This window comes from Roseomonas elaeocarpi (assembly GCF_042433915.1).
GTDB classification, from domain to species: domain Bacteria; phylum Pseudomonadota; class Alphaproteobacteria; order Acetobacterales; family Acetobacteraceae; genus Roseomonas; species Roseomonas elaeocarpi.
In genome coordinates, this window is record NZ_JBHLUN010000002.1 from 569,537 (window position 1) to 610,585 (window position 41,049).

Annotated in this window: 36 protein-coding genes (1 of these 36 running past the window's edge); 14 read left to right on the top strand and 22 right to left on the bottom strand. The window is 72.1% G+C overall.

The genetic code is table 11. From position 1 onward, the window contains the following. A protein-coding gene (locus tag ACFFGY_RS04275) for a DUF167 domain-containing protein (RefSeq protein WP_377043151.1) crosses the window boundary here: on the top strand, positions 1–368 show its 3' portion. 4 nt of this gene lie to the left of the window's left edge; 368 of the gene's 372 nt are visible here — the last part of the coding sequence; its start codon lies beyond the left edge, outside the window; it ends in the stop codon at positions 366–368. Then, positions 365–1,210, top strand: coding sequence for a bifunctional methylenetetrahydrofolate dehydrogenase/methenyltetrahydrofolate cyclohydrolase FolD (folD, locus tag ACFFGY_RS04280; RefSeq protein ID WP_377043152.1), 846 nt, complete (start codon positions 365–367; stop codon positions 1,208–1,210). The genes ACFFGY_RS04275 and folD overlap by 4 nt, the downstream gene beginning before the upstream one ends. Positions 1,211–1,664: 454 nt before the next feature. On the opposite strand, the gene ACFFGY_RS04285 is transcribed toward folD, so the two are convergent. Beyond that, the gene (locus ACFFGY_RS04285) at positions 1,665–2,900 is read right to left on the bottom strand and encodes an argininosuccinate synthase (RefSeq protein ID WP_377043153.1); all 1,236 of its coding nucleotides are present in this window, start codon (positions 2,898–2,900) and stop codon (positions 1,665–1,667) included. Positions 2,901–2,970: 70 nt separating this feature from the next. Beyond that, positions 2,971–3,552, bottom strand: a complete 582-nt coding sequence (locus ACFFGY_RS04290) for a transposase (RefSeq protein ID WP_377043154.1) — start codon at positions 3,550–3,552, stop codon at positions 2,971–2,973. 158 nt (positions 3,553–3,710) lie between these two features. On the opposite strand from ACFFGY_RS04290, the gene ACFFGY_RS04295 reads away from it, so the two are divergent. Beyond that, entirely contained in the window at positions 3,711–4,610 is a 900-nt protein-coding gene (locus ACFFGY_RS04295; RefSeq protein WP_377043155.1) for a hypothetical protein, read from the top strand. 196 nt (positions 4,611–4,806) lie between these two features. Here the strand turns inward: ACFFGY_RS04295 and ACFFGY_RS04300 are convergent, their stop codons facing one another. Beyond that, positions 4,807–5,838 (bottom strand): Bug family tripartite tricarboxylate transporter substrate binding protein, encoded by a 1,032-nt coding sequence (locus ACFFGY_RS04300; RefSeq protein WP_377043156.1) that lies wholly within the window; start codon positions 5,836–5,838, stop codon positions 4,807–4,809. Between the two features lie 289 nt (positions 5,839–6,127). Between ACFFGY_RS04300 and ACFFGY_RS04305 the strand changes: the two genes are divergently transcribed. Then, entirely contained in the window at positions 6,128–7,765 is a 1,638-nt protein-coding gene (locus tag ACFFGY_RS04305) for a lyase family protein (RefSeq protein WP_377043157.1), read from the top strand. A gap of 103 nt (positions 7,766–7,868) precedes the next feature. On the opposite strand, the gene ACFFGY_RS04310 is transcribed toward ACFFGY_RS04305, so the two are convergent. Together ACFFGY_RS04310 and ACFFGY_RS04315 are read right to left on the bottom strand one after the other, a co-directional pair. Next, a complete protein-coding gene (locus tag ACFFGY_RS04310; RefSeq protein ID WP_377043158.1) occupies positions 7,869–9,218 on the bottom strand; it encodes an MATE family efflux transporter in 1,350 nt (449 codons plus the stop codon). 480 nt (positions 9,219–9,698) lie between these two features. After that, entirely contained in the window at positions 9,699–10,001 is a 303-nt protein-coding gene (locus ACFFGY_RS04315) for a putative quinol monooxygenase (protein WP_377043159.1), read from the bottom strand. Between the two features lie 504 nt (positions 10,002–10,505). Between ACFFGY_RS04315 and ACFFGY_RS04320 the strand changes: the two genes are divergently transcribed. Continuing rightward, positions 10,506–10,985 carry a glutathione peroxidase gene (locus ACFFGY_RS04320; RefSeq protein ID WP_377043160.1) on the top strand — a complete coding sequence of 160 codons (480 nt, stop codon included), beginning with the start codon at positions 10,506–10,508 and terminating at the stop codon, positions 10,983–10,985. Positions 10,986–11,049: 64 nt separating this feature from the next. On the opposite strand, the gene allE is transcribed toward ACFFGY_RS04320, so the two are convergent. From allE to ACFFGY_RS04380, 12 genes are all read right to left on the bottom strand, one after another. Further along, complete coding sequence (gene allE / locus ACFFGY_RS04325; protein WP_377043161.1) at positions 11,050–11,820, bottom strand: (S)-ureidoglycine aminohydrolase; 771 nt, start codon at positions 11,818–11,820, stop codon at positions 11,050–11,052. Positions 11,821–12,031: 211 nt separating this feature from the next. Next, positions 12,032–12,337, bottom strand: coding sequence for a hypothetical protein (locus ACFFGY_RS04330; RefSeq protein WP_377043162.1), 306 nt, complete (start codon positions 12,335–12,337; stop codon positions 12,032–12,034). Between the two features lie 290 nt (positions 12,338–12,627). Then, positions 12,628–13,308: an AroM family protein gene (locus tag ACFFGY_RS04335; protein ID WP_377043164.1), complete on the bottom strand. Its 681-nt coding sequence runs from the start codon at positions 13,306–13,308 to the stop codon at positions 12,628–12,630. A gap of 261 nt (positions 13,309–13,569) precedes the next feature. Then, positions 13,570–15,252, bottom strand: coding sequence for an OPT/YSL family transporter (locus tag ACFFGY_RS04340; protein WP_377043165.1), 1,683 nt, complete (start codon positions 15,250–15,252; stop codon positions 13,570–13,572). A gap of 153 nt (positions 15,253–15,405) precedes the next feature. Next, positions 15,406–19,299: a hydantoinase B/oxoprolinase family protein gene (locus ACFFGY_RS04345; RefSeq protein WP_377043166.1), complete on the bottom strand. Its 3,894-nt coding sequence runs from the start codon at positions 19,297–19,299 to the stop codon at positions 15,406–15,408. 16 nt (positions 19,300–19,315) lie between these two features. Continuing rightward, on the bottom strand, positions 19,316–20,338 hold the full coding sequence (locus ACFFGY_RS04350; protein ID WP_377043167.1) for an IclR family transcriptional regulator: 1,023 nt from the start codon (positions 20,336–20,338) through the stop codon (positions 19,316–19,318). Positions 20,339–20,698: 360 nt separating this feature from the next. Continuing rightward, positions 20,699–21,076, bottom strand: coding sequence for a hypothetical protein (locus ACFFGY_RS04355; protein ID WP_377043168.1), 378 nt, complete (start codon positions 21,074–21,076; stop codon positions 20,699–20,701). A 265-nt stretch (positions 21,077–21,341) separates the two neighbouring features. Beyond that, complete coding sequence (locus ACFFGY_RS04360) at positions 21,342–21,707, bottom strand: H-NS histone family protein (protein ID WP_377043169.1); 366 nt, start codon at positions 21,705–21,707, stop codon at positions 21,342–21,344. A gap of 666 nt (positions 21,708–22,373) precedes the next feature. Next, positions 22,374–23,156, bottom strand: a complete 783-nt coding sequence (locus ACFFGY_RS04365; protein ID WP_377043170.1) for a 3-keto-5-aminohexanoate cleavage protein — start codon at positions 23,154–23,156, stop codon at positions 22,374–22,376. Then, positions 23,149–23,439, bottom strand: a complete 291-nt coding sequence (locus ACFFGY_RS04370) for a PGPGW domain-containing protein (RefSeq protein WP_377043171.1) — start codon at positions 23,437–23,439, stop codon at positions 23,149–23,151. Before ACFFGY_RS04370 ends, ACFFGY_RS04365 begins: the two co-directional genes overlap by 8 nt. Positions 23,440–23,533: 94 nt before the next feature. Continuing rightward, on the bottom strand, positions 23,534–24,955 hold the full coding sequence (locus ACFFGY_RS04375; RefSeq protein ID WP_377043172.1) for a M20 family metallopeptidase: 1,422 nt from the start codon (positions 24,953–24,955) through the stop codon (positions 23,534–23,536). Between the two features lie 203 nt (positions 24,956–25,158). Then, complete coding sequence (locus ACFFGY_RS04380; RefSeq protein WP_377043173.1) at positions 25,159–25,440, bottom strand: hypothetical protein; 282 nt, start codon at positions 25,438–25,440, stop codon at positions 25,159–25,161. Between the two features lie 222 nt (positions 25,441–25,662). Between ACFFGY_RS04380 and ACFFGY_RS04385 the strand changes: the two genes are divergently transcribed. After that, positions 25,663–26,292, top strand: coding sequence for a pyridoxamine 5'-phosphate oxidase family protein (locus tag ACFFGY_RS04385; protein ID WP_377043174.1), 630 nt, complete (start codon positions 25,663–25,665; stop codon positions 26,290–26,292). A 203-nt stretch (positions 26,293–26,495) separates the two neighbouring features. On the opposite strand, the gene ACFFGY_RS04390 is transcribed toward ACFFGY_RS04385, so the two are convergent. Both ACFFGY_RS04390 and ACFFGY_RS04395 read right to left on the bottom strand, forming a co-directional pair. Beyond that, positions 26,496–27,038, bottom strand: a complete 543-nt coding sequence (locus ACFFGY_RS04390; RefSeq protein WP_377043175.1) for a CsbD family protein — start codon at positions 27,036–27,038, stop codon at positions 26,496–26,498. Between the two features lie 77 nt (positions 27,039–27,115). Beyond that, the gene (locus tag ACFFGY_RS04395) at positions 27,116–27,373 is read right to left on the bottom strand and encodes a GlsB/YeaQ/YmgE family stress response membrane protein (protein ID WP_377043176.1); all 258 of its coding nucleotides are present in this window, start codon (positions 27,371–27,373) and stop codon (positions 27,116–27,118) included. 297 nt (positions 27,374–27,670) lie between these two features. Here ACFFGY_RS04395 and ACFFGY_RS04400 point away from each other — a divergent pair, with 297 nt between their 5' ends. Both ACFFGY_RS04400 and ACFFGY_RS04405 read left to right on the top strand, forming a co-directional pair. After that, on the top strand, positions 27,671–28,660 hold the full coding sequence (locus ACFFGY_RS04400) for a polysaccharide pyruvyl transferase family protein (RefSeq protein ID WP_377043177.1): 990 nt from the start codon (positions 27,671–27,673) through the stop codon (positions 28,658–28,660). Continuing rightward, a complete protein-coding gene (locus tag ACFFGY_RS04405) occupies positions 28,657–29,592 on the top strand; it encodes a hypothetical protein (RefSeq protein WP_377043178.1) in 936 nt (311 codons plus the stop codon). The genes ACFFGY_RS04400 and ACFFGY_RS04405 overlap by 4 nt, the downstream gene beginning before the upstream one ends. On the opposite strand, the gene rsmI is transcribed toward ACFFGY_RS04405, so the two are convergent. Then, positions 29,571–30,440, bottom strand: a complete 870-nt coding sequence (gene rsmI, locus ACFFGY_RS04410; protein ID WP_377043179.1) for a 16S rRNA (cytidine(1402)-2'-O)-methyltransferase — start codon at positions 30,438–30,440, stop codon at positions 29,571–29,573. The genes ACFFGY_RS04405 and rsmI overlap by 22 nt on opposite strands. Positions 30,441–30,538: 98 nt before the next feature. On the opposite strand from rsmI, the gene ACFFGY_RS04415 reads away from it, so the two are divergent. The 5 genes from ACFFGY_RS04415 to ACFFGY_RS04435 all read left to right on the top strand — a co-directional run bounded on the left by ACFFGY_RS04415 (position 30,539) and on the right by ACFFGY_RS04435 (position 35,400). After that, a complete protein-coding gene (locus ACFFGY_RS04415) occupies positions 30,539–31,807 on the top strand; it encodes a penicillin-binding protein activator (RefSeq protein ID WP_377043180.1) in 1,269 nt (422 codons plus the stop codon). Between the two features lie 38 nt (positions 31,808–31,845). Beyond that, positions 31,846–33,237, top strand: coding sequence for an ATP-binding protein (locus ACFFGY_RS04420; RefSeq protein WP_377043181.1), 1,392 nt, complete (start codon positions 31,846–31,848; stop codon positions 33,235–33,237). Positions 33,238–33,304: 67 nt separating this feature from the next. Beyond that, on the top strand, positions 33,305–33,541 hold the full coding sequence (locus tag ACFFGY_RS04425) for a hypothetical protein (protein WP_377043182.1): 237 nt from the start codon (positions 33,305–33,307) through the stop codon (positions 33,539–33,541). Positions 33,542–33,726: 185 nt separating this feature from the next. After that, positions 33,727–34,275: a D-alanyl-D-alanine dipeptidase gene (gene ddpX, locus ACFFGY_RS04430; protein WP_377043183.1), complete on the top strand. Its 549-nt coding sequence runs from the start codon at positions 33,727–33,729 to the stop codon at positions 34,273–34,275. 207 nt (positions 34,276–34,482) lie between these two features. Continuing rightward, positions 34,483–35,400, top strand: coding sequence for a bestrophin family protein (locus ACFFGY_RS04435; RefSeq protein WP_377043184.1), 918 nt, complete (start codon positions 34,483–34,485; stop codon positions 35,398–35,400). Between the two features lie 8 nt (positions 35,401–35,408). Here the strand turns inward: ACFFGY_RS04435 and ACFFGY_RS04440 are convergent, their stop codons facing one another. Both ACFFGY_RS04440 and adh read right to left on the bottom strand, forming a co-directional pair. After that, on the bottom strand, positions 35,409–35,777 hold the full coding sequence (locus ACFFGY_RS04440) for a DUF779 domain-containing protein (RefSeq protein ID WP_377043185.1): 369 nt from the start codon (positions 35,775–35,777) through the stop codon (positions 35,409–35,411). A gap of 284 nt (positions 35,778–36,061) precedes the next feature. Continuing rightward, complete coding sequence (gene adh / locus ACFFGY_RS04445) at positions 36,062–37,579, bottom strand: aldehyde dehydrogenase (protein WP_377043187.1); 1,518 nt, start codon at positions 37,577–37,579, stop codon at positions 36,062–36,064. A 227-nt stretch (positions 37,580–37,806) separates the two neighbouring features. Between adh and ACFFGY_RS04450 the strand changes: the two genes are divergently transcribed. Next, positions 37,807–41,049 (top strand): beta strand repeat-containing protein (locus tag ACFFGY_RS04450; RefSeq protein ID WP_377043188.1); only part of this gene is annotated, 3,243 nt, incomplete at its 3' end.

Genomic DNA, 41,049 nt, shown 5'->3' on the forward strand with positions numbered 1-41,049 from the left:
CGGGCGGGCTCGAGATCCGCGTCCGGGCGCAGCCGCGGGCCAGGCGCGCCGGGTTGGGCGGCATCGTGGCGGGGGCGGACGGGCCGCGGCTGCGCGTCGCGGTGTCGGCACCCCCTGAGGATGGCCGCGCCACGCGCGCGGTGCAGGAGACCCTTGCCCGCGCCCTCGGTGTCGCGCCGTCGCGGCTGGTGCTAACAGCCGGCGCCTCGGCGCGGGAAAAGTGCTTTCGTGCCGAGGGCGATCCGGCCGCGCTGGCCGGGCGCCTCGAAGCGATCCTCGGCGGTGCCCCCGGTGGCACCCCTGGAACCACCCTGAGCGCCACCGGCGGGGCCGCCCTCCCCGCCCCTGAACCGGAGCAGCCCGCATGAGTGCCCGAATCCTCGACGGCAAGGCCCTGGCCGCCCGGCGGCGCGCCGCCCTCGCGACGCGGGTGGCGGCACTGCAGTTCCGCCCGGGCCTGTGCGTGGTGCGGGTGGGCGACGACCCGGCCAGCGGCGTCTACGTCCGCAACAAGGACCGGGCGGCACGCGAGGCGGGGTTTAGCAGCGAAACGCTGCAGCTGCCGGAGAACACCACCGAGGCCGAGCTGCTGGCGGTGGTCAAGCGGCTGAACGGGGATGCCTCGGTGGACGGGATCCTGGTGCAGCTGCCGTTGCCCGGGCACATCCGGACGGAGGCGGTGCTCGACGCCATCGACCCCGCCAAGGACGTGGACGGGTTCCACCCGGTGAACCAGGGCGCGCTGATGCTCAACCGGCCGGGGCTGGTGCCCTGCACCCCGCGCGGCGTGATGCTGCTGCTGGAGGAAGCCGGCGTGTCGCCCAAAGGCGCGCGGGCGGTGGTGGTGGGGCGTTCCACCATCGTGGGGCGGCCGGTGTCGACGCTGCTGCTCAATGCCGACGCCACGGTGACCACGGCGCATTCGCGGACGCGCGACCTCGCGGCGGAGTGCCGGCGCGCCGAGATCCTGGTGGCGGCGGTGGGGCGCGCGGGGATCATCCGCGGCGACTGGATCGCGCCCGGGGCCACGGTGATCGATGTCGGGATCAACCGAGGGGCGGACGGCAAGCTGGTGGGCGACGTCGCCTATGCCGAAGCGCTGCCGCACGCGGGCGCCATCACGCCGGTGCCGGGCGGCGTCGGGCCGATGACGATCGCCTGCCTGCTGGAAAACACGCTGGAAGCCGCGCTGGCCCGCCGCGCGGGCTGAAGGACGGGGCCCGGGCCTTTTCCGGCGCGGGCGCGGCGCTTCGCAGGGCGAAGGCTGCGGGCGGAGTGCCGGCACGGTCGGCGGCGGGTTCGGACAGGACGGGGTTTCAGGCCCCGGCTGCCACGAGGAGCGGCGGGGCGGCCGCGACACGCCTGGGAAGGCAGTCGCGCCGATCCCTGTGGCGAGGCGGCGCAGCCATGAATGATGCCCGGCGGGGTCTCGGGGTGGCACGGCCACCCTGAGCGGAGAGGGTCCGGGAGAGGCAGAGCCTCGCCCGGGGATGCCGCCGGCGTGCCGGGCGGGCGACGCGGTGAGGCGGATCGCCCCGGCGTCGCGCGATGCGCTGACCTGACGGCCGTTCGCGAAAGTCGCTTGCGCGCGGCCGGGTCCGGGTGGTTTCGGACGGCGGGGGTTCTGCCCCGCCGCCGGTGTCGGAGTTGGGTGGGTGGCGCGCTTAGAGCGCACCGCCCTTGCGGCCGGCCATGGCGCCGAGGCGCAGGCGAAGGGCGTTCAGCTTGATGAACCCTTGCGCGTCGAACTGGTCGTAGGCGCCCTGGTCTTCCTCGAAGGTGACGTGCTTCATCGAGTAGAGCGAGTTCGGCGAGCGGCGGCCGGTGACGATCACGTTGCCCTTGTAGAGCTTGAGGCGGACCTCACCGGTGACGGAAGCCTGCGAGGCGTCGGCCATGGCCTGGATCATGCGGCGCTCGGGCGAGAACCAGAAGCCGTTGTAGATCAGCTCCGCGTAGCGGGGCATCAGGCTGTCCTTGAGGTGGGCGGCCTCACGGTCGAGGGTGATGGACTCCATCGCGCGGTGGGCGGTGTAGAGGATGGTGCCGCCCGGGGTCTCGTAGGCGCCGCGGGACTTCATGCCGACGAAGCGGTTTTCCACCAGGTCGAGGCGGCCGATGCCGTTCTCCTTGCCCAGCGCGTTGAGGCGGGTGAGCAGGGTGGCGGGGGACATCGCCTCGTCGTTGATGGCGACGGCGTCGCCGCGCTCGAAGCGGATCACGATCTCGGTGACCTTGTCGGGCGCGTCGACGGGCGAGACGGTGCGCTGCCAGACGACCTCGGGGGGCTCGTCCCAGGGCTCCTCAAGGACTTTGCCCTCGCTGCTCGAGTGCAGGAGGTTGGCGTCGACGCTGAAGGGGGCCTCGCCGCGCTTGTCCTTGGCGATGGGGATCTGGTGCTGCTCGGCGAATTCCAGGAGCTTGGTGCGGCTCGTCAGGTCCCATTCGCGCCAGGGGGCGATGACCTTCACGTCGGGCTTGAGGGCGTAGTAGCTGAGCTCGAACCGGACCTGGTCGTTGCCCTTGCCGGTGGCGCCGTGGCTGACGGCGTCGGCGCCGACCTGTTCCGCGATCTCGATCTGGCGCTTGGAGATGAGCGGGCGGGCGATCGAGGTGCCGAGCAGGTAGCAGCCCTCGTACAGGGCGTTCATGCGGAACATCGGGAAGACGAAGTCGCGGGTGAATTCTTCCCGCAGGTCGTCCATGAAGATGTTCTCGTCCTTGATGCCCAGCAGGCGCGCCTTGTCGCGGGCGGGGCCGAGTTCCTCGCCCTGGCCGAGATCGGCGGTGAAGGTCACGACCTCACACCCATAGGTCGTCTGGAGCCACTTGAGGATGACCGAGGTGTCGAGCCCGCCGGAATAGGCGAGCACCACCTTCTTCACGTCCTTCACCGCCATGGGGCCGGTCCTTCGCGAAAGAGATTGTTCGGGTCGGATGTGCCGCAGCGGGGCGGCGGGGGCAAGGCGGTCATGCCCAGGCCAGTCGGACGGTGCGGGGGATGCGGCGGCGGCCCGCCGCCGCGCGGAAGAGGGATTTGAGGGTACGGAGGTGTTCGCGCAGCGCCCTGCGCCCCGGTTCGCGCGGGGTCGGCGGCGCGTGGCGGAGGGTTTCGGACAAATCCGGGTCGGGCAGCAGCCAGGGCGGGCCGTTCAGCGCGGAGCGGAAGCCGAGGCGGCGGACCAGCACCAGCAGCGCCAGGCCGCCCAGGCGCGCGGCGCGGCGGGTGGCGCGGCAGATCGCGCGCTCGATCTGTCGCAGCGGGTGGGTGGGGGCGAGGTCGGCCATGTCGGTGAGGAGGCGTTGCCAGAGGCCGGCATGGGTCAGGCGGCGGAAGAAGCGGGCGACGGTGTCGGGTTTTCCGAAGCGGGCCGGGAGACTGCGCCAGGGGTCACCGGGGGTGTGGGCCAGGTGGAAGATGGCGTCCATGCGGGCGCGCAGGTCGCGGATGCGGCGGCCCTGCGGGGCGCGGGGGAGGACGTAGGGGAGGAGGGCGTGCCACTGGAGGTCGGTGAGAGGGGGGTGGGGGTGGTAGAGGTTAGGTAGGTGCATGAAAGTCTCCCCGCATAAGCAGATTGATGAGTATAGGAATTTATTCTTTTTGTCAATTTTCTTTGTGCCGCACTTAACTCTACTTACTTTGGAGCAAATTTTTACGTACAACTGTCACACAGTCGAAATCTCGAGTATCTTTTCTACAGTCTTGCAACATGCGAGCACCGGATTTGCCAAACCCGATTGACGCCTCAGAGCCGCTGTTTAGAGCGATTTCCACAGCATACGACGGAGGCAAGCTCGACATCGGCCGCCAGCTTCCCGGCAACGCAATCCTCCAAGAAATCAACGATCAGGCAGAGAAATCTCCTATCGGATCAGATTTCACAATCCTCAACGAGTTTTTGCTGTTGGCAAATTACAGAGTGCACTACTACATGTTCTCGGCGCCCTACAGAAAAGAAGCGCTTTTAGATTATTTTTTCTCCAATCGGATGGCTAGGTTGGGTAGCGCAATCAGAGTTCTTTGCGGAAAAGGATTTGATGTAGATGCCCGCATGCTTCTCAGGAACCTTTACGAACTAAGCCTCTTATGGTGCAAAATTCAACTTGATCAATCTGCCAGGGAAGAATATCAAGCCTCGGCCGATCCTAGAGAAGCAAACAAGTTTTGGCACAAACATATCAGCAAGGGAAGGCTACGCAAATTTGTGGAAACCGAAACAAAATCCAAAGGCGTCCAATGGATTGGATTGATCAATGACGGTCGGAATCTTGATTTGATAGAAAAAGCTTGCGGCCTCGCTTCTCATCCCACCTACATATCGAAAGTTGTGAGTGGCGCCGAAGACTTCAAAGGTGTCAGCAACTTTTGCTTCTCTCCACCGAGCCATTACTCCAAGTTCACCCTCAAAAGTGCAGCACTGTGCATGTCCTTACCAGGAAGCATAAGCTTCCAGCAAAACCCGCCTCTGGAAACGCTTAAATTTAAGGAGCCGCCAGAGTATCCCAAGCCAAAGGAAGTCATGACATGGGATGAGTACGTTAGACGTTTCTCTGTAGTAGAGTTCCTCCTTTCAGTAATTGCCTACGCACCAAGAAAGCAAGAAGATTAGCTCGCCGGAGATCTACATTCCACCGCCCCAAATTGATGCCCGACCCACTTAGCGAATTTTCCCAAGCCAACGCTCGCAAAGATTGGCAGCGTTGCACAGTTTGGTCGAGGGCGAGTGGATCTAACCGAATAGCATCTGATTGGATCCACAAGACAACAAGGGCAGCAGCGACAATCGCGCTCCCTTTGTTTTTCTGCTAACCCGCACTCGTAATCCCGTTCGCCTTCACCACCTCGCCCCAGCGCGCGTTATCCCCCTTCACCAGCCGGTCGAAACTCTCCGGCGTGCCGCCGCCCGGCTCGTCGCCCTGGCTGGTGATTCGCTCGCGCACCGTGGGGTCCTGCAGCGCCTCGTTCAGCGCGGCGTTGACGCGGGCCACGACCGCATCCGGCGTGCCCTTCGGCGCGGAGATGCCGATCCAGGAATTCACCACGAAGTCGTCGATGCCCTGTTCCCCAGCCGTCATCACGTCGGGGAAGGCGGGCACGCGGGTGTCGCCGGTGACCAGGATGGCGCGGATCTGTCCGGGCTTGACGAAGGGTGCGACGACGGAGGCCGCGTCGAACATCATGGGGAAGCGGCCGGCGATGAAGTCCTGCATGGCGGGGCCGCTGCCGCGATAGGGGATGCTTTGCAGCGCGGGCAGGCCGGCGCGGGTGCGGAAGAGTTCCATGGTGCAGTGGCTCAGGCTGCCGGCCGAGGCGATGCCGTAGTCGATGGGGGTGCGCGGCTGCGCCCTGGCCCAGGCCACCAGTTCCCGCACGTTGTTCGCCGGGATGGAGGGGTGGACGCAGAGCACCATGGCGGAGCGCAGCGCCAGGCCGATGCTCACCATCTCCAGCGGGTTCACCGTGAGGTTGGGGAAGGTGTAGGGGTTGATCGCCATGGGCGAGGAATTGGCGGCGAGCAGGGTGTAGCCGTCGGGCCGGGCGCGCATCACCCATTCGGTGCCGAGGTTGCCGCCGGCGCCGCCGCGGTTCTCGATCACCAGCGGCTGGCCGAGCGCCTTGGCCATGCCGGGCTGGACGATGCGGGCGGCGAAGTCGGTCTGCCCACCCGGTGGGAAGCCCACCACCAGGGTGACGGGGCGGGTGGGCCAGGCGGGCGTCTGCGCGCTGCCCGGGGCCGTTCCCGGGTTGGCGCCTTGGGCGCGGGCGAGTGCCGGCGCGGCGAGGGTGCCGAGGCCGAGCAGGACGGCGCCGCGGCGGGGGAGCTGGTGCTGGGGCATGGGGCCGGTTTCCTTGGGCGTCGCGCCGGTTGCGTCCGGCTGTTGTTCGCGCGGGCCGTGCGGGGCCTCGCCGGGCGATCCTGGCACGATGGATTACGATTCGTCCACGAATCGCGCCCGCCGCCGCGCGATCCGGGATGGGGCTCGGCTTACGGCCCCGGGGCCGCCGTCGGTCGCGAAGGGCCGTGAGCCCCGGCGCGGCGCGCAGCGGCCAGGGGCGGGCGGTTTGATGCGTGGTCGGGGCGGGCTATGGTGCGCGGCAACGAACCGCATCTCGGGGAAGCGCGCCATGTCCACGTTCAAGGCCTGCATCGGAGCAGCCATCATGACGGCCTGCGCAGTTCCCGCCCTCGCCCAGCCCGCGCCGCCGGCGGGCCCGGCTGCCCCCACGGCCGCCTCCCCGGCCGCCACCGCGGGCGGTGCCCCGGCCGCGACGCCGGCGCCTGCCGCCGCGCACCCGGTGCGCGACGAGTTCTACTGGCTGGGCGAGATCAACAAGGCCAGCACGGTGATCAACACCGACGAGGGGCTGCTGGACCGCGCGCTGACGCCGCGCATCGCGGCCGGGCTCGACACGGTGCTGCGCGCGGGCGACCGGCCGGGCGGCAAGCGGCCGGTGCTGGTGATCACCTTCGAGCCGCTGCTGATCGAGGCCGCAGGCGTCGAGGCCACGCTGATCCATGCCGGGCGTTCGAGCCAGGACATGCTGTCCACCATGCGCGCCGCGATCATGCGCGACGAGCTGCTGGCGCTGGCGGAGCAGCTGAACCGCACCACCGCCACGATGGTGGACCTGGCGGAGCGCAACGCCGCGACGATCGTGCCGAACTACACCAACGGCGTGGCGGCGCAGCCCAACAGCTACGGCCATTACCTGCTGGGCTTCGTGGCGGGGTTGCAGCGCGATGCGGAGCGGGTGCGGCAGGCCTATGCGCGGCTGGATCGTTCGGCGATGGGCACCACGGTGCTCAACGGTACGAGCTGGCCGCTGAACCGCGATCGGATGGCGCAGTATCTCGGCTTCGCGGCCACGGTGGACAACGCCTACGACGCCGCGCAGATCTCGGCGGCCGAGATGCCGGTGGAGATGGGCGCGGTGGCGACGTCGATCGCGCTGCATGCCGGCGCCTTCGTCGAGGACGTGATGACGCAGTACGCCCAGGCGCGGCCGTGGATCCTGCTGCGCGAGGGCGACGGCAACACCTACGTGTCGAGCGCCATGCCGCAGAAGCGCAACCCGGGCCTGTTGAACGACACGCGCGCCCAGGCCTCCATGGTGGTGACGCTGGGCATGGGGCGGGCGATCAGCGCCCACAACATCCCGCCCGGCATGTCGGACCCCAAGAGCGTCCGCGACAACACCGCGGTGCTGAGCGGCGCCACGCGGATGCTGGCGAGTTGGAACCGCATCCTGGGCGCCATGGTGATCGACCCGGCGCGCGCGCTGGAGGAGCTGAACAGCGACTGGACCGCCTCGCAGGAACTGGCCGACGTGCTGATGCGCAAGTACCGCCTGCCCTTCCGCGTCGGCCACCACTTCGCCTCCGAGGTGGTGGACTTCGCCAAGAGCAACGACATCCGCCCGAGCGACTTCCCTTATGCCGAGGCGCAGCGGATCTACGGGCAGACGCTTCAGGAGATGAAGGTGGAGGGCGGCGCCCTGCCGATGAGCGAGGCGGAGTTCCGCGCGACGCTCGACCCGGTGGCCATCGTGCGCGACCGCGCCACCGCCGGCGGGCCGCAGCCGGCCGAGATGACGCGCATGGTGGCCGAGGCCAAGGCGGCGGTGGCGGCGCAGACCGGCTGGATCAACGAGCGCCGCGGGCGGATCGACGGGGCGCTGGGAACGCTGGACGCGGATTTCCGCAAGCTGCTGCCGGCCGCCCAGCCGGCGCCGCAGCCGGCATCTCAGCCCGGGTCCCGCTAGGCGGCGGCGTCGCCTGGCGGGCGGCGCGCGGCAGGACGCCCCGCGCGCGTTGATGCGCCCTGCGAGCCGCCCGCATCCGCGGGGTCGGGAGGCTGCCGCTGGCTCACCGCAGCAGCGCGAGCCGCTGTTGCAGGCGCAGCAGGGAAAGCGCGGCCGTCAGCGCGCCACCCGCCACGAGCCCGGTCCAGAAGAACGGCACCGGCGCCGTGCCTGTCCAGGACAGCAGCGTGCCCAGCGGCAGCGCGACGCCCCAGCTCCCCGCCACGGCGATCAGCAGGGGGCCCCGGCCGTCACGCAGGCCGCTCAGCGCCCCGCCGGCCGCGGATTGCAGGCTTTCCCCCACCAGCAGCGCGGCGGCCAGCGGCAGCAGCGAGGCCGCGAGAGCCTGCGCAGCGGGATCGGCGCCCGTCAGGAACCAGCCCGCCACCCATCCGGGCGCCGAGAGCAGCAGGGCGGCCGGCAACAGGGCGGACAAGAGGGCGAGCTGGATCGCCACGCGGGCCGAGTGCCTGGCCTGGCCTGCTTCGCCCGCACCGGCCGCGAAACCCACCCGCATGTTGGCGGCGTCGCCGAAGCCGAAGCAGAGGACGCCCAGCAGGTCGGTGATCCGTGCCGCCACCGCGTGGGCCGCCAGCGCCGTGGCGCCGAAGGGCGCGACCGCGAAGGCGGCGGCCGGCATGACGCCTTCGCGCAGCAGGATCCGGCAGGCGAAGGGCAGCCCCAGCCGCAGGATCTCGCGGCAGCACTGCGCGTCGGGGCGGAAGGGCCGGCGCAGGATACCGCCCAGCGCGGCCCCCGAGGTGGCGCGGGAGGCGAGGATCAGCAGCGTCCAGGCCAGCAACCCGGCCAGGGCATGGGCCAGGCCGGCGCCCAGAGGCCCCAGTGGCGGGAGGCCGAAGCCGCCCCGCAGCAGCCACCAGCACGAGGCGGCGTGGAGCGGCACCACGGACAGCATGATCGCCGTGGTGGCGCGCAGCCGGCCGGTCGCGACGGCGAAGCTGCGGAGTGCCACGTAGCAGACCCAGCCCGGCAGTCCCCAGGCCGCGCCGAGCAGGTAGCGGCCGGCGGCCGCCGCCTCGGGCCCGTCCCCGGGCAGCAGGCCAGGAAGCAGGGCCATCGCCAGCAGCAGCGCCGCGCCGGGCAGCGACATCAGCAGCCCGACCAGGAGCCCGCTCTGACCAAGGCCGCGAAGCGCCGCCGCGTCGCCCCGGCCTCGCGCCTGCGCGGCGAGCGGCGTCACGGCGGTGACCACGCCCAGGGCGAACAGGAAAACCAGGAGATGAAGGCTCAGTGCCAGCGTCACACCGGCCAGCGCAGCCACACCCAGCCGGGCGACCAGCAGGGTTTCCACGGCCGAGAGCGCGAGCTGGGCCGACATGGTGAGGGTGACGGAAGCGGCGACGCCGCTCAGGGCGCGCGCTTCCGCGCACCAGTGATGGCCTGGAAAAGGCATGGGGGAACTCTCAGGAGCACGCTCCCGCCGCAGCACCGGCGCGGGAGGGTCAGGAACGGACGCGCATGGTCACGGGAATGGCGTCGGCCATTCCGGCGAAGCGTCGCTCGGGGCAGAACCGGGGGTTCCGACCTTTCCTCTCAACGGAGGAGCTGTGTCAGCGGGTCCGGAGGTTCCGCCCTGCGACGTTCTGTCGCAGGGCCATCCAGGGGGCACGGGGATGATGCTTGCGGTGCAGGCTCACGCATCCCTCCTGGGTGAGCGGTGGCGGTTCGGGAACTGTACGGGGCGGCGCGGCGGGCGGGCAAGCCGCGCCGGGCAGGAAAACCGGCCGCTCCCCAGGGTGAGGCACGGCGGCTCCGGCGAAGGGCGGGCCGGCCGCGGTGCCACCCGGCGCCCTCGCCGGAGCCACCCCGCCACAGGGTGCCGCCGGGCGGCTCCGTTGGGCTGCCCGGGCGGCAGCCCCGTCGCGGCCGAGGTTCAGCCTGCGTCGCGGCCGAAGAAGCGCACCGTCTTGCCTTCGATCAACGCCGGCGTGCCGTCGCGGAACGGGGCGTAGTGCGGGGCCTGCAGGTGCGCCTCGAAGGCGGCGCGGTTGTCGTAGACCTCGTGCAGCACGGCCAGGTTCGGGTCTTCCTCCGACAGGAGGAGCTCGAAGCCCTGGCAGCCCGGCTCGTCGCGCACCGACAGGCGGGCGTCGTCGCGCGCCAGGGCCAGAAACCGGTCGCGCCCTTCGGGCTTCAGGCGGAACTCGGCGATCACGACGTAGGCGGAAGCGGGCATGGGAGGTTCCTGTTCACCGCTGACAGTTCCGGGCCGTTGCACCGGCCGGGCGGCTTCGGCCCGCAGGGGAGCCCAGGGGCGGATGGGGCGCAAGCGGGCCGGGGGCTGCGCGTCTTCCCGCTTGCGTGAGGCGCCCGCGCGCACGGGACATCCGCCGGTGGCAGGCGGAGGACGGCGCCTTCCGTCGTTGCAGGAAAGACGGGGGCCACCAGCTTAAAGGACCGGGCGCGGCGCCCACGGGTTTTCCCCCAAGGGTTTTTGGGGGGATTTGTCCGGGGGGGTTGTCGGGGGGCTTTCCTCGGGGGCTCTCTCCGGAAGGCGTTTCCGGAGGGGACGGGGCAAGGTTTCCGAGGCTCTGCCCCCCGGGGCACCGGCCCGGGACGTCTTCCCCCAAGCCTCTTCCTGGGGTTCTTCCTCAGGGTTCTTCCTGGGGCTCTTCTCCAGGTCCCTACCCGGGGAGCGCCTTCCCCGGCGGCCTTTCCGATCCTGCGCAGGAGTGTTGCGATGTCCGAGCTCTACCAGTTCACCGCCCGACGCGCCGACGGCGGGGAAACGCCGCTGCGGGAGTTCGGGGGCAAGGTCCTGCTGATCGTCAACACCGCCAGCAAGTGCGGCTTCACGCCGCAGTACGAGGGGCTGGAGGAGCTGCAGCGGCGGCTCTCGCCGCGCGGCTTCACGGTGCTGGCCTTTCCCTGCAACCAGTTCGGCGCGCAGGAGCCGGGCGACGACGCCGAGATCGCGGCCTTCTGCACCACCCGTTTCAGCACCAGCTTCCCGGTGTTCAGCAAGATCGAGGTGAACGGCGACGGGGCGCACCCGCTGTTCCGCTTCCTCAAGCAGGCGCAGCGCGGCGTGCTGGGCACCGAGGCGATCAAGTGGAACTTCACCAAGTTCCTGGTGAACCGCGAGGGCGAGGTGGTGGAACGCTTCGCCCCCACCACCAAGCCCGCGGCGATCGAGGGGGCGATCGAGGCGCTGCTCTAGCGCGCCCGCGGCCCGGCGGGCGGGAACACGCGGGGCGCGGGGGATGCCCCGCCCCCGCCCGGCGTCACAGCACGTCGCGGTTGACGTCCTTGTAGAGCAGGTATTCGCAGGTCTCGGTGCCGGTGGCGTAGATCTGCTGCGGCACGTAGGGGCCCATCCACACGAAGTCGTCGGTCCAGAGCTCGTGCCAGTCGCGGCCGAGCAGCTGCAGCGCCTGGCCCTGCAGCATGACCATGCCGTGCTCCATCACGTGCGTCTCGATGCACCAGAAATGCGCGCCGGGCGCGTAGCACATGATGTTCATCTCGAAGTCCATGCGCATCTCGCGCAGGCCCAGCAGGCAGTGGCGCCAGCGCGGGCCGCTGTCCTCGCGCAGGGCGGTGTCGCGGTGGCCGACCATGACCTCGGGCGCGCCGATGCCGGCGGCCGGCTGGTAGGGCTTGCGCACCCAGATCGCCCGCGCTTCCTCCGCGCCCGCGTTGCGCGCGGCATAGGGCACGCCTTGCGGCACGTAGAGGTAGCCGCCGGGCACCAGGGTATGGGTCGCGCCCTCCACCGAAACCTCCAGCACGCCGGCGCGGACGTAGAGGAAGGCCTGCACCCCGTCATCCACCGCACCGGCGCTGCCGGTGCCAGGGGGCAGGATCATCAGCGCCTGGGTGAAGCGCGCGCCCATGCGGGGGCTGGTCTGGAAGCGGATGATGCAGCCGGGCCAGTTCGGCAGCAGGCTGTCCATGATCCCTTCCGGCGGAAAGGCGCAGTAGTTCGCGGTCAGCATCGTCCGGTTGTGGCCGATGATGCCGGGCGGGGGGTTCGGGGTGGGCGTGCGCATCATCTGGTGGGTCCGGGCCTCGTTCCGCTGCGGGGTGCCTCGTCCGCAACACGCCCCTCCCCGCCCGTCAAGACGGATGCGGCGGACTCGTACCGCCGGGTGGGGGACGGTTACCTCGTCCGCAGGGCGATGGTCGTGCGGTCCGGCGCGTGCCGCCCCGCTGGCCGCATGCGCGACATCGGGCCGCGCGTGTCAGGACCCGCATGGGCCGGGATCAGTTCAGGCGGTGGCATTCCGAGGTGGCCGTGGCGCTGCCGCGCATCCCGCCCGGGGTGCGGACCTCGCACAGCAGGTACTTGCCGCCCTTTTCCAGCGTGAAGCCCGGGCCGGTCATGGCGACGATGCGGTAGCCGCCGTCGAGCAGGGCGTTGAGCGGCTGGTCCACCGCCTCCCAGGTGGTGGCGGGGCGCGGCGGCGCGGCGGGGGCCTGCGCCGGGGCCTGGGCCAGCGAGGGGCCGGCCGGTGCGGCCAGCAGCAGGGCGAGCGGGAGGAAGGCGGCGCGGCGGACCGGGTGTTTCATCGGGGGCTTCCCTGGACGATGGGCGCCGACCATCCGCCGCGACGGCCCGGCCGGCAAGGGCGGCGTGCCGGGCACGAGGCCCGGGGTGCCCCACCGCGAGGTCGCGGGGCCGGCCGGTGCGGCGGGGTGTCAGGTCGAAGGGCCCGGCGCCGCCGGCGGGGCGACACGCCACCCGCTGCGGCCGGGCCAGGGCCGGTCGGTGCCGGTCAGGCGCTTCGAACCAAGCCACCCCGGCCGGGCGATCCGGGCCGGGTGATCCCGGCCGGGCGATCCGGGCGGGGCGATCCGCGTCAGACGATCTCGGCGACGAGCTTGGCGATCACCGCGTTGGCGATCACCACCGGCAGGCCGCTGGCCTCACGCGCGACCTCGCGGTGGCGCTCGCAGAAGCCCATGCAGTCGGTCATCAGCAGTTCGGCCCCACGGTCGCGCAGCGAGCGCGCCGCGGCCACCAGCGGGGCCTCGTCACCGTCGTAGGGCGAGGCCGCGGCGAAGATCGGCCGGCGCTCCAGCGCGCGCCACTTCTCGCCCTCGCTCGCGATCTGCTCGGCCAGCGGCACCAGGATGCCGACCTGCCGCCCGGCGGCCAGCGCCGGCAAGGAGGGCGCCAGGATGCGCTCGGGCTCGATCAGCGCGGCGGCGCGGGTGGTGAGCTGGTCGAAGCGGCCGGTGCAGAGCAGCAGGATCGTGGTGCAGCCCTCATCCTCCAGCTGCGTGACACGCTCCTGGATCACGGCCTCCGCCCGTTCCTTGTCCACGGTGACGGAGCCGCCGTCGAGCAGGCGCGACACCAGCACCGGATGCCCCGGCCTGGGGCCGAAGCGGTGCGCGATGGCGTCGCGATCCAGCCCGTCCAGCAGGCCGACGTGTTGGCGCGGCAGCGCGGGCGGCAGGGCGGCGTCCAGGATCGGCGTGATGTCGGCGCGCGGGGCCTGGCCGATGGTGATGGTGCCGAGCTTGCGGGGCGACATGGCGGCGGGTGGTCCTTTCGGGTTCGGGCGGGGCGGCCGGCGTGTCGGGCCGGGGCAGCTGCGGTTCGGGTCCGGCCAGAGGAGGCTGGTTTCGGGGGTGGGCTTCGGGGCTGGCCCGGGAGCCTGGCACAAAGGCCTGAGCGCCGGATCGGGGAAGCCGGATCGGGGAAGGCGATGTCCGGGCCCGCGGCTACGGCAGCGGCGCCACTGGCCCCTGGTCCCTCGCGTGCCCGGCCGTTGTGATCCGGCCGGGCGGGGCGTTCAGCGCGTGCCGGCGCGCCAAACGGAGTTGAAGAAGCCCCAGAGCGCGTCGCCCGCGATCACGCCGCCGGCGAAGACTTCCATCGGCCCGCGCGCCGCCTCGCCGCGCGTGCGCTCCAGCGCCACGCGGATCACGAGGCCCACCACCACGGCCCAGCCGGCCAGCGGGTTCACCAGCAGCAGGCCGGTGGCCAGCAGCACGCCCAGCTGGCGCTTCGGCCCGCCGATCCACTGGATGATCGCGCCGGGAATGGCCCAAAGGAAGAGCTGCAGCGCGATGGAGCTGTCCACGCCGGCGCCGATGGTGGCGACGTAGACCTTGGCCACCGGCGGCACGAGGCCGGCCTCGAAGTAGCCGCGGTAGCTCAGCAGCACCATGGGAATGCACAGGAGGAAGGCCAGCATCGCGGCCAGCAGCTGCTGGCGCTTGCCCTCCATCTCGAAGGCGGGGTCGCGGCCGTTGCCGCGCAGGACGAAGCCGGCCTTGAGGTCGTAGCCCATGTCGGCGAAGGCCGGGCCGGTGGCGGCGGAAAAGCCGCACAGCATCGCCAGCGCCACCGGTGGGAAGCCGATCAGCAGCCCGATCAGCAGCGTGATCAGCGCCACCGCGAAGGCCGGGAACCAGCCGGAATGCATCGCGGCGATGCCCACGATCAGCTCGTGCACGAAGGCCGCGAAGGCGGCGTAGAGCACGAACAGGATCAGCCAGCCCCAGCTCATCTCGGTGTAGAGACCGGCGCCCACCGCCAGCAGCGCCGAGATCACGAGGTAGGCGATGCAGCCGCCGCTCAGCACGCGGCCGATGCCGCGCGCGGCCACGCTCTCGAAGCCCTCACCCGCGTTACCGGAAACCGGTGCCACCATTCCGACCGGCGCATGCGAAGTGGGGGCATGCGAAGCGGCGGCGGAACGCGCCTCGCCGCGGCCGCTGATCAGCAGCGCGACCTGCACCAGCGCCACCAGCCCGGCACCGATCATCATGCCGTGCGGCATGTAGACGCGGTTGAGGTCGTAGCCGGTGAGCTGCACTGAGTAGCCGCGCAGCAGGAGGCCCACGGCAAACATCGCCAGCGCCCAGATGTTGCCGATAAAGGCGATGCCGAAGGCCGACATCGGGATGCCGAACCAGGAGCCACCGAGGCCGGCGAGCACGCCCACGCCCAGCAGCCGTGCCTGCCGCCCGCCCGCGTCGCCGGCCTTGATGGCCTCCGCCGCCGCGACGCCGGGCGGCCAGGCGCCGGTGGCCGGAAACACCTTGGAGCCGAACAGGCGGTAGAGCAGGTAGGCGTCGAGCAGCATCGCCGCCGAAACACCCGCGAACATCGGCAGCACCAGGTCCTGCCGGCCCAGCATGAAGGGCACGGCGATGGGCAGCAGCAGGCTGTTGGCGGCGCCGAAGGTGGCCGAGGAGATTGCCGTCTGCGCCAGGTTCTGCAGGTGGATCGAGCGGAACTGCCGGAACACCGCGACCGGCACGCGCGCCAGGATCATCGCCACCAGCGCGCCGATGATCGAGGTGTTGGCCGTGACCCCCAGCGTCACCAGCAGCTGCATGCCGATCAGCGCGCCGAAGACGCTGAGCACCACCAGCCCGACCAACACGACGGGCGAGAGGGTGCGGGGATGGGCCTCTCCGGCCGCCGCGATCTCCGCGGCGGCAGAGGGTGTTGCGGTGGTGCTCAACTCTGGAAACTCCTCGCCGGATCGCGGACGGATGGGGTGCGGCTTCGCGGGTATGCACGCGCCGTGCCGCGGGGGCGAAACGGCGCGTGCCAGGGTTCAGGCGACCCGCGCCGGGCGGCCCGTCACGGGCGGCCCGCCTCGGGTGGCGGCGCCTTACTCGGCCGGCGCCGCGCTGGCGCCTGCGGGCACCGCGACGGCACCCCCGGCCGGCAGCGCGCCGGCGGCAGCGTGGCCGTAGTCGCGCGCGGCACCTTCCGCGGTGACCAGCCCCAGGCGGATGTCGCGCGCCACCGCGGCCGGGTCGCGGTCCCGCGGGTTGCCGTAGCCGGAGCCGCCGTTGACCGTGACCTCGACCACCTCGTCCGGCCGACGGACCTCCACCATCTCGCCGTTGCCGCAGTCGTGGAGGAGGTTGCCGTCGAGGTCGGTGACGCGGCCGCGCGCGCCCGAGCCGGGCCGGCCGCCGAAGAGGCCGTCGATCGGGTTGGTGACGCCTTCCGGATACACCGAGGCCAGCGTCGCCTGCCCGTCATCGGTGAGCTTGCGCAGCCGCACGCGCTGGCCGAGGCCGCCGCGGAAGCGGCCCGCGCCGCCGGTGTCGGCGACGTAGCACTTCTCGACCACCAGCACCGGCGCGCGGCTCTCGAAGAGCTCGATCGAGGTGTTGGAGGCCGAGGTCGGCCAGAGCAGCCCCGACTTGCCGTCGCCGCGCGCGGAAGCCCCCTGCCCGCCGCCGATGAACAGGTGGTCGGAATAGGTGTGCCCGCCCGCATCGCGGCCGTACACGTTGGTGGCCACCGGCAGGCCGGTGTTGGCCTGCACCAGCCCTGGCGCCGCCTCGCTCAGTGCGCGGAAGATATTGGGCGCCAGGTACCAGCCGGTGCGGGTGCGCATGTTCACCGCGGCCGGGCGGCGCGGATTCAGGATCGAGCCTTCCGGTGCTTCCACCGTGAAGGCGCGGTAGCAGCCGGCATTGCCGCGCACGCCCGGGGTCAGCATGCACTTCAGCGGATAGGTCGCGTGCGCCGCGGTGTAGTTCATGGTGGAGTTCAGCCCGCCCTGCGGCAGCTGCGGCGGCGCGCCGTCGAAGTCGAGGTTGATGGTGTCGCCCGCGACCGTGAGCTTGAGCGGGTAGCGGAGCTCCTGGCCCAGCGGGTTGTTGCGGATCTCGCCGAAGTAGTCGCCGTCGGGAAGGGCCGCGATGGCGTCGCGCATCGCCTTTTCCGAGCGGCCCTGCACCACCGCCGCCAGCGCGCGCAGGTCGCTCATGCCGTAGTCACGCATGAAGGAGAGCAGGCGCTCGCCGCCCAGCGCGTTGGCGGCGATGAAGGAATGAAGGTCGCCCAGCACCTGGTCGGGGTTGCGGACGTTCTCGCGGAACAGGGTGAAGAAGGTCTCGTTCGGCACGCCGGCATCCACCAGCTTCATCGGCGGGATCTGGAAGCCTTCCTCGAAGATTTCGCGCGCCTTAAGCGAATCCTTGGTGCCGCCGATGTCGGAGACGTGGCCCACCGTGCCCATCAGCCCGACCACCACGCCCTCGCGGAACACCGGCGTGACGATGGCGATGTCGAACAGGTGCCCGGCGCAGAGCCAGGGATCGTTGGTGATCAGCACGTCGCCGGGCACCAGCGTGTCGGCCGGGTACTTCGCCAGCAGCGCCTTCACCGCGCGCGGCAGCGTCAGGTTGAACACCGGCATGGCGCGCGGCGAGTGCGCCAGGGTTTCGCCCTCGGGGTCGAGCAGTTCGCAGGCAAAGTCCTGGCTCTCGGAGATGATCAGCGAGAAGGCGGTGCGCACCACCGTCAGCCACATCTCCTCCACCACGTTGACCAGGCGCGACCACATGATCTCGAGCGCGATCGGGTCGGCCTCGATGCGCGCCATGGCTTCCGCCAGCGGCATCTCCGCCGTCACCAGCTCACCGGCGGTGGCGGGGGCGGCGATGCGGATGCGCAGGTTCAGGCTCTCGTCGACCGACACCGCGTCGCCGGGCGGCACGATGGTGGTGGCCTCGCGCTCCTCGATGATGGCGGGGCCGCTGATCTCGTCGCCCTGGCGCAGCGCGTAGCGGTCGTAGACGGTGGCCTCGGACCAGCCGCCCTCGAACCAGGCGCGGCGCGTGCCCTTCACCGCCTTGGCGGTGTCGCCGCCGCCCACCGCGCCGCTCAGCGACAGCTTGGGCTCGGGCCCGACGCAGCGGACGCGGAAGTTGATCGCCTCCATCCGCGCGCCCTCGTACACCGAGGTGTAGCGGGCGGCGTAGATGCGGGTGAAGTTCTCGCGGATCGCCGCGAGGCTCGCGGTGCCGAGCTCACCGCCCGGCAGTTCCACCGCGATGTCGTGCATCTGGCCCACGAGGCGCATGTCGGCGGAACGCTCGACCCGGATCGCCTCGGCGGCGACGCCGGCCTCCGCGAGGCGGGCGCGGCCCTCGGCCTCCAGCTCGCCCAGCAGGGCGTTCAGCGTCGCGGCGTCGAAGTTCTCCGACAGCTCGATCGGCAGCGAGCGCACGAGCTCGAAGGAGAGCGGCGCGGCCAGGAAGCCCAGCGCGGAGGCGGCACCGGAAGCAGGCGGGATGATGACCTCACGCACGCCCAGCGCGCGCGCCACGTCGGCGGCGTGGGCCGGGCCGGCGCCGCCGAAGCCCACCATGGCGTAGGAGCGCGGGTCCTTGCCCTTTTCCACCAGGTGGACGCGGGCGGCGGCGGCCATGCTTTCCACCACGACCTTGTGGATGCCCCAGGCGGCCTCCGGCACGCCGAGGTTCAGCGGCGTCGCCACCGAGCGCACCGCCGCCTCGCAGGCCGCGAGGTCGAGCTTCATGCGCCCGCCCAGGAAGAAGGCCGGGTCGTAGTAGCCGAGGATCAGGTTGGCATCCGTCACGGTGGGCTTCGTGCCGCCCATGCCGTAGCAGGCCGGGCCCGGGTCGGAGCCCGCGGAATGCGGCCCGACCTTGAGCAGCCCGACCTCGTCGATCGCGGCGATGGAGCCGCCGCCGGCGCCGATCTCGATCATGTCGATCACGGGCGCCTTGATCGGCAGGCCGGAGCCCTTGGAGAAGCGGTGGACGCGGCCGGCTTCCAGCATCGGCGCGATCTCGATGCGCCCGTCCTCGACCATGCAGGCCTTGGCGGTGGTGCCGCCCATGTCGAAGGAGATCACGTCCTTCTTGCCGGCCAGTTCCCCGAACAGCGCGGTGGCGAGGCCGCCGCCGGCGGGGCCGGATTCCAGCAGGCGGATCGGGAAGGCGCGGGCTGCTGCCGGCGAGATCAGCCCGCCCGCCGAATGCATCAGCCGCAGCGCGCCCGCGAAGCCGCGCGCGCCCAGCTCACGCTCCAGCCGCTTGAGGTAGCGGTCCATCAGCGGCTGCACGTAGGCGTTGGCGCTGGTCGTGACGGCGCGCTGGTATTCCCACATCTCCGCCACGACCTCGGAGGAGAGCGAGACCGCGAGCTCGGGGAACTCGGCGCGGGCGATGCGGCCCACCGCCTGCTCGTGCGCGGGGTTGCGGTAGGAATGCAGGAAGCAGACGCTCACGGCCTCGACGCCGGCGTCGAGCAGCTGGCGCAGCGCCTGGCGCACGGCGTTCTCGTCCAGCGCCTCGATCACCCGGCCGTCGCGATCCAGGCGCTCGGGCACCTCGAGGCGCAGGTCGCGCGACACCAGCGGCTCGGGGAAGCCCAGGAACAGGTCGTAGATGTCGTAGCGCTGTTCCGTGCCCATCTCGAGGATGTCGCGGAAGCCTTGCGTGGTGATCAGGCCCAGCTTCGCGCCCTTGCGCTCGATCACCGCGTTGGTGACCAGCGTGGTGCCGTGGATGATCTCGCCCACATCCGCCAGCGTGATGCCGGCCATGGCGACCAGCTCCTCCAGGCCGAGCAGCGCCGCCTCGGCCGGGTCGTGCGGCGTGGTCAGGCGCTTGTGCAGCCGCACCGTGCCTTCCGCCGCGTCGTAAAGGATGAAGTCGGTGAAGGTGCCGCCGATGTCGAAGCCGACGCGCCAGCGGTGCGTGGCGGAAGCGGTGGTGGCGAGGGTCTGGGTCATCACGGGCCTTTCTCGGTCAGGCGGCGTCGCGGCGTGGCGAAGCGGGCGTGGCAGCGGGGTGCCTGGGAGGGGAGTCGGGTTCGGCGGCATCCCCATGGGCGGGATGCGGGCCGGAAGCTGGTTGCGCGCCCCCGGGACCGGGCGGGTCACCCAAGGGGGTGTCCCGGGGGTGGTCCTGGCGGTTGCCCGGTGGGTTGTTCGGCGGGTTGTTCGGCGGGTTGCCCGGTAGACGATCCGGGGGGCTGCCCGGCGGGTCGCCCAGTGGGTCGCCAGATGGGTCGCCCGGCGGGCCGCGATGCGGGTCGCCGAGCAGGGCGGCCAGCCGGTCGGCCTCGGCGCGCAGGGCAGCCAGCACGGCGCTGCCTTCCTCGGGCGGCACGGTGGCGACGGGGTAGACGATGCAGAGGCTGACCTCCTCGCCCGTCGCCGGGTCGCCCACCGCCACGGCGAGCGAGGCCACGCCGGCATTGGCCTCGTGGTGGGACACGCAGTAGCCGTCGCGGCGGACCTGATGGAGGCGCTCGATCAGCGCCTCGAGGTCGGCGGGCGAGTTCGGGCTGGGCGGGGTGAGCGGGTCGGGGTGCAGCGCGCGCACGACCTCGTCGTCCAGCCGGGCCAGCAGCGCGCGGCCGGTGGCGGTGGCGAAGGCGGGCAGGCGTTCTCCCACCGGGGTGCCGACGCGCAGCATCCGCGAGCCCTCGTGGAAGGTCAGGCCCATCACGTCGCGCCCGTCGCGGATGCTGACGTAGCCGGTGTGGCCGCAGGCGCGCGAGACGCGCTCCACCGCCGCCTGGGCACGGGCCAGCAGCGGCGAGGAGCGGCGGTAGGTATGGCCCAGCTCAAACATCAGCAGCCCGGGGCGGTAGCGGCGGGAACCGGCCACGGCCTCCAGGAAGCCCGCTTCCCGCATCGCGCGCAGCAGGCGCGACACGTTGCTCTTGGGCAGGTGCAGGAGCGTGGCGACCTCGGTGACGCCGAGTTCGAGGCGCTGCGCCGAGAAGCAGCGCAGAACATCCGAGGCGGAGGAAAGCGTGGTCATGTTCCGGAAAATGGAACCCGTGTTGCAGTTTCTTGAAGGTTAGGCGGGCGAGCGGCGCGGACACAAGCATCCCTTGCCCGCTCCAGGCGGCACCGGAACACGGCGAAGCCCAAGCGGCAGGCAGGATGCACCGGCGCAGGTCACCACAGCCCAGCGCGTGCGCAGGCGGCATCAAGGGGATCAGGGCGGAAGGGGCTGGCGGCCGGCCGGGATGGCGTTTCGCCGGTAGGCCGGACCTTGCCGGGTCAGGCGGCGGCGCCCGGACACCGGGTGACGGCGGTGCGGCAGCGTGGCGCCGGGGTCACCCGGCGGGAGACAGGAGGCGCGCCGGGGGAGCCGGGTCCCTCGCCGGAGCGGCCGCTATTCCTCCACCACCAGGCCGGCGAGGCGGGCGGCGGCGATGGCAGCGCCGCGCGTGGGCGGCACGATCGTGGGCAGGTGCTGCTGCAGCAGGATCACGCTCACGACGCAGGCAATCCATTCCGTCTGGATTTCCCGCGCGAACCAGAACCACTGGTCGGGCGCCTGGGTCGCCACGGCAGCGGCGGAGTCGAGGCGGGCCTGCCGCAGTTGCTCGCGCAGCCCTTCGGCCATGTTGTCGTCCATGCAGGCCCGGCACTCGGCGATGGCCTGCTCGGCGCCGAGGAAGCCCAGACGGTCCGCCGGGAGGCGCTGCCGCAGCCTGGCATCCTCGAGCGCGTCGTCGAGCAGGAACTGCAGGAAATCGCACAGCCGCATGACGAATCCTCCCCCGGAAGTGTCTTCCAGGAGCGGCGGTGATTTCAACCGTGGCGTGACCCCCGCCCCCGCCGCCGTGCCACGAGGCGGGTCAAGGCCGCGTGAGCCCGCCGCGGGGGACACCCCGAGGGAAGGACCACCCGGCCGCGCCACGCCGCCCAAGGCGGCAGCCCAGCGGGCTGCCCAAGGAGCGACCCGGGAGCGAGGGGGGGGCGCCCCCGAGGGGACCGCGCAGCGGGTGGCGCAGGCGGCCGCGAAAGCCTGTTCAGCCGTTGATCAGGTGATCCTCGCGCTTGCCGCCCTTGGCTTCCAGTTCGGCGAGCCACTTCGGCGGGCGGCCACGGCCGGTCCATTCCTCGCCGTTGGGGCCGCGGTACTTGGCGGCGACGGTGCCGCTCGACTTGCGCGCACCGCCGCGGCGGCCGCTGTTCTGCTGAGCACGCGGTGCGGCGGCGCGGCTGCCCAGGAGCCCTTCGATGCTCAGGCCCAGCTCGGCGGCGCGGCTTTCCATTTCCTCGCGCAGGGACTGGCGCGCGCCTTCCATTTTCTCGTCGCGCTTCGCTTCCGCGTCCTGGATCAGGGCCGTGAGTTCCGGAACCGTCCATTCATCGAGATTAACCGTACGTGCCATGTTCGCGAGTCCCTGCGATTATCGTTGCCTGAACGGAAAGCCGAAACGCCCGGGTAATCCCGCCGTGGTGTCCCGCCTTCCATGCGACGCTGGCTACATCAGGTGGGGGCCGCTGGAAAAGGCCTTTGTCCATTTTCCGGCCACGAAACATCGCGTGACACCATTCCACGGAAGCGGGAAACTCCGGGGGAGTGTCCCCTGCTGACGGCCGAACATGCCTTATTGCCCGGGTAAATCCGGCGGTGGTGCCGGCGCCATTTCCGCCGCGAAAAACCCCTCGGATCGAAGAGGCCGGAATCAGGGGATTAGCCGTTGCAGGTCGCGGAGAGCCGGCCAAAAGCGGACGCTGGCAACGCGCCGCAACCGGTGCCGGGGAACGGCCGCGGGGTCCATCCGGAACACGATCTGTTTTTCCAGGCTCCGGCCCGGGTAACGAAGCGTCGCATTCCCTTACGGCATCGGCACGAAAGATTGCGCGCGCCGGATTATTCCACCGAGACCGGGCGCAGAAGCAGGGCCGTTCCGTTGCGTTTCGAGAATAAACTCATTTTTGACGCATTCCGGGACGCTGCTCCCGGCAGCCGTGGTACCGCCCGTCCCGTGGATTCCCGGGATAAACGAAGCGGCCGGCATTTCAGCCATAAGGCTTAATCCCGAAGAGGATTATCAGCCTTTCGTGAGATTTGCCGCCAGGGTCATGCCCGCCCGCAGGATCGCCGCGCTGTCGACGGCGCGGGTGCCGTCGGGCAGGTGCTCGCCGTCTTCCAGCCCCAGGCGGCCCATCAGCCCACGCCGCATCGCCAGCCGGAAACAGGGCCAGACCGAGGCTTCCTGCCCGTGCAGCTGCCGCTCGGCCGGGTGCCCCGCCTCGTCGAGCCGGTCGAGGATGCGGCAGGCCAGGCGCAGCGCCGCGTCTTCCGGCATGTCCGGGATTTCCACCAGCACGCGGCGGCAGGCGATCCCCAGCGCCAGGAAGCGGTCCGCATCCTCGCGCGAGGCGAGACCGGCCTCCACGCCGATGCCGGCGGCGCCCAGCGCCCGCATCACCGCGGGCGCGTCGGCTTCCTCCAGGTTGACCGAAGCCACGTCCGGCACGCCGTCCTCGAGGCGGCCCCAGCCCGCCACCGCCGCGCGGCGCGCCGGGTCGTCGCGCAGGATCCATTCGCCGGTGGACACCGAGACGGGCAGCGCCGAGGCCGCGCGAACCGCCGCCACGGCCGCGCCCACGAGGTCAGGCCGCAGGGTTTCGCGGCCCTCCGCGTCGCGGGGATGCAGGTGCAGGGCCACGGCGCCCGCGGCGGCGCAGGCGGCAGCCTCGCGTGCCAGGGCTTCGGGGGCGAGCGGCAGCGCCGGGTGGAAGCCCAGGGGCCGCGCGCCGTTCAGGCAGGCCTGGATGCGCGGCCGGCCCCGTTCCGGCGGGGGCTGCGGTCCGGTTCCCGGGTCAGGCACGGGCGAAGACGCGGCGCACCCCGCGCCCCCAGCGGTTCAGGGTTTCGGCGCAGCGCGCTTCCAGCCGCTCCACCTTGCCGGTCATGCTGGGCCAGCGGTCCTCGATCTTCGCCCACCAGCGTGCCGACCAGTCGTACTGGTCGCGCAAGACGAAGAGGCCCAGCGCCAGGAACAGGAAGCCCTGCAGGAAGGGCAGGACGCAGCCGAGCACGCCCAGCACCAGCAGGCTCCAGCCGCCGATCTTGCGCGCCAGGCTCGGCCGCTTGCCGTGATGCTGCGCCATGCTCCGCCGCCTCCTCCGCCCGATGCGTCGGATGGAGAACGCCGGGACGGCGCCCGGGATGCCGGGCCGGCGGAGGGGGTCCGCCGGCCGACGCTCAGTGCGCCGCCATGTCCAGCGGCGGCTGCACGTCGTCGGGGATCGGGTTCACGAAGGGCGTGTCGCGGAGGCGCCCGGCGTGGTCGGCCTTGGCCCGGGCCATCAGGGCCGGATCGCTCAGCACGTCCACGGCGGTGCCGGCCATGATCTTGGCCACGTGCTCCAGCCCCTTGTGCGAGGCCCCGGTCTTGCCTTGCGCCACCAGCTGCCAGGAATGGCCCGGCGTGCCCACGGCGTAGGTGGCACCCCGCGCCTGCACGGTGGGCACCACCCAGCTGACGGTGCCGACATCGGTGGAGCCGAAGCTCTTGGGCTCCGGTGCGTCGAGGGGGACGATGCGCTCGCACAGCGCCTCGCCCTCGATCGCCGGGATGCCGGCGCGGCGGTAGGTGGCGGCGATCTCGTCGGGGGTCAGCGTCTTCTGGATCTCGCGCGCGAAAGCGTGGTCGGCCTCGTCGAACTTCGGCGGGCCGAGGCGCTGGTAGTTCGCGTCCATCACCTGTTCCAGCGGCGTGTTGCCGACGAGGTTGGCATCGGCGCTGAGGACCTTGGCGGTAACCGTGGTCTCGGTCATCAGCGCGGCGCCATCGGCGATCTTGCGCACGCGCAGGAGCAGCGCCTGCATCTCCGGCAGGGTGCGGCCGCGCACGAGGTAGCGCACGCGGGCCTGCGCCTGCACCACGTTGGGCGCGATGCCGCCGCCGTCCTGGATGGCGTAGTGGATGCGCGCGCCGTCGGGCATGTGCTCGCGCATGTAGTTCACCCCCACCGCCATCAGCTCCACCGCGTCGAGGGCGGAGCGGCCCAGTTCGGGCGAGCCGGCGGCGTGGGCGGCGCGGCCGCGAAAGGTGAAGTCCAGCTCCTGGCAGGCCAGCGACACCGCCTTGCTGACACCCGAGAAGGGCGCCGGGTGCCAGCAGATCGCGATGTCCACGTCGTCGAACACGCCGGCGCGCACCATGAACCCCTTGGCGGAGCCGCCTTCCTCGGCCGGGCAGCCGTAGTAGCGCACGCGGCCCTTCAGCCCGTTGGCGGCCAGCCAGTCCTTGACCGCGGTGGCCGCCAGCATCGAGGCCGAGCCCAGGATGTTGTGGCCGCAGCCATGGCCGGGGCCGCCGTTCTCGACCGGGCGGTGCTCGGCGACGCCGGCTTCCTGCGAAAGACCGGGCAGCGCGTCGTACTCGCCCAGGATGGCGATCACCGGGCCGTCCTCGCCCGCCTCGCCCATGACGGCGGTGGGAATGCCAGCGAGACCCGTCGTCACGCGGAAGCCCTGCTCGCGCAGCATCGCCTCGTGCTCGGCGGCGGAACGATGCTCGCCGTAGTTCAGCTCCGGCATGCCCCAGACCCGGTCGCTCAGCGCGCAGAAGCCGTCGCGCCTGGCTTCCACCAGGCGCCAGATCTCTTCGGTGTTGGACATGGGCGGCACTCCTCGCGCTGTCTGGGCGGCGCAATCTGCGCCTTCGCGCCGCGGCGGGAAAGCGGGCCACGGCGCCGGCGCCCCGGGTCATCCTCTGGAGCGGGCCAGAGTCAGGCCCTGGTCAGCGCAACGGTTGCGGTGTCGCGCGCCGGTCTCCGGGCCGCGACCCGCCCCACACTCCCGCCCCCGGCGCGCGGGGCGGCTCAGGCCGGGACGCGGAGGCCCAGCACGAACTCGATCACCTTGGTGGCCGGCATCTCGCAGGGGCGCAGCAGCGGCGCGCGCCCCGCCGGCTGGTAAAGGTTGCAGCTGATCCGGTCGGTGCCGCCGAGTTCCTCGGCGAAGAGCCAGCGGCGCCGGCCGTCGGCGGAGGCGCGCAGCGTGATGCCGTAGCGCCGCCCGTCGCACAGCCCCTCGCTGTAGCCGAGGGGAAGCGCCGCGATGCGCTCCAGGAAGGGCTCGGGGATGTCGGGGATGCTGTCCACCCCGCGGCAACGCCCGGGCGGGCGCGGGGTTCGTCGGGCGCTATGTAGGGACGCTGCCCGGGACGGGGGCGTGGGGCGCTGCGCGGGGCGCCGGGCGCCCGCCCTTTCCCGGACTGAGGTGCCGTGCCCCGGCTGGCGGCGCCTGCTCGTCACCACTCCGCTTGCCGCGGCGCGGCAGCCGCCTAAGCTGCGCAGCGCTGGCGGGAACGAAGGGCCGACACCATGGAAAGCCGGGCGGAGGAGCACCTGATCCGCGACGAGGCGGCGCTGGAAGCGCTCTACGGCGCGGTCGGCGAGGCTTCGGTGATCAAGGAGGTGGATCACCTCCACCCGCACTACCGCGCCTTCGTCGAGGCCTCGCCCTTCGCCATCCTGGCCACGGCCGGGCCGGAAGGGCTGGATGCCTCGCCGCGCGGCGACCCGGCGGGCTTCGTGGTGGTGGAGGACGAGCACACGCTGCTGATCCCCGACCGCCGCGGCAACAACCGCGTGGACAGCCTGCGCAACATCCTGCGCGATGACCGGGTGGCGCTGCTGTTCCTGGTGCCGGGGGTGGGCGAAACGCTGCGCGTCAACGGCCGGGCGGCCATCTCGGTCGATCCGGCGCTGCTGAAGCGCTTCCCGATGGGCGGCAAGCCGGCGCGCTCGGTTCTCGTGGTGCGGGTGGAGAGCGTCTACTTCCAGTGTTCCCGCGCCGTGCTGCGGGCGGACCTGTGGAACCCGGAGCGGCACGTCGAGCGCTCCACCCTGCCGAGCCCGGGGCGGATCCTGGCGGCGCTCAGCCGCGAGCGCTTCGACGGGGAAGACTATGACCGTGCCCTGCCGGCACGGGTGCGGGCCACGCTGTACTGAGGGGATGGAGTGCCGGGCCCGAACGGTGGCGCCGGGGGGGGGCACCTGAAAGCCAGCCGGGCGCAGGGTGCCCGGCCTGCCCCTCCGCCGCGCCCCGGACACCACGCCCCCGGACAACTGCGCAGCCCTGAAACGGCAGCGCGCCGGGGGTTGCCCCCCGGCGCGGCGCGTCACCCCTTCGAAGTGGGAGGGTGCTTCCCGGATCAGCTCCGGTCGGAGGTCAGGCGGCCCAGCACAAAGGCCACCGCGCCCACCAGGGCCAGCGACAGGAGCGGACGCTCCTTCACCTTGTCCGCCGCGACGCCGGCACGGTCGCTCACCACGTCGCGGGCCTGCGTGGCGTAGTCGCCCGCGCGGCTGGCAGCGTCGTTGAGCGCCGGCTTCACGCGGTCGCGCAGCAGGTCCTCGACCTGGGCGCGCAGGCGGGCGATCTCGCCGCTGGCATTGCCGGCGGCGTCGCTCAGCGTGTCCTTCGCCTGGGCATAGGTGTCCTGCACCTTGGCCGAAGCCTGCTGGGCGCCTTCCTTGGCGCTGCTATAGGCATCCTGCGCCTTGTTCTGCAGCCCGGCGGCGGCGTCGGAGGCCGCGTCCTTGGCGGAGCCGACCGCGTTCTGCACCTTGCCCTCGACCTGGTCGGCCTTGCCTTCGCCCTGCAGCTTGGCGTCGCCCGTCACCTTGCCGGCCGTTTCCTCGACCTTGCCGCCGAGATTCTTGGCGCTGCCCTCGACGCGGTTCTCATCGACCATCGTTGCTTCTCCTGTGATCGGATCCAAGACGCCGTCGCCCGCGACCCCTCGGGAGAAGGGCTGCGGGCCGGTGCGGTTCAGATGGAGCGGCGGCCCGCCACCGCGTGGTAGATCAGCAGCACCACCACGGCCCCGATCACGGCAACGACCATGCTGTAGATGTTGAAGCCCGTGACCGGCGCGGCCCCGAAGGCGGTGAACAGCCAGCCGCCCACCACGGCGCCGATGATGCCCAGAACGATATCCAGCACGACGCCCGAGCCGGTCTTGTTGACGATCTTGCTGGCGATGAAGCCCGCGATGAGGCCCAGGATGAGCCAACCAATAATGGACATGCAGTCCCTCCTCTCAGCCTCGTGCGGGCGTCGCCCCGGAAAAGGGCGCCCGGCCGGACGGGCCCATGCAGCAACAACAAGCCCCCAGCCGCGCCCGGGTTTCTGGAGCAGGCGGCGCTAAAGCCGGTTCGCCAGGGTACCCGGCGCGGTCCTCGCGCAACTGTGCTCGGAAAGACACGGCGCCCGGCCTTGCGGATGCCGGCTCCGGGCAAAGCCCCGGCCGGCAGGGCAAAGCGTTCACCGGTTTCACACCCTGCCCCTTGCGCTGCCCGGAAGGGCCGTGTCACCAGGGGGTTTATGCGCACCGCCTTCATCGGCGCCTACGGGTACGGCAACCTGGGCGACGAACTCTGCCTGATCGAGGCGATGCAGGAATTCCCGCTGCGGGGTTCCGAAGCCTTCGCCTTTACCCAGAACCCCGAATGGACGCATCGCTGCGTGCCGGGCCTGGCCAGCACCTTCGCCACGCTCGACGAGATGCTGGGCTTCGCGCCCGAGCGCGTGGTGTACGGCGGCGGCGGCATCGGCGGCCGGGCCGATTTCGAGGAATACCTGCCCTGGATGGCCGCCGCGATGGACCAGGGCATCCCGGTGCACATCCACAACATCGGCGTCGCCCGCATCGGCGGCGAGGGCTGGCCGCACCCGCTGCTGCGGCGCGTGCTGGAAAACCTCGCCTCCTTCACGGTGCGCGACCACCGCTCGGTGGACATGGTGGCGGAATGGGGCGTTTCGGTGATCCCGGGCGTGACCCGCTATCCGGAGCGCAACATCGAGGCCCATACCGACCTCGCCGACGCGATCCTGCCGCGCGACCGGCCGCTGCTGGGGATCTCGATCATCAACACCAACCAGATGGCGCGCTGCCTGGCGCACGACGCCCCGGTGGTGCGGCGGCTGCTCGACCATTTCCCCGACCACGCGATCATCCCGATCTGCTCCACGCTGCACGTGGATTCGAGCGAGGAGGATGACGGCCGCGGCTTCCTGCGCTTCCAGGACCTGTTCCTGCGCGAGCGCGACGTGCTCTGCCCGCAGCTGACGGACCGCAGCTTCTGGGCCAGCGAGGTCACGCCGCGGCGGCTGAAGGGCATCGTGTCGCGGCTCGACACGCTGATCTCCCAGCGCAAGCACAACTGCATCCATGGCCTGGGCGCCGGCACGCCCACGATCGGCCTGTCGCCCATGGAGGACGACAGCGTGCGGCGCGTCTTCGTGACCCTGGCCAACCAGCTGCCGCCCGGCTCGAACTGCATCGGGCTCGAGGAAGCGAGGGAACCGGCATGAGCACGCTGCTGATCGGCGACTTCGGCGTCGGCGACATGGCCGCCGAGGCGGCGCTGCTGCACGCGCTGCCGGACCTGCCCGGCCCGCACATCGTGTCCACCGAGGACCCGGCGGCGACGCTGCGCATCGCGCCCGGCGTGATCCCGCTGCCGCCCAACCATCCCACCCCGGCCGAGGCGCGCCGGGCCGTGCTGCTGGGCCCGCAGCTCGACGTCATACAGGCCTTCCCCCGCATCGGGCGGCTGGGTGCGCTGGCCGATCGCGGCATGGCCATCGAGATGCGCAACATCTCCTTCCATCCCTGGGGACCCTTCTACCGGCCCGACCCCGAGGCGCGGGCGGTGCTGCGGCGGCTGGAGCGGGTGAGCGCACGTGACCACCGGACGCTGGGCTCCATGGTGGAATGGCGCTGCCCCTGGTGGCCGCACCTCGACGCCTTTCCCGAGGCCGCGATCCTGCCGCACCTGCCCGACGCCCTGCCCGCCGGGCCGCGGCTGGGGCTGGCGATCCACGACGACCCCAACCTGCGCGACGCCTTCGCGGCGCGGGCCGAGGTGGTGGCCGAGCTGTGCGCCCCCTATGCGGGCTGGACCGTGGTGCCGCTGCCGGTGGTGCGCACGAACGAGGTGGACGACCTGCGCGGCATCCACGACTTCGCCGGGCATTTCCTTCCCGCCTCGCCGCTCGCGACGGTGGCACCCGACGACCCGCAGGCCTGGCGCAACAGCGCGACCCCTGAGGCGCTGAAGGGCTGGGTGGCGTCCTGCGACGCGGTGATCGCGGGGCGCGACATCGTGGTGGCCTTCGCGGCCGCCGCGGGGGTGCCCTGCCTCGCGCTCAGCGGACACAGCGACGACGAACCCGGCCGCGCCGCCGCGACGCTGGCCAACAACCTCATGCCCGGCAGCCGCTACGTCGTGCTGGCCGTTTGATCGCTGTTCAGCTGCAGCGCCCGCGCGTAGACCTGCCGGCGCGGCAGGCCCGTGGCGGCCGCGACCATGGCCGCCGCGTCGCGCAGCGAGGCCCCGCCGGCCAGCGCCCGACGCAGCGCCGCGTCCAGCGCATCCGCCGCCGGCGCTTCTTCCTCGGCGGGCGGGCCCACCACCACCACGATCTCGCCGCGCGGCGCGTGCGCGGCATAATGGGCGGCGAGCGCGTCCAGCGTGCCGCGCCGCACCTCCTCGAAGCGCTTGGTGAGCTCGCGCGCCACGGCGGCGGGGCGGGCGGCGCCCAGACCGTCGCGCAGCGCCGCCAGCGCTTCCGCCAGCCGGTGCGGGGCCTCGTAGAAGATCAGCGTGGCGCGCAGCCCGGCCCGTTCCGCCGCCACGAGGCGCCCGAGCTCGGCCGTGCGCGCGGCGGGTTTGGGCGGCAGGAAGCCGCCAAACAGGAAGGGGTGCGGCGGCAGCCCGCTCAGCGTCAGGGCCATCACCGCCGCGTTGGGGCCCGGCACCGCGGAAACCGCCACGCCGGCCTCGATCGCCGCGCGGGCGAGGCGGAAGCCCGGGTCGCTCATCAGCGGCGTGCCGGCATCCGACACCAGGGCGAAGCGCGTGCCGCCCTGCATGCGCTCCACCAGCCGCGGCGCCATGCCCGCCTCGTTGTGGTCGTGCAGCGGCACCAGCGGGGTCGTGATGCCCTGCCGGGCGAGCATGGGGCCGGTGACCCGTGTATCCTCGCACAGGATGGAGTCGGCGTCGCGCAGCGCGGCCAGGGCGCGCGGCGACAGGTCGCCGAGATTGCCGATCGGGGTGGCCACCAGTACCAGTGCGGGAGCAAGCAAGCGTGTTGAACCAACAGGAGCCGCCGGTGACGATGCAGCCGCTGACGACGCAGCCTCCGCAGGCGGAGCGTCCCCGCCCTCCTCGGTCCTCGGGTCCGATGGCGCCCCGGCTTCGTCCGGCCCGGTCGGGATCTCGTCCTGGGTCACGCTGGCATCTCCCGCTGCTGGGCGCGCTCCTCGCACTCGGGGCCTGTGCCGCGCAACCCCAGTACGGCACCGCCTCGCCCTACGCGCCCGGTCCGGGCGCCCTGGCGCCGGCCGCGCCGGAGATCCCGCGCACCCGGGTGGCGCTGCTGCTGCCGCTGAGCGGGGCCAACGCGCCGCTCGGCCAGTCGATGCTCAACGCCGCGACGCTGGCCTTGTTCGAGCAGTCCGGCCCCACGGTGGAATTCGTGCCGCACGACACCTTCGGCAGCCCCGGCGGCGCCAGCCAGGCCGCGCGCGCCGCCCTGGACGAGGGCGCCCGGGTGATCGTGGGCCCGCTGACCGCCGGCGAGGCCAGCGGCGCCGGCGCCGTGGCGCGCGCCGCGAACGTGCCGATGCTGGCCTTCAGCAACGACGCGGCGGTGGGCGGGCGCGGCGTGTGGACGCTGGGCGTGACGCCGGCGCAGCAGGTGCGCCGCCTCGTGGCGGCGGCGGCCACCGCCGGGGTGCGGCGCATCGGCCTGGCGGCACCCAGCGGCGCCTTCGCGCAGCAGCTGGGCGCCGCGCTTCGCAGCGCCAGCCAGGAGGCCGGGCTGCTGGCCCCGCTGATCGTGACCTATCCTTCGGGCGCCCTGCCCGCCATGGCGGCCAAGGACTTCGCCACGCGCGTCAACGGCCCCGCCCCCGATCCCGCGGCGGCGGCGGTGCCGGGCGCCACGCCGGTCGGCGCGGCCGCCGATCCGGACCGCGGCATCGGCATGCTGATCCTGGGCGAGGGCGGCGCGCGGGCGCGCCAGTTCGCCGCGGCGCTGCCGGAAGCGGGGCTGACCATTCCGCCGCTGCGGCTGGCCGGCACCGCGCTCTGGGCGCAGGACTCCTCGCTGGCGGGCGAGCCGGCGCTGGCCGGCGCGATCTTCCCCGGCCCCGACAACATCGCCCACGCGCAGTTCGAGGACCGCTACCGCCAGGCCTTCGGGGAAACCCCGCCGCGCCTGGCCGCGGTGGCCTACGACGCGGCCACCATCGCGGCCCGCGCGGTGCGCGGCGGGCCGGGCGCGCCGGCGCAGATGCCGGTGGGCGACGTGGTGCTGGGCGCCGACGGGGGCCTGCGCCTGCTGCCCGACGGCCAGACGCAGCGCGCCCTGGCCGTTTACGCCCTGCAGCCCGGCACCGAGCCGCGGCTGGTGGAGCCCGCCTCGATCCCCGGCGCCGCCGGGTCGTGAGACCAGTGCCGGGCGCCTGACGCGGAAGGGCCCGCAGCATGAGGACGCAGTTCGCCCTGGCCGGGGTGATCGCCGCGGCGCCCGCCCTGTGCCTCCTGCTGATGGGGCTGGGAGGTGCTGCGGGGTGGTTCGCGGTGGGCTGGTCGCTGGCGGTCACGCTGGCGGCCTCGGTGGCGCTGGCGGGGGCGGCGATGTGGGTGCTGGAGCGCCTGGCCGAGGCGCTGCGCGGCGCGGCGGTGGGCGAGGTCCTGACCCTGCCGCGGATGCAGCCCCTGCGCGACGTGGCCGATGCGCTGCGGCGGCTGACCGACGACCTGCGCGAGAGCGGGGCGCTGGTGGGGCGGCTGCGCGCGGCCGACGTGGCCATCCTGGAAGCCCTGCCCGACCCGCTGATGGTGCTGGGCGCCGACCGGGCGCCGCTGCGCGCCAACGCCGCCGCCCGGACGCTGTTCGGCGCTTCCGGCCCGGCGCCGCTGTCGGGCGACATCGGCGCGCTGCTGCGCCACCCGGCGCTGGCCGGGGCGGTGGACCGGGCGATGGAGGAAGGCGATCTGCAGGTGGCGGACCTCGCCCTGCCGGTGCCGGTGCCGCGCGAGCTGTCGGCCCAGGCCATCCCGCTCGACCCGCCGCTGTCGGATGGCGGGCGGCTGCTGGTGGTGCTGTCGGACCGTACCCGCGACCGCGCGGTGGAGCGCATGCGCGCCGATTTCGTGGCCAATGCCAGCCACGAGCTGCGCACGCCGCTGGCCAGCCTGATCGGCTTCATCGACACGCTGCAGGGCCCCGCGCGCGACGACCCGACCGCGCAGGAGCGCTTCCTGGCGATCATGGGCGAGCAGGCCGAGCGGATGCGCCGGCTGATCGACGACCTGCTGGACCTGTCGCGCATCGAGGTGTCCGAGCACCTGCCGCCCCAGGGTGCGGTGGACCTCGTGGCGCTGTGCCAGGCCGAGGCCGAGGCGCTGGCCCCGATCCTGGTCAACCGGCAGGTGCGGCTGGAAATGCGGCTCGACCCCGCGGTGGCGCGCCCGGCGGATTCCGGGCAGCTGGCGCAGGTGCTGCGCAACCTGGTGGAGAACGCCGTGCGCCACGGGCGCGAGGGCGGCACCGCGCAGCTGTCGACCGGAACGCGCGATGGCGGCGTGACGATCACGGTGCAGGACGACGGGCCCGGCATCCCGAAGCAGCACATCCCGCGCCTGACGGAACGCTTCTACCGCGTGGACAAGGGCCGTTCCCGCAGCGCCGGCGGCACCGGGCTGGGCCTGGCGATCGTCAAGCACATCGTGAACCGCCATCGCGGCCGACTGATCATCGAGAGCCCCGAAGGGCAGGGCGCGCGCTTCCAGGTCTGGCTGCCGGGCGAGGCCGGTGCCAGGGCGCCTGGCAAGGAGCCGGCGATTCCGCATCCGGAATCACATGAGTCGTGATTTCGAAACTGCCCCCTCCGCCCCGTGTTTTTCCCACGAGCTTCGAGGGGGACGGATGATGGACGCGATGACGGGCAACCTGGACGCCGGGATGGCAACCTCGTGCACGGCGCTGGTGATCACGGGCAATGCCCTGGAAGCGCTGGAGCCGGCAATGCTGGAAGGCGTCGGCCACCTGTTCGAGCAGCGGCCCGATATCCGCAACCTCAGCATCGACCTCGGCGGCGGCGTGGTGCTGCGCATCGCCCGTGACGACTCCGTGACCGGCGTTTCGGACGCGCTGGGCGCTTCGCTGGTCGCCTGAGGGGCCGGCCGCCTTGAGGCGGTTGCTCGCCTGACGGGCGAGCTGGGTTCCGCCCCTTCCGGGCGGTTTTCCCCTCCGGGGGATCGCATTCCGGCACCTCCGAGGATCGTTCCGCCCTCGTCTTCATGGCGGGGATTGCCGGGCGGGAGGGTTCGGGTGTCCGGGCTTTACCCTATACCCGCGCGATGCTGGTTCCGATCCGGGAGGAGGACGGTGTTCTCCTCGACCTCCGCTACGCCACCGCCGACAACCTCGCGGGGCGTCCCATCTTCCAACGCGCCGTCGCCCTGCTGCTCCCGGAAGCGCGGGAGCGCCTGCTGCACGCCAGCCGCATGGCGATCGCCCTTGGGTACCGCCTGAAGGTCTTCGATGCTTTTCGCCCCATCGAGGCGCAGTGGGTCTTGTGGCACGCGGTGGAGGACAAGCGCTTCGTGTCCGACCCGCGCCTGGGCGGCCTCCACCCGCGCGGCGCGGCGGTGGACCTGACGCTGGTCGAGGCGGCGAGCGGGCGGGAACTGCCGATGGGAACGGCGTTCGACGCGGTGGAGGAAGCCTCCGCCCATGGCCGCACCGACATCCCCGTCGAGGATCAGCGCAACCGCGCGTTGCTGCTCGGGCTGATGACCGCGGCGGGGTGGGACCACTACCGGCTCGAATGGTGGCACTATCAGCTCCCCGACGCGCGCCGCTACCCGGCGCTGCACGCCAGCGCGGTGCCGGACGGGCCGATGTAGCGTGGGGCGGCCGCTCCCCCTGCCGCGGCGTTCGCCCGGCAGGCGCCGCCGCGTCCTCGGGCGGGGGACGCGCGGCTTCCGTCTTGGGGGCCTGCCCGGCCGGCGCGAGGACGGGCGGGGCCATGCCCGCGCGGCTTTCGCTGCGGCCCTCCCCCGCGGGTGCGGCGGGCTCCGCCGGGCGCGGAAGTGTTCTAGGAGGGCGGCGCCATGATCGTCCGTCCACGTCCCGGCCCCCTCGACCTGCTGTTCGCGATCCGCGGCTCGATCGTGCTGCTCATCCTGCCGCGCGTGGGAACCATCGCCCTGCTCGCCCTGGCGCTGGCTGTTTGGGACCGGCTGCGGCCCGACGACTTCCCGGAATTCACCACCGCGCCCTTCGCGCTGCTGGGGATCACGCTCTCGATCTTTCTCGGCTTCCGCAACAGCGGCTGCTACGACCGCTGGTGGGAAGCACGGAAGCTTTGGGGCCAGCTGATCCTCGAGGCGCGGGCTTTTGCGCGTGAGGTTTCGGCCCTGCTGCCCCCGGAGGAAGCCGCGGCGCGGGAACGGCTGCTGCGCCGCACGATCGGCTTCGCGCAGGCGCTGGCGGCCGAGCTGCGCGGCCGTGACGGGCGGGAGCGCGCCCGCCCCTGGCTGCCGGCCGGGGAGCATCCCGCCCTGGCCACGTCGATCCACCCGGGCGAGGCGATCCTGCGGGCGCAGTCGCGGGACCTGGCGGCGCTGCTGCGCGCGGGCCGCCTCAGCGACATGCTCTACACCGCGCTGGCGGCGCATCTGAACAGCATGACCGGGATCCAGGCGGGCTGCGAGCGCATCCGCAACACCCCCCTGCCCTACGCCTACTCGCTGCTGCTGCACCGCACCGCCTGGCTGTTCTGCCTGCTGATGCCCTTCGGCTTCGTGGGCACGCTGGGCTTCGCGACGCCGCTGGTGGCGGCGATCCTGGCCTATGCCGTGTTCGGCCTCGACGCGCTGAGCGACGAGCTGGAGGAACCCTTCGGCGAGGCGGCCAACGACCTGCCGCTCGACGCCATGGCGCGCACGATCGAGCGCGACGTGCTGGAAGCGCTGGGCGCCCCGGTGCTGCCGGAGCCGCTGCGGCCCGAGCGCTACGTGCTGCGGTAAGGGGGCGCTCAGCCCCCGGGTGCGTCGCGGCCCGCCCGGTCGCGGATCAGGCAGGAGCGCGTGTGGAAACGCTGTTCCCGCCCGTTGTCGAGCGAGAACATGCCGCCCCGGCCCGGCACCGCGTCGATCACCAGCTCCGTGTGCTTCCAGGCCTCGTACTGCGCCGCGCCGATAAAGAAGGGCGCGCCGCCGATCTCGCCCAGCTTCACGTCCGCCTCGCCCACCAGGAAATCCCCTTGCGGGTAGCACATGGGCGAGGAGCCGTCGCAGCAGCCACCGGACTGGTGAAACAGCACCGGCCCGTGCTCGCGCTGGATTTCCGCCAGGAGGGCCAGCGCGGCCGGGGTGGCGCTGACGCGGCTGGGGGCTTCGGTCATGTCGCTTCTCCGGCAGGGGTGGCGATGTGGTCCTGGCGTGACGGCCCAGGGTGATAGTCCGGTGTGGGGGTCCGGGGTCGTGGGCCGGAACAGCGGTCCCGGATGGTGGACCGGGCCGTGGTCCGGCGTGGTCGCCCGCGGCCACGCCCCGGGCTGCGGCCGGGGTCGGTGTTCAGGGGCGCCGCCGCGGGACGGGTCCAAGAGTTGCCGCCGCGGGCGTCACCCCGGAACCGGGCCGGCACCGCCACGGGTCGCGCCGCAGGGTCCCGGCCCGGCGGCGCGGGTCAGAAGAAGCCGAGCTTCTTCGGGCTATAGCTGACCAGCATGTTCTTGGTCTGCTGGTAGTGGTCCAGCATCATGCGATGCGTTTCGCGCCCGATGCCGGACTGCTTGTAGCCGCCGAAGGCCGCGTGCGCCGGGTAGGCGTGGTAGCAGTTGGTCCAGACCCGCCCGGCCTTGATGCCGCGCCCGAAGCGGTAGGCGCGGTTCACGTCGCGCGTCCACACGCCGGCCCCCAGGCCGTAGAGCGTGTCGTTGGCGATGCGCAGCGCGTCCTCGTCGTCCTTGAAGGTGGTCACCGACACCACGGGGCCGAAGATTTCCTCCTGGAAGACGCGCATCCGGTTGTCGCCGCGAAACACGGTGGGCTGCATGTAGTAGCCGCCGGCCAGGTCGCCCGGCATCTCGACCCGCGCCCCGCCGATCAGGATCTCGGCGCCTTCCTGCTTGCCGATGTCGATGTAGCTGAGGATCTTCTCCAGCTGCTCGGATGAGGCCTGGGCGCCGATCATGGTGTTGGGGTCGAGCGGATCGCCCTGCACGATCTCGCCCACGCGCTTGAGCGCACGCTCCATGAAGCGGTCGTAGAGGCTTTCATGGATCAGGGCGCGCGACGGGCAGGTGCAGACCTCGCCCTGGTTGAGGGCGAACATCACGAAGCCCTCGATCGCCTTGTCGAGGAAATCGTCATCCTCGGCCGCGACATCCCGGAAGAAGATGTTGGGCGACTTGCCGCCGAGCTCCAGCGTCACCGGGATCAGGTTCTGGCTGGCATACTGCATGATCAGCCGGCCGGTGGTGGTTTCGCCGGTGAAGGCGATCTTCGCGATGCGCGGGCTCAGCGCCAGCGGCTTGCCGGCCTCCAGCCCGAAGCCGTTGACGATGTTGAGCACGCCCGGCGGCAGGATGTCGGCGATCAGTTCCGCCCAGACCAGGATCGAGGCCGGGGTCTGCTCGGCGGGCTTGAGCACCACGCAGTTGCCGGCGGCCAAGGCGGGCGCCAGCTTCCAGCAGGCCATCAGGATCGGGAAGTTCCACGGGATGATCTGCCCCACCACGCCCAACGGCTCGTGGAAGTGGTAGGCCACCGTGTCGTCGTCGATCTCGCTCAGCGAGCCTTCCTGGGCGCGGATGCAGCCGGCGAAGTAGCGGAAATGGTCGATCGCCAGCGGCAGGTCGGCCGCCGTGCTTTCGCGGATCGGCTTGCCGTTGTCGAGCGTCTCGGCCCGCGCCAGGAGGTCGAGGTTGTCCTCCATGCGCTGGGCGATGGCGTTGAGCAGCCGGGCGCGTTCGGCGGGCGGGGTGCGGCCCCAGCTGTCCTTGGCGGCGTGGGCGGCATCGAGCGCGCGGTCCACGTCGGTGGCGTCGGAGCGCGCGACCTCGCACAGCACGCGGCCGTTCACCGGCGAGGTGTTGGCAAAGGAGCGGCCGCTCGCCGCTTCCACCCACTGCCCGCCGATGAAGTTGCCGTAGCGCCGCTTGAAGGGCGAATCCGTCACGCGCAGGGCGTCGAGCTTGGTCATCCGTTCCTCCCGTGCGCCCTTGGCGGGCGCATCGGCCCAAAGGTTGCGGAGGAAGCGCGGTGCTTGTCACGCCCGAAATGCGCGGGCGCGGAGGTTTGATCCCCCCTTCCTGGACGGTTGCGGCGGCGGGGTGCGAAGGGCGGCCGACTCCGGGGCTGGATACCAAGCCTTAGGAAACTGGGGGTTACACGCGAACCACTCTCCTCACGAGAATGGGAAAACACCCCTTGAAACTTCCGCGCTCGCGCAAGAAGGCCGCCACGTCCAAGATCGCGGCCGTGATGGCGCCGGTCCTGGCCCTGACCTCCACGGGCATGCCCGTGCGGGCCGGCGAGATCATCAACGGCGACGTCGCCATCACCGGCGACGTCAACGGCGGCGGCAACAGCGGCTACCTGGTGCAAAGCGGCAGCCTGACGGTCGTCGACGGCAGCCTGCAGAACTTCCGCACCACCGGCGGCAGCGGCAGCGGCGGCGGCGGCGGCCTGGGCGGCGCCATCTTCGTGAACGAGGGGGCCTCGGTCACGCTGAACAACGTGATCTTCAGCGGCAACACCGCGGCGGGCGGCCTGGGCGGCACCACCTCGCTCACGGGTGGCGTGCTGAACGGGCTGATGACGGGCGGCACGGGGGCCACCGGCGCGGCGGGCGGCATGTTCGACGACAACGGCGTGCTGTTCGGCGACGGCCGGGGCACCGGTGTGGCAGGCTATGACGGTGCCTTCGGCGCCTCGCCCACGGTGGGCTTCGGCGGCACCGGCGGCCAGGGCGGCAACGGCACCGACGGCTGGTCGCAGAACCCGCTGGCGATCACCGCCGTGACCAACGCCACCATCTCGCAGGTCGCGGCCATCGCGCAACTCGCCCGCGCCGGCGCGGCCGTGGCGGCGGCCTCGACGGAGCTGGCCTCCGCCAGTGCCAATCCCTTCACGGCCAACCTGATCCCGGCCGCGGCGGCGAAGCTGGTGGAAGCGCAGCTCGACCTGGCGCAGGCGGTGGTGGATGCCGCCACGGCCGGCGTGGACCTGGGCGTCGCGGGCGCCAACCTGGCGGCCTGGAACGCCGCCAACAACCGCGGCGACGTCGGCATGGGCGGTGACGGCGGCACGGGTGGCCAGGGCGGCACCGGCAGCTTCGGCCTGGGCGGCGGCGCGGGCGGCGCGGGCGGCAACGGCGGGGCCGGCGGCGGCGGCGCGCACGCGGGCTACGGCGGCACGGGCGGTGCCGGCGGCACCGGCGGCTTCGGTGCCGGTGGCGGCGCGGGCGGCGCGGGCGGTCAGGGCTACACCACCGGCGCCAGCACCTCGGGCTTCAAGAGCGGCGCCGGTGGCGAGGGCGGCGCTGCCGGCTTCGGCGGCGGCGTCGGCAGCACGGGCGACACCGGCCTCACGAGCGGCACCACGGGTGGCGGCGGCGGTTCGGGCTTCGGCGGCTCGGTCTTCGTGCGCGACGGCGGCACGCTGCTGATCCAGGGCGACACCACCTTCAGCCGCGGCAACGTGGAGGGCGGCGGCAGCGCCAATGGCGGCACCACCGGCGAGGCCGCGGGCACCGACCTGTTCATCATGCGCGGCGCCAACGTCATCCTCGACGCCGGCAAGGGCCACACCATCACCTTCAACGGCACCATCGCCGATGACAGCGCGGCCAGCATTGTCAGCGACATTCCCGTGGGCCAGGGCGCGGACGTCCATGTCCGCAGCGGCCTCGTGGTGATGAACGGCGCCAACACCTATACCGGCCAGACGATCCTGGAAGGCGGCGCGCTGCAGGCGCAGGACGGCCAGGGCCTGAACAGCAACAGCAACCTGAACCTCACCGGCGGCGTGCTGCAGTCGAGCGGCACCTTCGACCGCTGGGTCGGCACCGCGAGCGACCGCGTGCAGTGGACCGGCAGCGGCGGCTTCGCCGGCGTGGGCGACGGGCTGACCGTCACGCTCAGCGGCGGCAACACACTGGTCTGGGCCAGCGACAGCTTCGTGCGCGACAACGCCTCGCTGATCTTCGGCAGCGACACCGCGACCGCCGACGTCATCTTCACCAACGCCATCGACCTGAACGGCGCGGTGCGCAGCGTGGTGGTGATGGCCAACCCCGCCAACACCGACGTGGCGACGATCACCGGCGTGCTGAGCAACGGCGGGCTGACCGTGAACGGGCCGCTCTATACCGGCAAGCTCGTGCTGACGGCGCGCAACACCTACGCTGGCGACACCACGGTGGCGGGCGGCACGCTGGCGCTGACGGGACAGGGCAGCATCAGCAACTCGCGCCTGGTCAACAACGCCGCGTTCGACATTTCCGGCACTGACGCGGGTGCGTCCGTCACCTCTCTCGCCGGCACCGGCACGGTGGTGCTGGGCGACCGCGACCTGACGGTGAGCAACGGGCGCGACACCTTCGCGGGCCAGATCCAGGGCGCGGGCGGGCTGGCGGTGACCGGCGGCACGCAGGCGCTGAGCAGCACCAACACCTATGCCGGCGAGACGCGGGTGGGGACCGGCAGCACGCTGGCGCTGACGGGCACCGGCAGCATCGCGAGTTCGGCGCGGGTGGCGAACGAGGGCACCTTCGACATTTCCGGCACCGATGTAGGGGCCGCCATCACCTCGCTCGCGGGCCAGGGTACCGTGGCGCTGGGCGAGCGCGTGCTGGGCATCACGGCGGGGCATGACAGCTTCGCGGGCCAGATCCAGGGCGCGGGCAGCGTGCTGGTGCTGGGCGGCCAGCAGGTGCTGACCGGCACCAACAGCTACACCGGTGAGACCCGCGTCGCGGGCGGCACGCTGGCGCTGACGGGTCAGGGCAGCATCAGCACCTCCGACCGCGTGGTGGCGGATGCGACCTTCGACATCTCCGGCACCGACACCGGCGCGTCGATCAACAGCCTGGCCGGCTCCGGCTCGGTGGTGCTGGGCGATCGCGTGCTCACGGTCACCGGCGGCCACGACAGCTTCGCCGGCAACATCTCCGGCAACGGCGTGCTGGCGGTGAGCGGCGGCGTGCAGGCGATCAACGGCACCAACAGCTACACCGGCGAGACCCGCGTCGCGGGTGGCACGCTGGCGCTGACGGGTCAGGGCAGCATCAGCACCTCCGACCGCGTGGTGGCGGATGCGACCTTCGACATTTCCGGCACCGATGTGGGTGCGGCCATCACCTCGCTCGCGGGCCAGGGCACGGTGGCGCTGGGTGAGCGCGTGCTGGGCATCACGGCGGGGCATGACAGCTTCGCGGGCCAGATCCAGGGCGCGGGCAGCGTGCTGGTGCTGGGCGGCCAGCAGGTGCTGACCGGCACCAATACTTACACCGGCGAGACGCATGTTGCGGGCGGCACGCTGGCACTGACGGGTCAGGGCAGCATCGCGACCTCCGACCGCGTGGTGGCGGATGCGACCTTCGACATCTCCGGCACCGACACCGGCGCGTCGATCAACAGCCTGGCGGGCTCCGGCTCGGTGGTGCTGGGC

Coding starts and splice junctions, on each gene's coding strand:
- ACFFGY_RS04395 (WP_377043176.1), bottom strand. CDS start 27,373: ATGTCCATTATTGGTTGGCTCATCCTGGGCCTCATCGCGGGCTTCATC.
- ACFFGY_RS04415 (WP_377043180.1), top strand. CDS start 30,539: ATGGCGCCCCGGCTTCGTCCGGCCCGGTCGGGATCTCGTCCTGGGTCA.
- ACFFGY_RS04350 (WP_377043167.1), bottom strand. CDS start 20,338: ATGACCACGCTTTCCTCCGCCTCGGATGTTCTGCGCTGCTTCTCGGCG.
- ACFFGY_RS04310 (WP_377043158.1), bottom strand. CDS start 9,218: ATGCCTTTTCCAGGCCATCACTGGTGCGCGGAAGCGCGCGCCCTGAGC.
- ACFFGY_RS04375 (WP_377043172.1), bottom strand. CDS start 24,955: ATGTCCAACACCGAAGAGATCTGGCGCCTGGTGGAAGCCAGGCGCGAC.
- ACFFGY_RS04290 (WP_377043154.1), bottom strand. CDS start 3,552: ATGCACCTACCTAACCTCTACCACCCCCACCCCCCTCTCACCGACCTC.
- ACFFGY_RS04345 (WP_377043166.1), bottom strand. CDS start 19,299: ATGACCCAGACCCTCGCCACCACCGCTTCCGCCACGCACCGCTGGCGC.
- ACFFGY_RS04305 (WP_377043157.1), top strand. CDS start 6,128: ATGTCCACGTTCAAGGCCTGCATCGGAGCAGCCATCATGACGGCCTGC.
- allE (WP_377043161.1), bottom strand. CDS start 11,820: ATGATGCGCACGCCCACCCCGAACCCCCCGCCCGGCATCATCGGCCAC.
- ACFFGY_RS04420 (WP_377043181.1), top strand. CDS start 31,846: ATGAGGACGCAGTTCGCCCTGGCCGGGGTGATCGCCGCGGCGCCCGCC.
- ACFFGY_RS04335 (WP_377043164.1), bottom strand. CDS start 13,308: ATGTCGCCCCGCAAGCTCGGCACCATCACCATCGGCCAGGCCCCGCGC.
- ACFFGY_RS04315 (WP_377043159.1), bottom strand. CDS start 10,001: ATGCCCGCTTCCGCCTACGTCGTGATCGCCGAGTTCCGCCTGAAGCCC.
- ACFFGY_RS04285 (WP_377043153.1), bottom strand. CDS start 2,900: ATGGCGGTGAAGGACGTGAAGAAGGTGGTGCTCGCCTATTCCGGCGGG.
- ACFFGY_RS04405 (WP_377043178.1), top strand. CDS start 28,657: ATGAGCACGCTGCTGATCGGCGACTTCGGCGTCGGCGACATGGCCGCC.
- folD (WP_377043152.1), top strand. CDS start 365: ATGAGTGCCCGAATCCTCGACGGCAAGGCCCTGGCCGCCCGGCGGCGC.
- ACFFGY_RS04360 (WP_377043169.1), bottom strand. CDS start 21,707: ATGGCACGTACGGTTAATCTCGATGAATGGACGGTTCCGGAACTCACG.
- adh (WP_377043187.1), bottom strand. CDS start 37,579: ATGACCAAGCTCGACGCCCTGCGCGTGACGGATTCGCCCTTCAAGCGG.
- ACFFGY_RS04425 (WP_377043182.1), top strand. CDS start 33,305: ATGACGGGCAACCTGGACGCCGGGATGGCAACCTCGTGCACGGCGCTG.
- ACFFGY_RS04320 (WP_377043160.1), top strand. CDS start 10,506: ATGTCCGAGCTCTACCAGTTCACCGCCCGACGCGCCGACGGCGGGGAA.
- ACFFGY_RS04435 (WP_377043184.1), top strand. CDS start 34,483: ATGATCGTCCGTCCACGTCCCGGCCCCCTCGACCTGCTGTTCGCGATC.
- ACFFGY_RS04355 (WP_377043168.1), bottom strand. CDS start 21,076: ATGCGGCTGTGCGATTTCCTGCAGTTCCTGCTCGACGACGCGCTCGAG.
- ACFFGY_RS04300 (WP_377043156.1), bottom strand. CDS start 5,838: ATGCCCCAGCACCAGCTCCCCCGCCGCGGCGCCGTCCTGCTCGGCCTC.
- ACFFGY_RS04385 (WP_377043174.1), top strand. CDS start 25,663: ATGGAAAGCCGGGCGGAGGAGCACCTGATCCGCGACGAGGCGGCGCTG.
- ACFFGY_RS04295 (WP_377043155.1), top strand. CDS start 3,711: ATGCGAGCACCGGATTTGCCAAACCCGATTGACGCCTCAGAGCCGCTG.
- ACFFGY_RS04400 (WP_377043177.1), top strand. CDS start 27,671: ATGCGCACCGCCTTCATCGGCGCCTACGGGTACGGCAACCTGGGCGAC.
- ACFFGY_RS04370 (WP_377043171.1), bottom strand. CDS start 23,439: ATGGCGCAGCATCACGGCAAGCGGCCGAGCCTGGCGCGCAAGATCGGC.
- ddpX (WP_377043183.1), top strand. CDS start 33,727: ATGCTGGTTCCGATCCGGGAGGAGGACGGTGTTCTCCTCGACCTCCGC.
- ACFFGY_RS04440 (WP_377043185.1), bottom strand. CDS start 35,777: ATGACCGAAGCCCCCAGCCGCGTCAGCGCCACCCCGGCCGCGCTGGCC.
- ACFFGY_RS04390 (WP_377043175.1), bottom strand. CDS start 27,038: ATGGTCGATGAGAACCGCGTCGAGGGCAGCGCCAAGAATCTCGGCGGC.
- ACFFGY_RS04330 (WP_377043162.1), bottom strand. CDS start 12,337: ATGAAACACCCGGTCCGCCGCGCCGCCTTCCTCCCGCTCGCCCTGCTG.